At 46.4% G+C, this 57,671-nt stretch carries 52 protein-coding genes (1 of these 52 running past the window's edge); 24 read left to right on the forward strand and 28 right to left on the reverse strand.

The features are described 5' to 3' along the window. Window positions 1-117: 117 nt before the first annotated feature. Together ppa and JC525_RS15785 are read right to left on the reverse strand one after the other, a co-directional pair. On the reverse strand, window positions 118-648 hold the full coding sequence (gene ppa, locus JC525_RS15780) for an inorganic diphosphatase (protein ID WP_198816683.1): 531 nt from the start codon (window positions 646-648) through the stop codon (window positions 118-120). Between the two features lie 163 nt (window positions 649-811). Next, a complete protein-coding gene (locus tag JC525_RS15785; RefSeq protein WP_105929918.1) occupies window positions 812-1,789 on the reverse strand; it encodes a class 1 fructose-bisphosphatase in 978 nt (325 codons plus the stop codon). A gap of 315 nt (window positions 1,790-2,104) precedes the next feature. Here JC525_RS15785 and mpl point away from each other — a divergent pair, with 315 nt between their 5' ends. The 3 genes from mpl to JC525_RS15800 all read left to right on the forward strand — a co-directional run bounded on the left by mpl (window position 2,105) and on the right by JC525_RS15800 (window position 4,980). Further along, window positions 2,105-3,463 carry a UDP-N-acetylmuramate:L-alanyl-gamma-D-glutamyl-meso-diaminopimelate ligase gene (mpl, locus tag JC525_RS15790; protein ID WP_198816684.1) on the forward strand — a complete coding sequence of 453 codons (1,359 nt, stop codon included), beginning with the start codon at window positions 2,105-2,107 and terminating at the stop codon, window positions 3,461-3,463. A gap of 72 nt (window positions 3,464-3,535) precedes the next feature. Then, on the forward strand, window positions 3,536-4,168 hold the full coding sequence (locus tag JC525_RS15795) for a flavin prenyltransferase UbiX (RefSeq protein ID WP_198816685.1): 633 nt from the start codon (window positions 3,536-3,538) through the stop codon (window positions 4,166-4,168). Window positions 4,169-4,170: 2 nt separating this feature from the next. After that, complete coding sequence (locus tag JC525_RS15800) at window positions 4,171-4,980, forward strand: S1/P1 nuclease (RefSeq protein WP_198816686.1); 810 nt, start codon at window positions 4,171-4,173, stop codon at window positions 4,978-4,980. Between the two features lie 119 nt (window positions 4,981-5,099). Here JC525_RS15800 and rraA read toward each other — a convergent pair whose 3' ends face one another. After that, the gene (gene rraA / locus JC525_RS15805) at window positions 5,100-5,585 is read right to left on the reverse strand and encodes a ribonuclease E activity regulator RraA (RefSeq protein ID WP_198816687.1); all 486 of its coding nucleotides are present in this window, start codon (window positions 5,583-5,585) and stop codon (window positions 5,100-5,102) included. 434 nt (window positions 5,586-6,019) lie between these two features. Between rraA and JC525_RS15810 the strand changes: the two genes are divergently transcribed. The 8 genes from JC525_RS15810 to JC525_RS15845 are packed head-to-tail and all read left to right on the forward strand — an operon-like array spanning window position 6,020 to window position 12,351. Further along, window positions 6,020-6,532, forward strand: a complete 513-nt coding sequence (locus tag JC525_RS15810; RefSeq protein ID WP_198816688.1) for a phosphatase PAP2 family protein — start codon at window positions 6,020-6,022, stop codon at window positions 6,530-6,532. Window position 6,533: 1 nt separating this feature from the next. Further along, a complete protein-coding gene (locus JC525_RS15815; protein ID WP_198816689.1) occupies window positions 6,534-7,601 on the forward strand; it encodes an MJ1255/VC2487 family glycosyltransferase in 1,068 nt (355 codons plus the stop codon). 51 nt (window positions 7,602-7,652) lie between these two features. After that, a complete protein-coding gene (lptM, locus tag JC525_RS15820) occupies window positions 7,653-7,850 on the forward strand; it encodes an LPS translocon maturation chaperone LptM (protein ID WP_442859564.1) in 198 nt (65 codons plus the stop codon). Next, complete coding sequence (gene lysA, locus JC525_RS15825; RefSeq protein ID WP_198816691.1) at window positions 7,850-9,100, forward strand: diaminopimelate decarboxylase; 1,251 nt, start codon at window positions 7,850-7,852, stop codon at window positions 9,098-9,100. The genes lptM and lysA overlap by 1 nt, the downstream gene beginning before the upstream one ends. Before the next feature lie 35 nt (window positions 9,101-9,135). Then, on the forward strand, window positions 9,136-9,966 hold the full coding sequence (gene dapF / locus JC525_RS15830) for a diaminopimelate epimerase (protein WP_198816692.1): 831 nt from the start codon (window positions 9,136-9,138) through the stop codon (window positions 9,964-9,966). Continuing rightward, window positions 9,963-10,658 (forward strand): DUF484 family protein, encoded by a 696-nt coding sequence (locus tag JC525_RS15835; RefSeq protein WP_198816693.1) that lies wholly within the window; start codon window positions 9,963-9,965, stop codon window positions 10,656-10,658. Before dapF ends, JC525_RS15835 begins: the two co-directional genes overlap by 4 nt. 5 nt (window positions 10,659-10,663) lie before the next feature. After that, window positions 10,664-11,584, forward strand: a complete 921-nt coding sequence (gene xerC / locus JC525_RS15840; protein WP_198816694.1) for a tyrosine recombinase XerC — start codon at window positions 10,664-10,666, stop codon at window positions 11,582-11,584. A 20-nt stretch (window positions 11,585-11,604) separates the two neighbouring features. Next, window positions 11,605-12,351: an HAD-IA family hydrolase gene (locus JC525_RS15845; RefSeq protein WP_198816695.1), complete on the forward strand. Its 747-nt coding sequence runs from the start codon at window positions 11,605-11,607 to the stop codon at window positions 12,349-12,351. Window positions 12,352-12,415: 64 nt separating this feature from the next. Here the strand turns inward: JC525_RS15845 and cysE are convergent, their stop codons facing one another. Then, window positions 12,416-13,213 (reverse strand): serine O-acetyltransferase, encoded by a 798-nt coding sequence (cysE, locus tag JC525_RS15850; RefSeq protein ID WP_198816696.1) that lies wholly within the window; start codon window positions 13,211-13,213, stop codon window positions 12,416-12,418. A gap of 416 nt (window positions 13,214-13,629) precedes the next feature. Between cysE and uvrD the strand changes: the two genes are divergently transcribed. Next, window positions 13,630-15,801: a DNA helicase II gene (gene uvrD / locus JC525_RS15855; protein ID WP_198816697.1), complete on the forward strand. Its 2,172-nt coding sequence runs from the start codon at window positions 13,630-13,632 to the stop codon at window positions 15,799-15,801. Window positions 15,802-15,843: 42 nt separating this feature from the next. Further along, on the forward strand, window positions 15,844-17,121 hold the full coding sequence (locus JC525_RS15860; protein WP_198816698.1) for a GGDEF domain-containing response regulator: 1,278 nt from the start codon (window positions 15,844-15,846) through the stop codon (window positions 17,119-17,121). Window positions 17,122-17,203: 82 nt separating this feature from the next. Here JC525_RS15860 and rarD read toward each other — a convergent pair whose 3' ends face one another. The 3 genes from rarD to JC525_RS15875 form a co-directional block, all read right to left on the reverse strand. After that, window positions 17,204-18,121 (reverse strand): EamA family transporter RarD, encoded by a 918-nt coding sequence (rarD, locus tag JC525_RS15865; RefSeq protein ID WP_198816699.1) that lies wholly within the window; start codon window positions 18,119-18,121, stop codon window positions 17,204-17,206. 230 nt (window positions 18,122-18,351) lie between these two features. After that, window positions 18,352-19,689 (reverse strand): magnesium transporter, encoded by a 1,338-nt coding sequence (locus tag JC525_RS15870; protein ID WP_198816700.1) that lies wholly within the window; start codon window positions 19,687-19,689, stop codon window positions 18,352-18,354. A gap of 87 nt (window positions 19,690-19,776) precedes the next feature. Further along, window positions 19,777-20,277 (reverse strand): thioesterase family protein, encoded by a 501-nt coding sequence (locus JC525_RS15875; RefSeq protein WP_198816701.1) that lies wholly within the window; start codon window positions 20,275-20,277, stop codon window positions 19,777-19,779. A 268-nt stretch (window positions 20,278-20,545) separates the two neighbouring features. Between JC525_RS15875 and recQ the strand changes: the two genes are divergently transcribed. Further along, window positions 20,546-22,387: a DNA helicase RecQ gene (gene recQ / locus JC525_RS15880; protein WP_198816702.1), complete on the forward strand. Its 1,842-nt coding sequence runs from the start codon at window positions 20,546-20,548 to the stop codon at window positions 22,385-22,387. Between the two features lie 73 nt (window positions 22,388-22,460). Here the strand turns inward: recQ and JC525_RS15885 are convergent, their stop codons facing one another. Then, window positions 22,461-23,129 (reverse strand): glutathione S-transferase, encoded by a 669-nt coding sequence (locus JC525_RS15885; RefSeq protein ID WP_198816703.1) that lies wholly within the window; start codon window positions 23,127-23,129, stop codon window positions 22,461-22,463. A 104-nt stretch (window positions 23,130-23,233) separates the two neighbouring features. Between JC525_RS15885 and JC525_RS15890 the strand changes: the two genes are divergently transcribed. The 4 genes from JC525_RS15890 (at window position 23,234) to JC525_RS15905 (ending at window position 28,926) form a co-directional block, all read left to right on the forward strand. Further along, the gene (locus JC525_RS15890) at window positions 23,234-23,551 is read left to right on the forward strand and encodes a hypothetical protein (protein WP_198816704.1); all 318 of its coding nucleotides are present in this window, start codon (window positions 23,234-23,236) and stop codon (window positions 23,549-23,551) included. Window positions 23,552-23,683: 132 nt separating this feature from the next. Further along, on the forward strand, window positions 23,684-26,524 hold the full coding sequence (locus tag JC525_RS15895; protein WP_198816705.1) for an EAL domain-containing protein: 2,841 nt from the start codon (window positions 23,684-23,686) through the stop codon (window positions 26,522-26,524). A 171-nt stretch (window positions 26,525-26,695) separates the two neighbouring features. Beyond that, window positions 26,696-27,310, forward strand: a complete 615-nt coding sequence (gene ribA / locus JC525_RS15900) for a GTP cyclohydrolase II (protein ID WP_198816706.1) — start codon at window positions 26,696-26,698, stop codon at window positions 27,308-27,310. Window positions 27,311-27,477: 167 nt separating this feature from the next. Further along, window positions 27,478-28,926 (forward strand): DUF3300 domain-containing protein, encoded by a 1,449-nt coding sequence (locus JC525_RS15905; RefSeq protein WP_198816707.1) that lies wholly within the window; start codon window positions 27,478-27,480, stop codon window positions 28,924-28,926. An 89-nt stretch (window positions 28,927-29,015) separates the two neighbouring features. Here JC525_RS15905 and JC525_RS15910 read toward each other — a convergent pair whose 3' ends face one another. Beyond that, entirely contained in the window at window positions 29,016-29,894 is an 879-nt protein-coding gene (locus tag JC525_RS15910) for an ATP-grasp domain-containing protein (RefSeq protein WP_198816708.1), read from the reverse strand. Between the two features lie 158 nt (window positions 29,895-30,052). On the opposite strand from JC525_RS15910, the gene JC525_RS15915 reads away from it, so the two are divergent. The 3 genes from JC525_RS15915 to JC525_RS15925 all read left to right on the forward strand — a co-directional run bounded on the left by JC525_RS15915 (window position 30,053) and on the right by JC525_RS15925 (window position 32,949). After that, window positions 30,053-31,534 (forward strand): methyl-accepting chemotaxis protein, encoded by a 1,482-nt coding sequence (locus JC525_RS15915; RefSeq protein WP_198816709.1) that lies wholly within the window; start codon window positions 30,053-30,055, stop codon window positions 31,532-31,534. Between the two features lie 31 nt (window positions 31,535-31,565). Next, a complete protein-coding gene (locus JC525_RS15920; protein WP_198816710.1) occupies window positions 31,566-32,084 on the forward strand; it encodes a DUF6436 domain-containing protein in 519 nt (172 codons plus the stop codon). Window positions 32,085-32,205: 121 nt separating this feature from the next. After that, window positions 32,206-32,949, forward strand: coding sequence for a MauE/DoxX family redox-associated membrane protein (locus tag JC525_RS15925; protein ID WP_198816711.1), 744 nt, complete (start codon window positions 32,206-32,208; stop codon window positions 32,947-32,949). A 40-nt stretch (window positions 32,950-32,989) separates the two neighbouring features. On the opposite strand, the gene JC525_RS15930 is transcribed toward JC525_RS15925, so the two are convergent. The 6 genes from JC525_RS15930 to JC525_RS15955 all read right to left on the reverse strand — a co-directional run bounded on the left by JC525_RS15930 (window position 32,990) and on the right by JC525_RS15955 (window position 41,880). Continuing rightward, entirely contained in the window at window positions 32,990-33,970 is a 981-nt protein-coding gene (locus JC525_RS15930; RefSeq protein ID WP_198816712.1) for a histone deacetylase family protein, read from the reverse strand. Continuing rightward, window positions 33,967-35,808: a bifunctional acetyl-CoA hydrolase/transferase family protein/GNAT family N-acetyltransferase gene (locus JC525_RS15935; protein WP_198816713.1), complete on the reverse strand. Its 1,842-nt coding sequence runs from the start codon at window positions 35,806-35,808 to the stop codon at window positions 33,967-33,969. Before JC525_RS15935 ends, JC525_RS15930 begins: the two co-directional genes overlap by 4 nt. Before the next feature lie 236 nt (window positions 35,809-36,044). After that, window positions 36,045-36,542, reverse strand: coding sequence for a YqiA/YcfP family alpha/beta fold hydrolase (locus JC525_RS15940; protein ID WP_198816714.1), 498 nt, complete (start codon window positions 36,540-36,542; stop codon window positions 36,045-36,047). A gap of 55 nt (window positions 36,543-36,597) precedes the next feature. Further along, window positions 36,598-39,699 (reverse strand): efflux RND transporter permease subunit, encoded by a 3,102-nt coding sequence (locus JC525_RS15945; protein WP_198816715.1) that lies wholly within the window; start codon window positions 39,697-39,699, stop codon window positions 36,598-36,600. 21 nt (window positions 39,700-39,720) lie between these two features. Next, complete coding sequence (locus JC525_RS15950) at window positions 39,721-40,866, reverse strand: efflux RND transporter periplasmic adaptor subunit (RefSeq protein ID WP_198816716.1); 1,146 nt, start codon at window positions 40,864-40,866, stop codon at window positions 39,721-39,723. A 309-nt stretch (window positions 40,867-41,175) separates the two neighbouring features. After that, window positions 41,176-41,880: a DNA-J related domain-containing protein gene (locus tag JC525_RS15955; protein WP_332874125.1), complete on the reverse strand. Its 705-nt coding sequence runs from the start codon at window positions 41,878-41,880 to the stop codon at window positions 41,176-41,178. A gap of 127 nt (window positions 41,881-42,007) precedes the next feature. Here JC525_RS15955 and JC525_RS15960 point away from each other — a divergent pair, with 127 nt between their 5' ends. Further along, window positions 42,008-42,724 (forward strand): DUF1499 domain-containing protein, encoded by a 717-nt coding sequence (locus JC525_RS15960; protein ID WP_198816717.1) that lies wholly within the window; start codon window positions 42,008-42,010, stop codon window positions 42,722-42,724. Window positions 42,725-42,849: 125 nt separating this feature from the next. Here JC525_RS15960 and JC525_RS15965 read toward each other — a convergent pair whose 3' ends face one another. Together JC525_RS15965 and JC525_RS15970 are read right to left on the reverse strand one after the other, a co-directional pair. Beyond that, window positions 42,850-43,167, reverse strand: a complete 318-nt coding sequence (locus JC525_RS15965; protein WP_198816718.1) for a DMT family transporter — start codon at window positions 43,165-43,167, stop codon at window positions 42,850-42,852. 102 nt (window positions 43,168-43,269) lie between these two features. After that, the gene (locus JC525_RS15970; RefSeq protein ID WP_198816719.1) at window positions 43,270-43,872 is read right to left on the reverse strand and encodes a LysE/ArgO family amino acid transporter; all 603 of its coding nucleotides are present in this window, start codon (window positions 43,870-43,872) and stop codon (window positions 43,270-43,272) included. Window positions 43,873-44,067: 195 nt separating this feature from the next. Between JC525_RS15970 and JC525_RS15975 the strand changes: the two genes are divergently transcribed. Then, window positions 44,068-44,952: an ArgP/LysG family DNA-binding transcriptional regulator gene (locus tag JC525_RS15975; RefSeq protein ID WP_198816720.1), complete on the forward strand. Its 885-nt coding sequence runs from the start codon at window positions 44,068-44,070 to the stop codon at window positions 44,950-44,952. A gap of 7 nt (window positions 44,953-44,959) precedes the next feature. Here JC525_RS15975 and JC525_RS15980 read toward each other — a convergent pair whose 3' ends face one another. The 3 genes from JC525_RS15980 to JC525_RS15990 form a co-directional block, all read right to left on the reverse strand. Next, window positions 44,960-46,504: a GGDEF domain-containing protein gene (locus tag JC525_RS15980; RefSeq protein ID WP_198816721.1), complete on the reverse strand. Its 1,545-nt coding sequence runs from the start codon at window positions 46,502-46,504 to the stop codon at window positions 44,960-44,962. A gap of 194 nt (window positions 46,505-46,698) precedes the next feature. Further along, window positions 46,699-47,907, reverse strand: coding sequence for a diguanylate phosphodiesterase (locus JC525_RS15985; protein ID WP_332874126.1), 1,209 nt, complete (start codon window positions 47,905-47,907; stop codon window positions 46,699-46,701). A gap of 148 nt (window positions 47,908-48,055) precedes the next feature. Continuing rightward, complete coding sequence (locus JC525_RS15990; RefSeq protein WP_233095246.1) at window positions 48,056-48,367, reverse strand: hypothetical protein; 312 nt, start codon at window positions 48,365-48,367, stop codon at window positions 48,056-48,058. Window positions 48,368-48,634: 267 nt separating this feature from the next. Here JC525_RS15990 and JC525_RS15995 point away from each other — a divergent pair, with 267 nt between their 5' ends. Then, window positions 48,635-49,102 carry a hypothetical protein gene (locus JC525_RS15995; RefSeq protein ID WP_198816722.1) on the forward strand — a complete coding sequence of 156 codons (468 nt, stop codon included), beginning with the start codon at window positions 48,635-48,637 and terminating at the stop codon, window positions 49,100-49,102. Here JC525_RS15995 and JC525_RS16000 read toward each other — a convergent pair. From JC525_RS16000 to recG, 8 genes are all read right to left on the reverse strand, one after another. Continuing rightward, window positions 49,099-50,280 carry an NAD(P)/FAD-dependent oxidoreductase gene (locus JC525_RS16000; RefSeq protein ID WP_198816723.1) on the reverse strand — a complete coding sequence of 394 codons (1,182 nt, stop codon included), beginning with the start codon at window positions 50,278-50,280 and terminating at the stop codon, window positions 49,099-49,101. The genes JC525_RS15995 and JC525_RS16000 overlap by 4 nt on opposite strands. Beyond that, entirely contained in the window at window positions 50,273-51,313 is a 1,041-nt protein-coding gene (locus JC525_RS16005) for an ABC transporter ATP-binding protein (RefSeq protein WP_198816724.1), read from the reverse strand. The genes JC525_RS16000 and JC525_RS16005 overlap by 8 nt, the downstream gene beginning before the upstream one ends. Then, window positions 51,313-52,836: an ABC transporter permease gene (locus JC525_RS16010; RefSeq protein WP_198816725.1), complete on the reverse strand. Its 1,524-nt coding sequence runs from the start codon at window positions 52,834-52,836 to the stop codon at window positions 51,313-51,315. The genes JC525_RS16005 and JC525_RS16010 overlap by 1 nt, the downstream gene beginning before the upstream one ends. After that, window positions 52,833-53,867, reverse strand: coding sequence for an extracellular solute-binding protein (locus JC525_RS16015; RefSeq protein ID WP_198816726.1), 1,035 nt, complete (start codon window positions 53,865-53,867; stop codon window positions 52,833-52,835). Before JC525_RS16015 ends, JC525_RS16010 begins: the two co-directional genes overlap by 4 nt. Before the next feature lie 9 nt (window positions 53,868-53,876). After that, on the reverse strand, window positions 53,877-54,686 hold the full coding sequence (locus JC525_RS16020) for a hypothetical protein (protein WP_198816727.1): 810 nt from the start codon (window positions 54,684-54,686) through the stop codon (window positions 53,877-53,879). Between the two features lie 346 nt (window positions 54,687-55,032). Continuing rightward, window positions 55,033-55,506 (reverse strand): peroxiredoxin, encoded by a 474-nt coding sequence (locus JC525_RS16025; protein ID WP_198816728.1) that lies wholly within the window; start codon window positions 55,504-55,506, stop codon window positions 55,033-55,035. Between the two features lies 1 nt (window position 55,507). Further along, window positions 55,508-56,293: a class I SAM-dependent methyltransferase gene (locus JC525_RS16030; protein WP_198816729.1), complete on the reverse strand. Its 786-nt coding sequence runs from the start codon at window positions 56,291-56,293 to the stop codon at window positions 55,508-55,510. Continuing rightward, window positions 56,286-57,671 carry the 3' portion of an ATP-dependent DNA helicase RecG gene (gene recG, locus JC525_RS16035; protein ID WP_198816745.1) on the reverse strand. The gene runs 687 nt beyond the window's last position, so 1,386 of the gene's 2,073 nt are visible here — the last part of the coding sequence; its start codon lies beyond the right edge, outside the window; it ends in the stop codon at window positions 56,286-56,288. The genes JC525_RS16030 and recG overlap by 8 nt, the downstream gene beginning before the upstream one ends.

The raw sequence follows: 57,671 nt of genomic DNA on the forward strand, positions 1-57,671 counted from the left end.
TTGAAGTTGTCATAAAGAAATCCTCTTTATGTCAACGTATTTCAGGACGGGACACCATATACAAAAAGGGCTGGTATTACACCAGCCCTTTTTATCATCAATTTAAAGCAGCGTGAATTAGTCTGCTTCGAAACGCGCGATGCTTGCGGTAATTTCTTCTTTTGCAGCTGCAGCGTCTGCCCAACCGTCAATCTTCACCCATTTGCCTTCTTCAAGATCTTTATAGTGCTCAAAGAAGTGCTCGATTTGCTTAAGAAGAAGCGGAGGTACATCTGCAATTTCTTTAACGTCACGATAGATAGTAGAAAGCTTGTCTACCGGTACCGCGAGTACTTTTGCATCTTTACCAGACTCGTCAGTCATGTTTAGTACGCCAACTGGACGACACTTAATGACAGAACCTGCAAGTAGTGGGAAAGGTGTCATTACAAGTACGTCAACTGGGTCACCGTCTTCAGACAAGGTGTTGTTAACGTAACCGTAGTTAGTTGGGTAGTGCATGCAAGTTGCCATAAAGCGGTCAACAAATAGCGCACCAGTGTCTTTGTCTACTTCGTACTTCACCGGGTCAGCGTGTGCTGGAATCTCAATGATTACGTTCACTTCATCTGGTACATTTTTACCAGCAGAAATAGCGCTCAAGCTCATTCTTAGGTCCTTTCAATAATGGATTAAAAATTTTGGTCGTAAGTATACGGTGACAACAGCAAAATAAAAACGCTTTACGACCCATGTCGTACTAATCTCTTTATTTTTCGTTAAATTTTGCCGTTTTTTAATAAACAAATGGCCCTAACGGGCCATTTTTTCATTACTTCGCGTTGTCGTTGTAGCTTAAGCACATATCAACTTCGTCTTTAGAGCCGATGATGCAAGGTACACGCTGATGAATTTCTTCAGGCATTACTTCTAAAATTCGGCCAGTACCGGTTTCTGCTTTACCACCGGCTTGTTCCATCAAAAACGCCATCGGGTTGGCTTCATAAAGCAAGCGCAATTTACCTGGCTTCGACGGGTCTCTGTTGTCAAACGGGTACATAAAGATGCCGCCACGACACAACAAACGGTGAATGTCGCCCACCATGGCCGCTACCCAGCGCATATTAAAGTCTTTACCACGTGGGCCTTCTTTACCTGCTAGCAGATCTGCAACATACGCCTGCATTGCCGGTTCCCAATGACGCTGGTTCGATGCATTAATCGAAAATTCAGAGGTTTGCTCAGGCACCTGAATATTCGGGTGAGTAAGCAGAAAACCGCCGTGCGTTTTATCAAGGGTGTAAATATGCGTACCGCGCCCCGTCGTCAGCGCTAACATCGTTGAAGGGCCATAAAGTACGTACCCTGCAGCAACCATCTGTGTACCTGGCTGCAGGAAAGCAGACGGGTCATCTGGCTTCATCCACTGCGGGGCGTGAGCAATAGAGAAGATAGTACCGATAAGACTGTTAATTTCAGTGTTTGACGAGCCATCAAGTGGGTCAAAACTCACTAAATAGTTACCTTCCGGATTACACGGTACAACGTCGTCTTCTTCTTCTGACGAAATGGCTTTAACGTAGCCAGATTCCCTTAGCGTGTCTTTTAAAATGTGGTTAGAGATAACGTCGAGCTTTTTCTGTGTTTCGCCCTGTACGTTTTCTGAAAGGGTTGAACCGAGCACGCCAGCAAGTGCGCCTTGACTCACGCGGAAAGAAATTTCTTTACAGCCCGCTAGCAGTGTACGAATGAGGAGAATTAACTCAAGCGGTGCACCGTCTTGTTGCAATTGGGAATTTAAACGTTTCATTGAATGTAAGCCTTTTTTTCGTGTGTAGGGTGTCGTGCTAGCCATCGCTCAGCTTTCCTTACCGGCTTTTTTTATAAGCAAGCACGTACAGGTTTTTATACCTGCGGTTAGATTGTAACCGTGTTCACCGTGAAGTGGAACATACCAGTTCAATGACATACACACACCATACCAGTTTGTACGCCGCTGATGTACTGAGGTGAGCGTAATTTAAAGGCATGGCGCATATGTTGAAATACAAAAATTGAATTATCTATAGGTCGTAGGGTTCTGATAAAGTACCCCAATAACATGATTATTCATTGAGAATGCGCTATGCATGTACATATTTTAGGCATTTGTGGAAGTTTTATGGGTGGCATCGCCGCCATTGCCAAAACACTTGGCCACAAAGTTACAGGCTCAGATAAAAACGTTTATCCGCCAATGAGCACCCAGCTCGAAGCATTAGGCATCGAGCTTACCGAAGGTTACTGCGAGAGCCAGTTTGACCCAGCACCTGATATGGTGGTGATTGGTAACGCTATGTCCCGTGGAAACCCCGCCGTTGAGTATGTACTCAATCGCAACCTGCCCTACACCAGCGGCCCCCAATGGCTGCTTGATAACTTACTGAAAGATCGTTGGGTAATTGGGCTGTCAGGAACCCATGGCAAAACCACCACCAGCAGCATGGTCGCGTGGATTTTAGAGCACGCGGGTCTTAACCCAGGGTACTTGATTGGTGGCGTTCCAGAAAACTTTGGTGTGTCAGCACGTGTTGGTGAAAGCCCCTTTTTCGTCATTGAAGCAGACGAATACGACAGCGCGTTTTTCGACAAGCGCTCTAAGTTTGTGCACTATCGCCCTAAGACTTTGGTGATCAATAACCTTGAATTCGACCATGCCGATATCTTTGCTGACCTTGCGGCCATTCAAACCCAGTTCCATCATTTAGTGAGAATGGTTCCTGAGAACGGGCTTATTCTTACACCAAACAATACGCCTGCCATTGAAGATATGCTCAAGAAGGGATGCTGGTCGTCTCGCCAATCGCTGGGCAAAGAATGGCATGCTGAGCTCCTCAAAAAAGACGGGAGTGAATTCAACGTGTTGCATAACGGCGTTATCGCGGGAACCGTCGCATGGTCGCTAGTAGGTCAACACAATGTTGACAATGCTTTAATGGCAATCGCCGCAGCACATCATGCAGGCGTTACCTTATCGGATGCCATTGAAGCTTTATCATTCTTTAAAAATGTTAAGCGCCGTATGGAAATAAAAGGCGAAGTAAACAACATCATCCTTTATGACGACTTTGCACATCACCCTACCGCAATAGCAACCACGTTAGATGGCCTTCGCAAAAAAGTGGGCAATGCGCGAATTTTAGCGGTACTAGAGCCTCGCTCGAATACCATGAAAATGGGCGTACACAAAGATACGCTGGCAAATTCTTGGCAGAAAGCAGATGAGGTCTATCTTTACGAGCCAGAGGGAATGGACTGGTCACTTGTTGATTCCGTTGCCCATAGCAGCGCACCAACTCATTGCTTTAGGGACGTAGAGAAGATCGTTCAAGGTGTTTGTAACGTAGCACAACCAGGCGATCACGTACTTGTAATGAGTAACGGCGGCTTCGAAGGGATCCACGGCCGAATTTTAGATGCCTTAGCGTTGAAATTTAAATTATAAAAAGCACGAGTCTTAAAATTAGCTACAGCTAAAAAGCTAATACTCAGACGTAGTGCCTACAGAGGCAATGTAATGAAACACGACAAGCAAGTCACACTTGCTATCACAGGTGCATCTGGCGCACCTTACGCACTTACACTTTTGAAATCGTTGGTTAATGCAGATTATCAAGTGTATGTACTCATCTCTTCCGCGGCCAAGGTAGTTTTTGCCACTGAAGAAAATGTAAAAATACCCGGGCGTCCTGAAGATGCCGCTGCATTTTTTACCGAGCACTGCGGTGGCAAACCCGACCAAATAAAAGTGTTTGGTAAAGAAGAATGGTTTTCACCAGTTGCATCTGGTTCAGCTGCGCCTGCTAAAATGGTGGTATGCCCATGCTCTACCGGCACCTTGTCTGCCATTAGTATCGGTGCGAGTGACAACTTGATTGAGCGAGCTGCTGACGTAGTGCTTAAAGAACGAGGCCAACTTATTTTAGTGCCGCGAGAGATGCCGCTTTCTTCTATACATTTAGAAAATATGCTTAAGCTGTCACAAATGGGTGCTACTATTATGCCCGCCGCGCCTGGCTTTTATCACAATCCGAAGACTATCGATGACTTGGTTGACTTTGTCGTGGCGCGCATACTTGACCATCTTGGCATTGAACAATCTCTTGTTGCTAGGTGGGGCTACCAATCATCTAAACATTCTAAGGATTAACCATGTTCGCGCTTAAAAACAGGACATGCGCAGTTGCGCTAAGCACACTTTTAACATTATGCATCGCTTCTCCCGCCTTCGGGTGGGGACAAACGGGCCACCGAGTAACCGGCGCTATCGCCGAGCAGTACCTTAGCCCGCTATCACAAGCCGCACTTATGGAACTACTGCCTCATGGCTCGTTAGCAGAAGCTTCTACCCATGCAGATGAAATGCGCTCGAACCCCAGCGAATTTTGGCAAAAAACAGCTAGCCCTTGGCATTATGTGACTGTGCCTGAGGGCACAACGTATAATGAAGTAAGTGCACCTGAACAAGGTGATGCGGTTACCGCTTTAAAGCAATTTACCGAAACCCTAAAAAGCGACGCAGCCAGTGTTGAAGAAAAGCGCTTAGCACTTCAGTTTATCGTACACATTATTGGCGATCTTCATCAACCTCTTCACGCAGGCAACGGCACTGACCGTGGTGGCAACGACGTAAAAGTGCGTTTCTTCTGGCAAGACTCTAATCTTCACCGCGTTTGGGATTCGCAAATGCTAGACCAGCGCGACTTGTCTTACTCAGAATGGACACAATGGCTAACAAAAACGATAGGCACAAAAGAAATTCGCAGTTGGGCAACCACCGACCCTATGGTGTGGATTGAAGAAAGCACCGCTATTCGCGATACCATTTATCCAGAAGATGCGAATAACATGAGCTACGATTATTTGTACAACCATTTGCCTACCGCTAAGAAGCGTTTACAAATGGCGGGCATTCGCATTGCTATGTATCTGAACCAAGTGTTTGACGAAGCGAATAAGTAGCTTCACATCAGGTTTACCGGCGCAGGCCACGCTTAAATAGTGGTAGGCGGAAATAGAAATAGAAACGGAGGCATGATGCCTCCGTTTTTTTATTTCTTTATTTTTCAAAGCAGCGAGCGTTAATCTAAATCTAGCGGCTCAGGGGAAAGAATAACACCCGTGCTATCCGCATACAGATGGTCTTCAGGTAAAAACGTAACGCCACCGAAGTTAACCGGCACGTCTACCTCGCCTATACTTTCGCTTTCAGCGTTTACAGGAATAGCAGCTACCGCCAGCACACCAAGGTCTAATTCGGCAAGGCTGTCCACTTCGCGAACACTTCCGTAAATCACCACCCCTTCCCAGTCGTTATCGATGGCAACCTGGGCAGAAGACGCATCAAACAGGGCTCGACGGTTTGAGCCACCGCCGTCTATCAATAGCACTTTACCTGCGCCGGGCTGTGCCAGAACGCGATCGATAAGCCCTCTATCTTCAAAGCACTTTACAGTGGTAATTTCACCACCGAAAGAATACCGGCCACCAAAGCTCGCGAATATTGGGTCTACCACGTCGACGCTGTCAGCAAACAAATCGCATAATTCAGATGTGTTGTATTCCATTATTTTGCCTTACTAAAAATTATGAAGAGGGATAAAGCTCTCTGTGCGGTTTAAATCTAGCATAGCATTAAACGTAGCGATGCAAACGGTTGATTTAGTGCCTTTCGTCTTATTTTGGAATTTTGTCAAACTTAGCCCATTTCTTTTCACTATCGTGCATCACTGAGCACGTATTTTGCTTAACTTTTGCTTTAATTGCGCTTTAAACGCTAATTAGGTTATCGGGCACAAATAACATTTGTATGACGCCCCTTTTGGGAGCGAAAGATCATTTATAAATTGTAAGCCCACTTAGCCACTTTCACCATTTGAGACCAAAGAACGCGGTAGACCACGTTTTGCTGTCAAAAAAGTTTCTTTTTTTCGTCACCCACTGGTCACAGACACACTTTAGCCTGTGCATTAATTAACCGATAGGGGACAAGGCGATGTTGATGAAATCCTTGACCAAATACGATACTGACTTGTTTTATCGCCTGTATAAACTGACGCTAAAGAGAGACTGCCGAAGCATTATTTGGCTCTCGAAAACAGGCGACGGTTACCTGTACTTCGTCATCGGTATGCTGCTTTGGGCATTTGAGCCTGAGCACGGTGAGCTCTTCCTTTACACAGCGCTGATGGCTTATGCGCTTGAATTACCCATTTATGTGCTGCTTAAGAAAATGTTCAAGCGCCCGCGCCCTTGCGATTTTCTAATGAATTTAACGGCACATGTTACCCCATCAGACAAATTTTCACTGCCTTCTGGTCACACTGCTGCAGCCACACTAATGGCATGCATAGTGGCACATTATTATCCATCGTTTGCGGCACTTGCCTATTGCTGGGCAGCGCTAATTGGGTTGTCACGGGTGTTATTAGGCGTTCACTATCCATCTGATGTGGTAGCAGGCTCACTGCTTGGTGTCACAATTGCAACACTAAGCATTTCAATTCTGGGGTAGCATGAAATTACTTTATGGTGTGCAAGGCACCGGAAATGGGCATATCGCGAGAGCTCGCATTATGGCGACAGCGCTCGCAGAGCGCGACGATATCAGCGTAGACTTTGTTTTCACGGGCCGCGCACCAGAAAAATACTTCGATATGGAAGTATTTGGACAATATCGTACTTTTACTGGCTTAAGCTTTATAACGAAAGCGGGCCGCGTGGATAAATGGGCTACCGTTAGGGAAGCGAACGTCAGTCGTTTAGTTAAAGACGTAAAGGCCTTTGATACCAGCGGCTACGATTTGCTGGTTAACGATTTCGAACCTGTGACTGCATGGGCCGCCAAACGGCAGGGTTTGCCGTCTATTTCTATCAGTCACCAGGCCGCGTTCGCCTACGACGTACCTAAAAGTGGCAATACTATTTTTGACTCGCTACTGATGAAAGTGTTCGCACCTACCGAACTTCAATTAGGTGTCCATTGGTATCACTTTAATCAACCCATCATCCCTCCGTTTGTAGCTGAAAAGCCGGTTTTGTCTCCAGGGAATGGACATGTATTAGTCTACTTACCCTTTGAAGATATAGACGATGTTCAACAAATGCTAGAGCCACTGAGCGACCAAATCTTCCAGTGCTTTCATCCTGACATCGATGAAGCAAAAGAAGTGGGTCATATACATTGGCACCCGACGTCTAAAAAACATTTTCAGAAATCCCTCCAGCATTGCAATGGTGTTATCGCAAATGGCGGTTTTGAACTATCTAGCGAAGCATTGCAGTTAGGGAAAAAGTTACTTATTAAGCCGTTACATGGTCAGTTTGAGCAGCTGTCGAATGTACTTACCTTAGACAAACTCGATCTATGCCAAACCCTTTTTCAATTAGACACTGACATTGTAGAAGAATGGCTAGAGGCGCCAGAAAACGAGGCCATCGCATTTCCAGACAACCCTCACATTCTGATTGATTGGCTAAAAAGCAAAGACTTTTCTGATACCCAAAGCCTGTGTGATGCGCTATGGAAAAACGTTCGATACGGTGATAAAACGCAAGAACGCTTATTGGCTCTTGCAATTTAATACCGCAATGCGATGATAGCGGCATTTGTCGTATTCTTCGCGGGATTTTTCGTGCTTAAAAAGTCAGTGGTTTTCTTGCTAACACTCACAGCATTGTGTGGCTGTGGTTATAAAGGGGCGCTTTATATTCCTGAAGCGCCTGCACAAAACACGTCGGCAGAGCCAGCGCCGTCTAGCGCGCAAGAAACCGACACCTTACCCGACGATACCAACATGTCCCCCGCACCTACCTCTGGAGAACAGAACTAGTGGATTACTTTGCCTACAGCGAAGGTCAGCTACACGCTGAACAAGTAGCGGTTTCTGATATTGCAGCTCAATACGGAACACCCGTTTATATCTATTCACGTGCTACATTAGAACGCCATTGGCACGCGTTTAACGATGCAATTGGTGAGCATCCTCATCTTGTGTGCTACGCCGTCAAAGCTAACTCTAACATTGGTGTTTTGAGTGTTCTTGCTAAACTAGGCTCAGGTTTTGATATCGTGTCTGCTGGTGAACTCGCTCGCGTTATTGAAGCCGGCGGCGACGCCAGTAAGGTTGTATTTTCAGGTGTAGGTAAAAAGCACGACGAAATCCGCTATGCACTGCAGCAAGGTATAATGTGCTTTAACGTTGAGTCAGAGCCTGAACTGCATCGTATTAACGAGGTAGCCGGAGAATTAGGCGTAAAAGCCCCGATCTCGCTTCGCATTAACCCTGACGTAGATGCGAAAACGCATCCCTACATTTCTACCGGTTTGAAAGCCAACAAATTCGGCATTGCCCGCGAACGCGCCCTTGCGACTTATGAATTGGCTGCGTCTTTGCCCAACCTAAATGTAGTGGGAATGGACTGCCACATCGGCTCACAGCTAACGGAAATTGGCCCGTTTGTTGATGCCCTAGAACGCCTGCTTCTGCTTATTGATGAACTTGCCGAGCGCAATATCATTATCGAGCACTTAGATGTAGGGGGTGGTCTTGGCGTAACGTATAACGATGAACAGCCTCCTCATCCTAAAGCTTATGCTCAAGCCATGGCTGAAAAAATGGTTGGCCGCGAAAACCTGAAGCTTATTCTAGAACCTGGCCGCGCTATCGCCGCTAATGCTGGTATTCTGGTTACCGAGGTTGAGTTTATTAAAGAGGGCGAAGAAAAAAGCTTTGCCATCGTAGACGCAGCAATGAACGATTTATTGCGTCCAGCGCTTTACTCTGCGTGGCAAAAAATTATTCCTGTGAAGCAGGAAAGCACAGCGACACCACGTATTTACGATGTTGTAGGCCCCGTATGTGAAACCGGCGATTTCATCGGCAAAGACCGTGAATTAGCTATTGAACCCACCGACCTACTTGCTGTTCGCAGTGCGGGCGCCTATGGTTTTGTTATGGCGTCAAACTACAATAGTCGCTGTCGTCCAGCAGAAATCATGGTTGATGGTGAAAAGGCAATTGTGGTTCGCGAAAGAGAAAAACAAAAAGATCTCTGGCAAGGTGAGCATAAACTTCCGTAAACTAGAGACAAACTAACAAGAAAGATGTGCGTTTAATGCAGGTTCAATTTTCAAAAATGCACGGTTTGGGTAACGATTTCATGGTTATTGATAACGTTACTCAAAACGTATTTTTCTCTAAAGAAAAAATCCAGCAATTGGCTAACCGTAATTTCGGTATTGGCTTTGACCAACTGTTGATGGTTGAACCACCTTACGACCCAGAGCAAGACTTTCACTACCGTATTTTTAATGCGGATGGTTCGGAAGTGGAACAGTGTGGAAATGGAGCACGCTGTTTTGCGCGCTTTGTTAAGCAAAAAGGGTTGATTAACCGCAACAAAATAGTGGTCAGCACCAGAGCGGGTAAGATGGTACTTTACCTCGAAAAAGACGGTCAGGTTACCGTGAATATGGGTAAGCCAGAATTCGAACCGGCCAACATTCCCCTTAAAGCGAATAAACAAGAAAATACCTATATCTTGCGCGTAGGCGAAAGCACCCTATTTATCGGCTCAGCCTCGATGGGTAACCCACATTGTGTAATGGAAGTTGACGATGTTGATACTGCTAACGTCGCCGAACTAGGCCCACTTGTTGAAAAACACGAACGCTTTCCCGAAGGCGTAAATGTAGGCTTTATGCAGATCATCAACGAGTCTCACATTAAGCTAAGAGTGTTCGAGCGCGGTTCTGGCGAAACCCTGGCCTGTGGTAGCGGTGCATGCGCTGCTGTTGCAATTGGTCAAATACAGGGTAAATTAGGAAAAGATGTAAGGGTAGACCTACCCGGGGGCAGTTTACGGATACGCTGGCCCGGCCCAGATAACGTACTCAAAATGACAGGGCCTGCCGAACACGTATATGACGGACAGATAAATTTATGAGCGACTTATCGGGGCACTCTAACGCCACGCAATTAATTGAGCCATTTAACGACGCATCTGAATTGTCGAGTTCAGATGTGCGCACTTTTTTGCTAGAAAACCCCGAGTTCTTTGCTCAGCACCCTGACCTACTGGAAAAAATTAAGCTTCCTCATGAGCACAAAGGCAGCGTGTCGCTGGTAGAAATACAAAGTGAGCAGCTGCGACAAAAAGTAAGGCAGCTAAACTTCAAACTTAACCAGTTAGTGAGCATTGCCAAGCAAAACGAAAAAATCTATCGGGTTTATACCGACTTAAACGTCCAACTCTTGCGGTGTGAGAGCGTAGCCGAAGTGCAGTTTACGCTAGAAGACGTCCTTCAAGAACGTTTGCAACTGTCTTCTGCCGTGATTAAAAGCTTCAAGGGCCCACACGCCATTCCAGAATTACAGCAGCGTTTATTTACAGAGAAACGCTTTAAAAATACCAATTTCTTTTTTGGTCGGTTATCCCAACACGAGCGCCAGCTCTTGTTTGGAGAAAGTCCTGCTGAGTCTGTTGCACTGATGTTGCTTGGCGATAATCGAGAGCTAGGCATATTGGGGATAAGCAGCAGCGACGCAAGTCACTTTACGCCGGATATGGATACCCTCTTGCTTCAACAACTTCAGCAAGTACTTAATATTATCTTGCCTGAAATGATGGGGTATTAACGGCAGTGTCTGCGGACGCGCTTGTCAGTGAGTCTTGCCAGGCGTGGCTAGATAAATTTTTACTCCACCTTCAGGTAGAGCGAGGTCTTTCCCTCCATACTATCAAAAACTATCAGCGGCAACTCACTGAGGTCGCCAAGTTACTCGGCCTCTATGAATGGTCCGGGCTTACCCCAAGCGACATAAAGCGCGTTATGGCAGATGCCAAAATGTCGGGGCACAGCCCCCGCAGCATTGCACTGAGATTGTCAGCATTGCGAACTTTCTGTCAGTATTTGATTGATCACCAACAGCTTTTCAGTAATCCGGTAGAAGGAATTCAAGCGCCTAAGCAAGGAAAACCCCTGCCTAAACAGCTTAGCGTTGATGAAATGCAGCAGTTGCTCAACTCCTCACCCACAAGTAGTGAAGATGATGAAGGTATGCAGCTCAGAGATATCGCCATGTTTGAGCTTCTTTATGGCTGCGGATTGCGTTTAAGCGAACTTACCGGCTTAAACTTAGCAGACTGCCTCAAAGACGGCACAGTTAAAGTCATGGGTAAAGGCAGCAAACAACGCATTTTGCCACTAGGTCGACACGCACAAAGAGCACTTAATGCATGGTTAAAAGTGCGTCCTGCCTATGCATCACCCTACGAAAGTGCGGTATTTGTGAGTAAACGTAAAACCCGCATTTCAAATCGGCAGGTCGCTAATCGTCTTGATAAAATGGCAAAAGAGCAGTCGCTTTCACAAAAAGTTAGCCCTCACAAACTGCGCCATTCTTTTGCCACGCACGTATTAGAATCAAGTGGTGATTTGCGCGCGGTTCAAGAGTTATTAGGTCACGCTAATTTGTCGACCACACAGGTTTATACCCATCTCGATTTTCAGCATCTCGCCAATGTCTATGACGCGGCTCATCCTCGCGCGCACAAGAAGTAAAGCTAAACTAAGGGTTATCCATGCAGTTTTTTAGGTCCATCAACCACGTCGATGCCATGACATTCGACCTTGACGACACACTCTACGATAATGAGCCCATCATTCGCCGGGCCGAGCAGGCGCTGCAGGCGCACATTGCGAAGTACCACAAAAAGGCGGCAGCCCTTACACCCAACGATTGGCAACATCTTAAACGTGCTGCGATTGTTAAAGATAGGCGTTTAGCCTCAGATATGGGGCAGCTTAGACGCGTTGTTTTGACGGCCGCCCTTTCGGGCACCTCAGCAGATAAATTAGAAATAGAGGCAAGCAAAAGTGATGAGGTTAGCGAAGCCGTAGAAACCTGTTTCAACTGCTTCTATGATGCGAGAAGCAACTTTGAACTTGCTGAAGATGTACATCGAGCACTTAAAACGCTAAGCGATAGACTACCTTTGGTCGGTATCACGAATGGTAATGTTAATGCACAAAAAATAGGTATTGATTGCTATTTCAAGACCATCCTACACGCCAGTACTGCGCGACCGATGAAACCTGCACGAGACATGTTCGATGAAGCCGCGACATGCTTAAATATAGCGCCAAACTACATCCTCCATGTGGGCGATAATATCATTAAGGATGTGAAAGGGGCGATTAATGCGGGATATCAGGCTGCTTGGTATGCCTGTAATAGACCAATGAAATTAGCTAATGAGCCTGTAAGCGTACTACCTCATGTCGCGCTGGATAACTTAAACGAGTTAACCCACTTTTTAAGAAGCTGAGGGGGTCAGAGTACATTTTTCGTTCAATTGAAATCATGAGAAAAAGTACTCTAACCCCCAAATTTTAGTTATCTTCTAACACGTTTTGGCGCATAGATTCACAAGGGCTTTCGCAAATCGGTCTGCCGACTACTTTAGCTGGAACGCCTACCACTGTAACATGGGCAGGTACGTTATTTAGTACCACGCTACCTGCGCCAACTTTAGAGCCTTCACCTATTTCGATATTGCCTAAAATCTTTGCGCCAGCGCCAATTAGCACGCCTTGGCGAATTTTAGGGTGGCGATCGCCCGATTCATTACCGGTACCGCCAAGGGTAACGCTCTGCAATATAGACACGTTATCTTCAATCACTGCAGTCTCCCCCACCACAATGCCCGTGGCGTGGTCGAACATAACGCCTTTGCCAATACGCGCTGCGGGATGAATATCGACACCAAAACTTGCTGAGTTACGGCTTTGCAAAAATAGAGCGAGTTGATGGCGACCATGCATCCAAAGGTAGTGCGCCATTCTGTGCACTTGTACCGCGTGAAAGCCCTTAAAATGCAGTAACGGAGTGAGGTAATCATTTACTGCTGCATCCCGCGCTTTAATTGCGAGAATGTCTGCCGTAGCGGCCTCACTGATCCCAGGCTCTAGCAAGTAGGCTTCGTCAAATACTTCGCGGATCGCAATGGCAGGCATAACGTCATCAGCCATTTTGTTTGACAAGATAAAGCTCAACGATGACTCGAAGTTATGATGAGCAAGTACACTGGCATGTACATAGCTAGATAGCAAAGGTTCGTTTTCTGCAACAACTTGCGCTTCTTGTTTTAGCGTCGACCAAAAGTCGATTGGCGTGGAAAGTGCGGTCATGAGCATGTTCCGTTAATGTATAAATATCACGTACTGTAGATTCGGTCTGTTAGCCGCTGCTTAACAATATTAATCTACGATTAAGTGCTGCAAAGTAAAGTAAGTAGATTCAGGTACAAAGTTTACCTGAGTTTTATGTAGTACAATACCGGTGTGTTACCGCCCTAGCGTTAAAATCGATCAATCAGTCTGATTAATTCGTTATAGTAAAGGCCTACAAGATCTAACCGTTGCTACCGATTATGGCCTCTTCCCGCCTGATGTAATTTGTTATTTCATTACGCAGTAATAAACGTTAAACGATAAAACATAACGATAAAGGGGGAGAAGAAAACTGGACTGTATAAATTCACAGTCAGATGGCATAATGGCGGGCTGCTAACTGTGTAAAACTATCAACCAACAGGTACCACACTATGGATGTATCTCGACTGCTAGACGAGCTTAACGACAAACAGCGTGAAGCAGTAGCAGCCCCATTGTCTAACGCTTTAGTACTTGCCGGTGCAGGTAGTGGTAAAACCCGCGTATTAGTGCATCGTATTGCGTGGTTGATGGAAGTCGAAAACATCGCGCCTTTCTCGATATTAGCGGTAACCTTTACGAATAAAGCGGCCAAAGAAATGCGCGGCCGTATCGAGTCGCTTATGGGGCGCAGTCTGCACAATATGTGGATTGGTACCTTCCACGGATTAGCCCATCGCTTACTACGGGCCCATCACGCAGAGGCAAATCTTCCGGAAAATTTCCAAATTATCGATTCTGACGACCAATACCGCTTAATTCGTCGAATCCTTAAAGCCATGAACTTAGATGAAAAGCATTGGGCACCCCGCCAAATTCAATGGTATATCAATGGCAACAAGGACGAAGGTTTGCGTCCTCAACATATTGAAACCCATGGCGACCATATCCAAAAAACCATGCGTGAAGTCTATGCTGCATATCAGGATGCCTGTGACCGTTCTGGCTTAGTTGACTTTGCCGAGTTGTTATTACGGGCGCATGAACTGTGGGCTAAAAATCCAGACGTGCTCGCTCACTACCAGCGCCGTTTCCGCGCAGTGCTGGTCGACGAATTTCAAGATACCAACAATATCCAATACGCTTGGCTTCGCATGCTCTGCAGTGGCGGTAATAACAACATTATGATTGTCGGAGACGACGACCAGTCTATTTACGGCTGGCGTGGCGCTAATGTCGATAATATTCAGCACTTTCTCAAAGATTTTAATGAACCTAATACCATTCGTCTTGAACAGAACTACCGTTCAACCGGCAACATCCTAAAAGCGGCGAACACGGTTATCGACAATAACACGGGCCGTTTAGGAAAAGAGCTTTGGACCGAAGACGCTCAAGGCGAGCTAATTTCTGTGTATGCGGGTTTTAACGAACTAGACGAAGCGCGCTTTATTGTGTCTAAAATCAAAGACTGGCTCAATCAAGGTAACGCCTTAAGCGATACGGCCATTCTTTACAGAAACAACGCCCAGTCCCGTGTTTTAGAAGAAGCCTTACTTCACGAAGGGTTGGCCTACCGCATCTACGGCGGATTGCGCTTCTTCGAACGTCAAGAAATTAAAGATGCCCTTGGCTACATGCGTATGGTTAGTCATCCGCACGACGACGCCGCATTTGAGCGGGTAGTGAATACTCCGAGTAGGGGTATCGGTGAAAAAACCCTTTCGCAGGTGCGCGAGACTGCGCGCGCTCACAATTGTTCAATGTGGCAGGCGTGCCAACTGCTCATTAACGAAGGCGGATTTAAAGGTCGAGCATTGAATGCAATGCAAAGCTTTGTGCTGCTCATCACAGAGCTTGAGCAATCTACCATGGATGAACCGCTAGACCAGCAAGCGGATAAAGCCATAAAACAATCGGGCCTATATGCGATGTACCAAGCCGAACGTGGTGAAAAGGCACAAGCTCGATTGGAAAACTTAGAAGAACTGGTCACCGCATGTAAAACCTTTATCGTGCCTGACGAGGCGGAAGAAATGACGCCTCTTGCGGCGTTTTTGGCTCATGCATCTCTCGAAGCCGGCGAGACTCAGGCCGACAAAGATCAAGACGCGGTACAAATGATGACCATTCACACCGCGAAGGGTCTAGAGTTTCCGCTAGTATTTTTGGCGGGTGTTGAGGAAGGCATGTTCCCTAGCCAAATGACCAACGACGAACCTGGCAGAATGGAAGAAGAGCGCAGGCTCTGCTATGTTGGAATGACCAGGGCTATGCAAAAGTTGTATATCACTTACGCTGAAAGTCGTCGATTATATGGTCAGGACAAGTACCATACCGCTTCTCGATTTATTCGCGAAATGCCAGCAGATTGCGTTGAAGAGGTGAGGCTAAAGACCACCATCTCGCGACCTGTGCATAACCGCTTCAGCCAAGCTACATCTCATGCGAGTTTTGAAGAAACCGGATTTAGTTTAGGCCAGCGCGTTGTTCATCGTAAATTTGGCGAAGGTATAGTACTTAATTACGAAGGAAGTGGTGAGCACGGCCGAGTTCAAGTAAACTTCGACGAATTTGGCAGCAAATGGCTGGTACTTGCTTACGCAAAGCTGGAGAAAGCGTAACTTATTAATGTGGCAAGGCAGCCTTTATCTAAGTTGGATTGTATGCAGCAACATGTGCTGATCATCGAAAATGGTGAAGGCAACCTCGAACTCATTGCGAAACTTGTGCGCCGTGCCGGCCTTACGCCGGTTGGTGCTACGTCGCTTATAGAGGGAAAAGTACGGTTTTCGCAAAATATGCCCGAGACTTTTTTGTGCGCCATTGTTGCCTATTCGCTTCCCGATGCACCTAAAGGCGAGGCCATCGACTTTGCAGTTGAGTCTTTCATTCCCACCATAGCCACCACAGAAAGCCTAGACAACGCTATTCGCGACAAAGTGCTAGAACGGGACGTAGTTGATTATATTCCAAAAGAAAACTCTCAGAATTACGATTATTTAAACCGTCTCATTAGTAGACTTGAGAAAAACAAATCTACCGGCGTCGTCGTGGTGAGCACCAACCGAGTGCTTCGTACAAGAACCGTTTCCTTACTTCAGCGCCATAATTTTATCGCTTTCGAGTGCTTAACCGCCACCGATGCGATGCAGTGCTTATCTGAAAACAAAAATGTACGCCTTGTGATAACAGATAATACGCTTCCCGATATGACAGGTACACATTTTGTCGCCAGTTTAAGAAAGGCTTTTTCGAAAGAGCAGCTATCAATCATGGGCATAGCGGGAGGAAAAGGCATGCTAATGTCTGCTCACTTTATTAAAAGTGGCGCTAACGACTTCCTACGAGTGCCCTACTGTCACGAAGAGTTTTTATGTCGCGTGATGCAAAACGTTGAGTATATTGAGAGTGTTGAAGAAATTCGGCGGGTTGCCAATACCGATTATTTAACGGGCTTGCCCAATAGACGTCACTTTTTCTATATGCTTACGGTTCAGCATCAAAACTTATCCGATGATCATGCGCTCGCTCTTATCGATTTGGACTTTTTTAAATCAATAAACGACACCTATGGACATGATGCAGGCGACACTGTTTTAAAAGCAGTAGCGGCGCTCATTGAGTTTTATTTTCCCGACGAAATCATTTCTCGCTTCGGTGGCGAAGAGTTTTGTATTTACATGCCATCAACCCCGCTTACTGAAGCCTGCGAACGCTTAGAAGACTTTAGAAAGGTTGTCGAAGCCGAAGTGATCCAACTGCCTAAAACAAACATCAAAGTGACGTGTAGTATTGGCGTAAGCGGCGTTCACACGCAGCGGGTTGATAAGCTGCTAAGCCTTGCCGACAAGCAGCTATATTCAGCAAAAAACAGCGGTCGAAATCAGGTCAAGTGCGAGCCACCAGACGCGCCCAACTCAGAACAAGGCACCCTGCTTTAACCCCACCACGATGTGCACTACCGTCCTAGCCTTGCACTTCGAAGCGCACCTACCGCTATAGTATACGCAACTTTGCACTGCTTTACTGCTCTACTGCGAGCTTACGGGCTTGACGCTGACTGCGATAATTTAGTAAAGAATCGGCACTGAATAAGATAAGTGCAACCCATACGAAACCGAACGTCACTAGTCTCGATTCCTCAAGGGGTTCACCGTAGAGATACACAGCAAGGACAAACATAAGGGTTGGCCCAATATACTGAAAAAAGCCTAATGTTGAATACATGATCCGCCTTGCTGCGGCAGTAAAGCATAGCAAGGGGGCTGTAGTCACAATACCTGCCGCCACGATGAGCATGTTCAATGTCACATCGTTATTGAATAAATTGCTGTACTCGGAACCAAAAAATATCCAATAAAAAATAGCTAACGGCGATAGCATAAGGGTTTCAATGAAGAGACCAGGCAGAGAATCGACCGCTACTTGCTTTCTAAGCAAGCCATACACGCTAAAACTACCGGCTAACACCAGTGCAATCCACGGCACATGCCCATAAGACAAAATTAAAATTGCAACGCCAATAACGGCAAGCCCAACGGCAACACGCTGCAAGTTGCGCAGCCTCTCCCCTAAAAACAGTCGACCCAAGAAAACATTGATTAAGGGATTAATGTAATAGCCTAAGCTAGCGTCAAGAATATGGTCGTTATTAATAGCCCAAATAAAAAGAAGCCAATTTGCACCAAGCAGAAGCCCAGCGACGAACAATATTTGCATCACCCGTTTGTTGCGAAACGCGGCGCCCACTTTCGGCCATTGTTTCAACGCAGCGATAAGCCCAATCAATAAGATGACTGACCAAATCACCCTGTGCATCAATATCTCAGCAGCCGGCAACACCATAAGCTGTTTAAAATAAACTGGCGCTACGCCCCACATACTGTATGCGGCAATGGCACATATCACGCCGACTTGAGCGGCACTGGCTTGCTTAGACAAGACTGGCTCCATAGACTTTCGAGATAGAAGGGCGCGTATTGTTTATCAGCTTCAGAAAATACACAACCTTTACCGCTTTCTAAAAAAGATAAGCAGGCATTAGACGGAAATTAACCACCATTGCGAGCCGATTTTAATCTAGTCCGCTTAGGCACGCCTCGCTAATTCTGCGCTCCATTCACGCATTTCCTGACAAGCCTGCTATTTACGACCTAATAAAGAAACCCAGTTCAAAGTAAAAACAAGGTCCCCAAACCTAGGAAGGCCACAAACCCTACAATGTCTGTAACCGTTGTTAGGATAACCGAGCCCGATAAGGCCGGGTCTATTTTGAGCTTATCAAGAACAACGGGCACGAATACGCCTGCCAACGCTGCTGCCACTATATTAAACAAAATAGCTAAGCAGATAACTAAGCCCAACATGGCATCGGTGAACCAAAAATAGGCGACAACACCTATCACTAACGCCCAGATGACGCCGTTCACGCCCCCGACTTTGAGCTCTTTAACCATCAGCGCCCTTAAGTTAGCTGGGGTCACCTGTCCTAGCGCTAGCCCCCGCACAATAAGCGTTAACGTTTGGCTACCCGCAATACCCCCCATGCTCGCCACTACTGGCATTAGTACGGCAAGGGCAACGACCTGCTGGAGCGTGCCTTCAAACAGACCAATAAACCACGAAGCTAGGAATGCTGTGAGTAAGTTAATGCCCAACCACAGTGCTCTATTTCGTGCACTCTTCGCTACTGGCGAGAACAAATCTTCGTCCTCATCCATACCTGCGGAAGCCATCACCTGACGCTCGTAAAATTCGTTCACTAACTCGCTGGCCGACGTCACATCCAAGCGGCCAAGCAGCTTATTATTCTCATCAACCACCGGCAATGATGCCAACCCAGAGCGTTGAACAAGAAGCGATGCATTCATGGTGTCGTCAGCACCTTGGATAGTGGTTACATTCTCTTCAGATAAATCAAACAACGACACGTGATCTTGGGCAGTAAACAAATAGCTGATTTTTACCAATGCAGAAAATTGCCCCGAGCGGTTGACCAGAAAAATACTGTCGCAATGCTGCGGTATTTCTCTTCTCAGTAAACGCAAGCCCTCACGCACTTTAGCATTGGACGGCAAAACGAGTTGTTCGTGATTTACCCAGTGACCAATTTGATTATCAGGAAACTGCGTAGCTTCCCTAAAATATTTACGTTCTTTAGAGTCGAGAGACTCATAGGCCATATCGACCAAGCGTTTGGGTAATGAATCGAGAAGCTCTAGTAAGTCCTCGGCGTCTATGCCGTTAAAAATAGATGCCCACTCGTCATGTGGTGTATTGTCGATAAGAATTTCACGAGGGTCGCTACGCATCTCAACCAATACATCGAGCTTGCGGTCTCGCGGTATGCCTTCCCACACCGTCAAGCGCTTTTCTACGGGTAGTGATTCTAAAAGAGACGCAATATATACCTCGTCTTGTCCGGCTAAAGCGGCCAACAAGGTTGCCGGATCATCACTCATACTGTCGGTAACAATCTCTTCAATTAAATCTGGTAATGGCTCTGCCATGCTACACCTCCCGTTAATACCACTCACTTCCTTTACACAACGCAAGTACCGCTATATGGGATTGGTGAAAGCCTACTTTCAAGCATATTACCCAAGCATGTAAGTACCTGTCCCAAAGGCTATATGATCGCCTTTTTCATTGTGCAATTCCATTCTGCAAACCACTAATTTACTGCCTTTGCGTATGACCGCCGCTGTAGCGATAAAACGCTCACCTCTTCCCGGTCTTAAGTAGTCAACGCGCATATCAATCGTGCCCATGGTAGGCAATCTAACTTGAAGGTCCGCAAGATGTTCAAGTGCGGTTTGCTTGATGGTTTCTATAATCGAAACTAAACCACCGATGGTGTCTAGCATAGTCGCTGTTACACCGCCGTGTAGGATTTTTTGCATTGGATTGCCGGTTAACGTGGGTTGCCAATTGAGATGCAAAGAAATCTGCGTTTCTAAACCGGTACCTTGCTTAACAAATTCTAAGCCTAGTAGCTGGTTAAACGGCATATTATCACGAAAAAGCGCAATCACATGATTGATCATAACGTGGTGGTCTATTTTTTTATTAGCCTTAGTATTCTCACTGAGAGACATGATGAATCCCTTTATTGTCAAAGTATCAATAACGTTACTATTGAAGATAACGAGAAGGGAAATTCATCCAACCAATGTTAGTTAATCAGGATAAGTTATGCGATTTGGCTCCGCCTGTGAGTTTATAAAACGTGAGTCCCCAACCTGCTCAAAAACCAAACACCTATAACGTTCTGACGGTTGCTGAGTCATGCTAACGCTGAATTTTCGTCTAGTTTTTGCAATTGCCCCGTGAAGACATCTTCAAAAACGCGTAAAATCCAGCGCCATGACTACTGCAATAGCTTCATTAGAATCCGAGCCGCAATCGCAAAGCGCTAAAACACCTGAAACTGTCTTAAAAGATGTCTTCGGTTACGACGCATTTCGCGACGGTCAGGGCGAAGTCATTCACCACGTATGTGAAGGTAAAGACGCACTTGTATTACTGCCCACAGGCGGTGGTAAGTCACTGTGCTATCAGATTCCTGCTCTGGTGCGAAGCGGCACAGCCATTGTTGTTTCTCCCCTCATTTCATTGATGCAAGATCAGGTAGAACAACTTAAAGCCCTAGGTGTAAAAGCGGCGTATCTCAATTCCACTTTAGACGTTGATGAGCAAGGGCAAATCAACGATGCTTTGCAGGCTGGTAAGCTTGACCTACTCTACGTATCACCTGAGCGACTGATGCAATATTACTTTCAACAGTCACTTTCACACGCTGATATTAGCCTGTTTGCCATCGATGAAGCACACTGTGTGTCGCACTGGGGCCATGACTTTAGGCAAGATTACCGCGCGCTAGGTCAAATAAAGTCTCGCTTTCCTCATATACCCGTTATTGGATTAACCGCCACAGCAGACACTGCAACTCAAGCAGATATCCTAACCCAACTTAACCTGCAAGACCCGTTGGTTTATAAGGGAAGCTTCGACAGACCCAACATTCGCTACCGCGTTATGAGTAAGTACAAAGCTTTCGACCAAGTGGTTGCGTATGTAAAACAGCAAGAGGGCAGCGGCATAATTTATTGTAACAGCCGTGCTAAAGTAGACGACCTACACGCAAAGCTTTTCAGACAAGGTTTTCGCTGTGCGGCTTATCACGCAGGCATGGATAGTGATGAGCGAGAGTTGGTTCAGCGCCAATTTCTCAACGACAAAGTCGACATTGTGGTAGCTACCGTTGCCTTTGGAATGGGCATCAATAAATCAAACGTTCGCTACGTTGTTCACCACGATGTGCCCCGCAGTGTGGAAAGTTATTATCAAGAAACAGGCCGTGCAGGCCGAGATGGTTTGGCGTCTGAAGCGCTATTATTGTTTGATGAAAAAGATGCAGCCCGCGTGAAGCAATGGATTGAGCAAGGCGAGATTGCCGAACGAAATCAAATTGAGCTACAAAAGTTTGCTGCCATGGAGGCATTTTCAGAAGCACAAACCTGTCGTCGGCAGGTATTGCTCAACTATTTTTCTCAGTTCAGCGACAGCGCCTGTGGCAACTGTGATATTTGCCTCGATCCACCGAAGATGATTGACGGCTTAGTGATTGCGCAAAAAGTATTGTCGTGTGTGCTGCGGCTTTCTCAACAAGCCGCTAGCCAATATGTTATCGATGTATTGCGAGGAAAGCAGTTACGGCGCCTACAAGAGGCAGGACATCATCAGCTTTCCACTTACGGCATAGGTAAAGATAAGTCTGATAGCTATTGGCACAATATTATCAATCAGTTAGTACACAAGGGGCTTATTCGTGTGGACATCACAGCACACGCGGCATTGCGACTAACTGAAGCCGCCCGCCCGGTGCTAAAAGGCGAAGTTGCTGTTAAACTTGCCGTACCACGACTCGAGTTTAAGCCTGACAAGCAGAAAGCCAAACAGGCTCCAGCCAATTACGACAGAACATTATTTACCCGTCTTAAACATTTGCGAAAAGTGCTTGCAGAAGAAAACGAAGTGCCGCCCTACGTAGTATTTAGCGACGCCACTCTTGTTGATATGGCTTGCAAGCTCCCCACCACGCGCAACACCTTATTAGACGTGAGTGGCGTAGGTCAAACCAAGCTAGAACGATATGGCGACGCGTTTATTCAGTTAATTGATGGTTACATTAATCGAGAGCACTAAAGGCTTATTGGCCAACTAGGGTTTGTATCCCCAGTTGGCAGTAGGTCGCAGCAGATAAATGAAGGTACACACGCTAGGCGTAGGCGTATTCACCGCCTTTTTCTAACGCCGCTTTGTACGCTTCTCGAGCGTGGACGCGCTTAACATAGCCTTGAATTGCGTTGAAGTCCTTGGCTCTTCCGCTCGCTACCAACGACTCCAACGGAAAAATCATTTGCACGTCGGCCCCGGTGGGCTCGTCGCCTGCAAACCAGGTATTTTTCGATAGGTAAGATTCTACGTAACGTAAACTCTGCGCTAAATTGGGGCCATAATAAGCATTTAAAATACCGTCGATCAGCTTGTTAGTAATTGGCTTTATGAAGAATGGCTTAGACCCTTTTTGGCGTGCTTTTTCTAACACTAGATTTGCAACAAGGGGCGGCATAAGCGACCCTTCTGCGAAGTGAAGCCAAAACCAATATTGCTGAAGTGCTTCTGGGTCTTGCGGAACAGCGAACGACTCGCTCGCGTGATGGCGCACGAGATACTCTACGATAGCGCCAGATTCAGCAATCGGCCCGTGGGGCGTGGTAAGAACAGGAGAACGACCTAGCGGATGTACTGCCCGCAGCGAGTCTGGCGCCAAATTAGTTTGGCTATCTCGTTGATAGAATTCTATTTTATACTCTACACCCAGCTCCTCAAGTAGCCAAAGTATTCGCTGTGAGCGAGAGTTATTTAAATGATGTAGTGTTAGCATACCTCGTCCTTAATGCGCTTGAATTAACGCTGTAGTTATTGTGTTGTACTATATACACTTATTAACGCTAGCAGGTTTACATAAACCCATAAATTGACAGAACTATGCAACCTTTTACTCTCCAAGATGTTCAACAACATGCCAGAATCAGCGAACAAAGCGTCGAGATTTGCCTTGAGCTACCTACCACACCACTAAAAACCCAACAGTGGGTATCGCACTTCTGTTCACTATTTAACTTTTCGATATCTGAAACTGACTGGGGAGCAGATCGCTTTCAAGCCATTATCACAACGCAATCTAGCAATACTGCATTTCAATGCATGCTTTGTATAGAATGGCTGTGTGAAGCAATCTGGCTAGAACCCATTGGCACGCAGCAGTCTAGTCGCGCTATTTTTGATTACCTTACCCGTGCCTAGTAACGCAAAGTGCGCTTGGCTTTTAGGGCGGACTAGTATTATTCTAGAAAAACACTTGGGGTCAATGGACTTAGCGGCTAATCGTTTTTCCAAACCAACCACCCCAAAAAGCGTGCTCTAAGGAATTAACGAGTGGTAATAGCCCGGCTAACAAAGTATGCAGCAGCAATAATCATTAGTTGGGTGATGATTTGTTGTAACGCGCTGGCAAGCAGCCAGCTCGTTATCGATGAGTCATTTGAACGCGCCATCATCAACCAACACGCAGAGCTTTCTCTTGCGCCAAACAGCGCTACCTATTTTGATATTTTAAACGGCAATGCCTCTAAGCCGTCCATGTCAGGCCCAAAAGCGCGTGAGCAAGTTTGGTATTCCACTAAGCTCACTCATTCTGGCTATAGCCCAATTCCACTCGTGCTCAATATTGAGCGGCTGAACGTCGATGATTTGCAAATCTATCTACTCGATAGTAGTCAACGTATTATCAAGTCTTATCGCTACCAAGCGGGTAAAGGCGACTTTTCATTAAAACAGCCTATTCCCAACATACGGCTTGGATTCACGCTGCAGCCCTATCAAAACGCGCAGCTGTTAGTTTCCGTTAAAGATAGTGGTCTTAAATATTTCCCAATTGCCTTATGGGAAAGAGACTTGCTAGCGCAGCACGACACAAACATGCTGATGCTGCTCGGCGCGGTATTGGGCGCGCTAACGCTTATCGCACTTTACTATTTGTTCTCCTATTTGAATCAACGTATTCCTGCCCGCTTTTGGCTTACCATGGCCACCCTCGTTATCATTGCGCTGCTATTTATTACAGAAGGCGGGCTTGCACTTTGGCCTAACCTGACTAACGCCAGTGAAAACTTTTACGCGGTAAGCCTTGGTATGCTTCTGCTTTGTATTGCGAAAGTGAATCATCACCTATTTTCACGGGTGCCAATTATATTACGGTTAGTTAATTACGTTGTGCCGATTGCAGCTACCGTATATTGTTTGACGACCAACGCCTATAACACCACCATCACGTTACTAATACTCACAGCCGCCATGGGCCTTTACCATGTCGCTCTTGCACTTTTTTTCAAAGACAAAAACAGCATAGTTATCAGCACGACATACATTCTCGCATGGCTATCGTTTTTCGCATTCTACGCATTAGTCACGCTAACGCTTTTCAGCAGCCTCATTTACACCGTTGGCGTCGCTATCGGTATGTTGATATTCGTCACGCTCGGGTTCTTATGTTTCGGATTTTCTGTCATCGCTAGAGAGCAGGCAAAGAATCGACACAAGCTTTCAACGCAGGCAGAGACCATTGCCAGCTTAAATCACTTTTACGATTTGTTTAGAAACTCAGCCGAAGGCCACTACACGTCAACGTGGGACGGAAAGTTAATATCTGTCAACCCCGCTATGTGTAAGGTGTTCGGGTACGAGAGCGAAGAAGAGATGCTGTTAGAAGCAGCCAGTGCGCTTACGTTTTATGCATCGCCCGAGGATAGACAAGTTTTATTGGGAACTGTATCTCAGGAAGGCCATGTCACTGGCAAGGAAATTCGTGGAAAACGCAAAGACGGCAGCGAATTTTGGTTCTCCTTGTCATGTCAGGTTCGGGAAAGCGAAGAAGGTAGCTTTCTGTACGGCTCGGTTATTGATATTACCGAGAAAAAACAGTCTGAACTCAGCCTCCAATATTTAGCCACCCACGACTCGCTGACTGGGGTATACAATAGACGTCAATTCGAAACGCTATTTAGGGAGAAGGTGACGACACCCGGTGATATTCCTGTTTGTATACTTTTTTTAGATTTAGATCGTTTTAAAGTGGTTAATGACACCTGCGGGCACAAAGCCGGTGATGTGTTGATCAAAGACCTTTCGCGCTTAATTGAAAACACCCTTACGCCTGATGCTCAAATTGGCCGACTTGGTGGCGATGAGTTTGGCATTATGTATTCGCAACGTAGCGTTGATGAAGTATATCTAAATGCCGTTAAAATATTGAATGCGGTCCAGGCCTATCGCTTTATGTGGGACAACCGCATTTTCAATTTAGGGGTCAGCATAGGCATGGTTGTCTGCGACGACACCGAAGTCAGCCCGGGTCAATACTTGAGCATGGCAGATGCCGCCTGTTATTTTGCGAAAGAGCAAGGCAGGAACCAAATTCACCGATACAATAAAAACGACGAAAGTATGCAGCGCTACCAGCGCGAGCTAGACTGGGTTTCATCCATTAACAATGCGTTAGAAGAAGGGCGCTTCGAGCTATACTATCAATCATTGCGTCCTTTAAACAAAACCAGCGACGGTCATTACTACGAAGTACTGTTAAGACTTCGAGAGAAAGACGGTACGTTAGTGGAGCCTGCTAATTTCTTGCCCACTGCAGAACGTTTCGAGATGAACGTGAGTGTAGACAAGTGGGTTGTAACGAATTCCTTTAAATGGCTCTCAGAAAACCCTGAGCACCTTTCTGAATTAAAACGATGCAGTATTAATTTAAACTGTCACTCTTTAGCTGACAGAGACTTCACGTTATTTATTCTGAATGCCTTTGAAACATTCAAAATTCCCTATGACAAAATTTGTTTCGAGGTCATTGAGTCTGTCGCCATTATTAAGATGGAAGATACCCTTGCCTTCATGAATACTTTCAATCGCCTGGGTTGCTCCTTTGCACTGGACGATTTTGGCAGTGGATTCTCTTCGTACAGCTATCTTAAGAGCTTGCCTGTTAGTCAGGTCAAGATTGACGGCATGTTCATTAAGGATATGCTGAATGACAACATCGATACGGCTATGGTCGCTTCAATTAACGATGTCGCGAAAGCGATGGGTATGCAGACCGTTGGCGAATTCGTTGAAGATGAAGGCACAATGGCCCAATTAGGCAAAATGGGAATCGATTTCGCCCAAGGGTATGGCGTTGCCAAACCCGCTCCACTGCATGAATTTCAGCCTTTGTGATATCCCCCTCGATGTCGAACCACTATACCTGCGGTAACACGCCGCGATTACGAACATTTAAATCTCGCTGAGTAGGTAATTATCTATGCGGACTGGTATACTTAAATGGTAGACTTGTAAAAAAAGAAGTCATCCCCACTTAATGCCTACTGTTGACAGTGTAGAAGTAACATGAGTAGCAAACAGCCTAAATACGAATATGTCAGTACCGCCAAGTTACCCACGCGTATGGGAGACTTTAAAATACACGGTTTTGTAGAAGCCAGTGGACAAGAGCACGTCGCGCTTTCCTATGGTGAATGGAAAGAGGATGACGTTGTTCCTATTCGTATTCATTCTGAGTGCTTAACCGGTGACTCTTTATTTAGCACTCGATGTGACTGTGGTTTTCAGCTGGAAAAAGCCATGCAGAATATTGTCGATAACGGTTACGGTGTGTTGCTGTATTTACGACAGGAAGGGCGTGGCATTGGCCTTCTAAACAAGATCCGCGCTTATAATCTTCAAGACAGCGGCATGGACACGGTGGAGGCGAACGAGCACCTTGGTTTTGATGCCGACTTGCGAAGTTATGACATCTGCAAACTTATGCTTGATACGCTCAATGTGAAGCACGTTGAGCTGATGACTAACAACCCTAAAAAGTTGGCCGCGCTTAAGGCGTTAGGTATTGACGTGGTAAGAAGAAAGCCAATCGACCACGGTATTACCAAAGACAACAAACACTATTTGAAAACGAAAACAGAAAAATTAGGTCACGCATTCGACCCTCACGTTTTTAAATAACACGGCGATAAACCGGCCCTCCTCATATTCTTCTTTAAAGCGCCCATGTTAAGTGGGCGTTTTCTATTCAGCTTCGGTTAATCATGGCGTAGTTATAACGTATACAGACTTACCACATTGCACACAACGAATGACTTTTTCATCGCTGCGCAATGTAAGGAGAATGTATGAAAAACATAGCCCTAACTGTGATAGTAGCACTTTCTAGTGCCACTGTTATTCCTGCACTGGCGCAATCGAGCACAAATTTGACCCAAGCCACAGCGTCCATCGAGCAACACTCTGATGCGCAGCTAGACAGCGTGCTTGCCCCTATTGCACTTTACCCCGACACCCTGCTCACCCATATATTGATTGCTTCAACCTACCCTCTAGATGTGGTGGCTGCCGACCGTTGGCGTCAAAGCAACAAGCACTTAACGCCTGAGCAAGTAGAAAACGTACTGACCAGTGTTTCTTGGGATCCCAGTGTGAAAGCACTCGCACCTTTTACCGAGCTGCTAAACACCATGGCCAATGATCTTGACTGGTTGCAGCAGCTTGGCGATAACGTGCTTATTGATCAAAGCCGCGTGCTCGACCGTGTGCAAGTGTTGCGTCAACACGCACACAATACAGGTAACTTAGTAACCAATGACTACATTGAAGTGGAAACCGAGCGGGAAAACACGAGGGAAATTATCTATATAGAGCCTCGTCAACGCGAAGTCGTTTACGTACCTTATTACGATCCACACGCAGTGTATGGGCATTGGTGGCATGCTACCTCGCCTGTGCACTGGCGACATCATGTGGGCTATCACCATCATAGCAATGTATTTTGGTCACCCAGTATTCGCCTTTCGACGTTCTTCTTTTTTGGCGGTGTTCACTGGCACAGTCGGCACGTGGTCATACACCGTGAACCCGTGCGTCGCTATTATCACGGGAGCCCGAGAAAACGCGTGATCAATCGAGAGTATCGTCGATGGGAGCACAATACGGCGCATCGCCGAGCACGTTACGCTAACCATGTGGTCCATAGCGCGCCTTCACGCTATAAAAAAGCTAACCAAAGGCGAGAACAACATGTATCGAATAAGCAAGTTAGAACAATTAACTCTCCTACTCGCCACGGGGAAAAACACGCGGGCAAGCTAGCTACGCACACTCTCGATAAGGTTCCTGCAACGCGCATTATTGAGCCCAAAACAGTATCGCCACTGAGGGAAAGTCGATTTAAAAATGGGCAAGGCACGGTAAACCGCAAACAATCTATTGAGCACGCGTTAAAGCGTAATCAGGCAGTGGCGAAAATTAGCAAGCCAACGAAGGAAAACACTTTAGCAAAGCTAAAAAAAGATAAGCCTGCCCGCATTGCGTCTGATGCGAAAGCGCCAAAGCGGATAGAGCAAAACACTCGGGAGCCACGCTTGCCGAAACAATACACCAACAAAGAACGAGTGGTGAGAGCAAGCCCGCAACCACGCTCTGTGGCAAAAGAGAGTAGTAAACCCAAGCGCATTCAGCGAACTAGCAATGCTAATACACGGTCAGTAAAACAAAATGGTAACTCGCAAAAACAGGTTATGCGGGTTGACCGAAGTGTTGCTCAAAGAAACTATGAAAAGCGTTAGAACTTCTATGGGGCCGCTAGCTAGGACACAAGCGCTAGCTAGCAACCAGCGCCTCTTTTAAGATATAAGCCTCAGACGCAATTACATGGTTACTTATTGGTTGCTGCTTCATGGAATGTCAAAAGTGCTTCAACAAAGCGCACCGGGGAGTCTTCATCTAAATTAAAGTACAAAGAGGGCTCAATTAACTCTAGCTCCATAATGGCCCAATTGTCATCCTGTCGCACCAAATCAACACGAGCGTAAAGCGCATTGCAGGGCATAGCTGAAAGCGCCTTTTCAGCGATGGCGAGTTGAACATTATCTACACTAACCGTTTGCAAGCTTCCGCCGTGCTCTTCTTGCACGCGAAAGTCTCCTTTTTGTGGCACTTTCCTAATGGCATGACTGAACGCACCGCCAAAATAAAACAATGAGTATTCACCTTCTTCCACAATGTTAGATAGAAAAGGCTGGATCATAAAGCCTCGGTGCTCAAAGGTGTTGCTTAGAACACCAGCGCTTTCTTTCCAGGTTTCGCGTTCAAGCTTAAACGTGTCGTCAGCATTAGCACTTAAAACGGGTTTTATGACTATCGTGTCACTGTTAAATTCGTCAAACGCCTTATTTATAACATCGTTATTAAATGTGCTTTCCCATATTGTTTTCACAATGGGAATACCTGTACATTCAAGGTCTTTGAGATAATGCTTCTCTATATTCCATTGCATCAGCCTCAAAGGGTTTAACAGCGTCGCGTCTGATGCGTCTATCTTTTTTAGACAGGCAACAAATGCATCGGCGTATTGCTGATAATCCCATGTACTTCGCACGATAACATAGTCAAAACGACTCCAGTTTTCAGAATTCGTATGCCATGATACGGTTTCCACGTTCCAACCTTTTTGATTGAAATGTGGCACCAATAATTCGTCATACACAAAGAAGTCTTCAAGATTATCAGTGGAAAGAAAAGCAACCGAAGGCATGTAACTCTCCTTAAAACATAACGCTGGGCCTTTAAAATAAAGGCGACTAGACAAAAGTTAAATGGTTAAAAAACGTCAGTTTTCGTAAAATAGCGAAAATTAGCACAGTTTGAACTTCTCACCTACAATTTCAGTTCAAATACTCGTCGGAGAATGACATGCAGTACCCTTGGCTTCTTGATGGACACAAGATTTTTCGAGTAGTGATCGTTGTTCAGCTTATCATTGCTGTGGCGATTGGCCTCTTTACCGGAGAATTACTGCCAGCATTCATTTTTGGTGTTCCGATTGCCGCCGTGCCTTTGGTGTTAAGCTTTCAGGACCCTTATTCTTCATTGAGTCGTCAGGCAATGGCAATAGGCGTACAGTTGCTTACGGCGTTACACATACACCAGTCATTTGGCTTAATTGAAATTCATTTTGAAATTTTCGTGCTGCTTGCGTTTTTATCCTGCTTTAGAGATTGGAAAGTCGTCGCTACGGGTACCGCAGTAGTTGCTGTTCATCATATCTCATTTTTCTTGTTGCAAGCCGGCGGCGCACCACTTTTCATTTTTGAAGAAGGTCATGTCACTTTCCCAATCCTTCTGATGCATGCTGCTTTTGCATTAGCTGAAGGTGGCGTATTAATGTACATAGCCAAACAAAGCCACCAAGAGGGTGCAGGTGCAGCAGAACTGCGGTTAGCCATTGAAACGATGCAGAAAAGCGATGGAAAGCTTGATTTGGGTGTAGCGCTCAACCGCAGACATAAAATTATTAGACCATTTGCCGAGCTTATCGACCAAGTTAGAGCGTTAGTAGAATTAGCTTCAAACCTTACCGAAGATGTTGTCCGCGGATGCGGAAAAATGGAGCATGCCGCCAATAACATGTTTGAGATAAGTCGCAATACCGACCAAGAGATTGCGATGGTGTCTGCATCGTCTGAAGAAATTGCACAAACTATGCAGCTTTCTACAGAACAAACTACCCTAGCTAGCGACAAAGCATCATCCGCTGAGGCATCTTCACGAAGCACTCGTGATACCATTTCTAACACCAGTCATACCATCGACTCATTGCGCAGTACATTGAATGCGGCAGCGCAGACAAATTCAGCGCTCAATGAACAATGCTCTCATATCTCAGAGGCGATGCGCTCAATAACCGCAGTTGCAGAGCAAACCAATCTTCTCGCATTAAACGCAGCTATTGAATCAGCGCGTGCGGGTGAACATGGTCGGGGTTTTGCCGTAGTAGCAGACGAAGTTCGTACCCTTGCAATCCGTTCTAAAGAAAGCGCAGATCAGATTACCAGTATTACTGAGCAATTGGTTGCGCAAACAGCAAGTTCAGTTGAACAAATGCAAAGCTGCATTACGCTCGTTGATGAAGCGGTCATTTCCAGTAACGATGCTACCGCTGCCATGACCGAGATCATGCGACAAATCCGTGATGCAAGCGAGAGCATGACGGAGATCGCTACATCGGCAATGGAACAGGAAACCGCATCAGCTTCTATTGCAGAGAGTACAGCTCGCTTGAGCGAGTTTACCTCTGAAGAACTTGCCACCGCAGAGTCTCTTGCGAAAGAAGTTGAGGTGTTATCAGAGATTTCAAAACGCATGCGAAACGCCATTGAGCGTTTCAAATTGTAATGTGTAACCTTGCTTCTAAGCCTTAGACCGTATGCGTACACGTTGGGGCTGGGCGCTTTTGATGTTATGGGCGGTGAGTTTGCTTACCGCCCTGCTAGTTTATGGACAGCGCCAACTGTCGTTATTTGACCCAGATGGAAACCTCCTTCACCTTACTACCGCGGCGGAATTCGACACACAGCTTGTAAAAGTGCTTAATCAGGCCAGTATCAAAGCAGGCACTATTGTGCACGTAGGCACGTCCTCTCGATGCTATTGTGAATCTTTGACCACACCCCACCAAAGCGAGCTCCTAAACAAGCTTGGTACCAGTTATGAAATGGTGCGCGTTAACGTAGAAGATGTGCCAGAGTTACAAAAAATGATACCTGCCGTACCCGCACTGATTATACTGGACGAACACAGCCACCTGCGTTACCTAGGCCCTTATGCCACGGGCTACGGCTGTTTTACCGGTAAAGACCTCGTTGATCAAATCGTGGGCTACACCACACAATCCCCATACAATGGCGCAGTGATTAATACCGACGCCGAAGGCTGCTTTTGCTAACGACTGGCACAAATTGTGTAAGTTCTATTGATAACGTTAATTGCCGCATAATCTGCAACAAAATGTGCGCATTTTTTACTCACTCAATGAGTATGCGGGCAAGGTTTACAAGGAGCCGATGATGTCAAAACACGCTACGCTTTACCGTATGGTTACTCCCAATCATATCTGTCCATTCGGATTAAAGTCGAAAGACCTGTTAGAAAGGCAAGGTTTCACCGTTGACGATCATCATCTAACAAGCCGCAGCGAAACCGACACATTTAAAGAAAAGTATGATGTAAAAACCACGCCTCAAACGTTCATTGATGATAAGCGCATAGGTGGTTACGACGACTTACGAGATTACTTTAACTTAAAGCAAGAAAGTGAATTTGGCTCTCGGTACACGCCTATTATTGTCATTTTCTCGTTAGCGGCTCTGATAGTAGCTGCACTAATGATAAAAGGCAGTATAGCAGTGGGTATAGCGCCTTTTGTAATGAACTTCATCGGTATCGCCATGGTGATGCTTGCGCTACAAAAACTGCAAGACCTGGTCGCTTTCTCAAACCAGTTTATCACCTACGATTTGTTAGCAATGAGACACGTTCGCTACGCTTATGTATATCCCTTTGCTGAGGCCTATGCTGGTTTAGGTATGCTCTCAGGTCTGCCAGCACTTATGGTATCGCCCATTTCTATTTTCATCGGAGCAATCGGCGCGGTATCCGTTATAAAGGCAGTGTATGTAGATAAACGGGAGCTTAAATGCGCATGCGTCGGCGGTAATTCAGACCTGCCCTTAGGTTTTATCTCCCTAACAGAAAACGTGGCGATGTTTGGTGCTGGCTTATATATGCTAGTCAACTGGCTAGCCAATTAACACCGCTAGTTTGTTACAGATAATACGGTACACGTCGCTCTTAAGAGGTCACTGATGAAGGGCGACTCATCCCCTTGATATGCGATACTACGCTGCGCCCCAGCGCGCTTAAATCATAGCCCCCTTCCAGCATGCTAACAATGCGACCATGGCAGCACTCATCGGCGATGAAACGCAATTGCTCGCTTATCCAGAAGTAATCATCCTCAACCAAGCGCAAATGGGCCATGGGATCTTCTGCATGGGCATCAAAGCCTGCAGAGATGAGAATAAGCTCTGGTTGGAAATTGCGAAGTGCATTAAACCAATGCTGCACTTTTTCTCTAAACACATCCCCTGTGGCGCCAGCCTCAAGAGGTACAGATAATATGTTACTCGCTGACACTGGTGAGCCGCTATGCGGGTAGAACGGGTGCTGAAAGCTACTACACAGCATTATGCGCTGATCACCTGCAACAATTTGTTCGGTACCGTTGCCGTGATGAACATCGAAGTCGATTATGGCTACCCGCTTTAACGCATAGCTTTGAAGGGCATAGCGTGCAGCAATAACTATGTTATTAAATACACAAAAACCCATGGCGCTGTCGTAGGTAGCGTGGTGACCAGGTGGCCTGGTTGCACAAAAGGCTTGCCTATCATCGCCATCCATAACCCAATCTACGGCGTTGCAGCCTGCACCCGCCGATTCCAAAGCAGCGGTTAAACTGTGGCGCATTAGTCCGGTGTCTTCATCGAGCCAAGCCACGCTGTCTTTACTCTCCGAATACTGGGTTTTTTCATGATCGCTGAACATCGCTTGCGCTGCATGCGCAAACACGCTTTTTACATAGTAAGGATCATGCGCCAGCGACAGGTGAGCTTCAGCAATCGGTGTGGCGTCAGCGTGCTCACACACCATTTCTAGACCAGAGGAAAGCAGCTGGTCGTCTATGGCAAATAAACGGTCGGGTGACTCTGGGTGGTCTTTACCTAAATCGTGTTTTGTACCGTGCTTGCCTCGAAATATTTTTACTGTCATGTCAATGATGCCACATCTAGAACTAACTCTATATCACTGGGGTCACCAGTGAACTTTCTTTTGAATTTCGCCTGCTCAAAAATGGCGATCATCGGGCTGTTGTCGCCGCGGACATAAGCCATCATCTTTGCTATGCCACGCACCTTTGCAACATTAATTAATTCATTTAAAAGCCGGCTCGCCATGCCTTTGCCTTGCTGGGTTTCCCGCGTTACAAAGGCCGCCTCACAAGTATTGTCATGCGGGTTGTAATAAAAACGGCCTACGGCGTGAATAGTAATGCGAGAGCCTTCTTGCCTCACAATACACAGCGCAGCGTCTGAACTTTGATCTACCGACACCAAGTTGCATGATTTCTCACGCGACATTTGCTTAGGGTCGTAGTTGTATCTAAGCCTGAGCGTCTCCTTAGTATGAGAATAGAAAAACTCTTGAAGACGCCTTTCATCCGCTGGATTCAATGGCCGCATGTAAAACGTCTCTCCCTGAATATTCAGCTTTTTAAGCTGAATAACGCCTAATTCAGGAATGTCGGTAGGGTATTTTTCTTGGTAATGAGGCACCCAGTAGTGCTGGCGAACATCCTCAAGTAGTGCCGCGCGAAATTTTGGATGCGCCACGCGAATAAGTTCAAGGGCTCGCTCTCGAATGCTTTTTCCTTTAAGCGATGCTATGCCGTACTCCGTTACAACATACTGCACATTCCCCCGCGAGGTGACGACGCCAGCGCCTTCGCTGATACGCGGGGTTATGCGAGAGATCGTTTCGTTTTTTGCAGTCGACGGCAGTGCGATAATTGCTTTACCGCCCTTACTAATAGACGCACCGGTGACAAAGTCCACCTGCCCGCCTATACCGCTGTAGAAATCGTACCCCAACGAGTCCGCCACCACTTGCCCGGTCAAATCAACTTCAAGTGCGCTGTTTATTGCAACCATGTTGTCGTTTTTCGCAATGTTGGTGGGTTTATTCACATAGCTACTAGGGTAAAACTCAATGTGTGGGTTACTGTCAATTAAGTCGTAAAGTTTACGGGTACCAATGGCAAAACTGGTCACAATTTTACCGGGGTGGAAGGTCTTCTTTTTATTTGTAATAGCGCCCGACTCTAGCAACTCAATAATACTGTCTGTGAGCATTTCACTGTGAATACCCAAATCCTTATGATTACACAGATATTTAAGGGTCGCGCTGGGGATTTTTCCGATACCAAATTGCAGCGTTGCGCCATCGTCAACAAGCATTGATACATACTGGCCAATACGCTCGGCAACCGAGTCAATCGGTGGCGGCGTTACTTCTACCAAAGGCTCTTCCGCTTCGATACAGGCAGTAATTTCGCTGATATGAATGTAGGAATGTCCGGCGGTTCTGGGAACTTGAGGATTAATTTGGGCAATCACTTTCTTGCTTTGCCTGATTGCTGACATAGCGATATCTACTGCCGGACCTAGAGAACAATAGCCAAACTCATCGGGGGGGCTTACATTCACTAAAGCTGCATCTAAGGCTAGGGTACCATCACTAAACAAACTTGATATTTCTGACAGGAAAACCGGGGTATAGTCTGCGCGTCCTTCATCGACAGCTTTACGCATGGCCTCTCCACCGATAAAGAAGGTATTTGCTTTAAACAAGTTTTTATATTCTTCTTTAACCCAGCGGGTATCACCTAATGCCAGCATATGCACAAGTTCTATGTCGCTAAAGCCTTCGCTGTGATCAATTAGATGCTGTACTAGCGCATGAGGAACCGACGCATTGCCGCCTACAAAGACGCGGCAGCCAGACTTTATTAAAGATGACCACTGTGGTGCTTGAGGTAAACTAAATGCCATATCCATCTGCCCTGTTTCTCGCAATATCTCATCATGCCATAAAAACAGACAATTTCCTGCATTTGCGCGAGCGCGCACTATAAGCGATTGGTCGTAGGCACCGTTAATCCTTCCCTACAAAAAAAGGCCCAGCAGTATTCGCTGCTAGGCCTTTCAAAAAATCATTGCCGAAGTACGCTTGGACTTAATTAACTTATCGTTTCGCTCATCACTGCAACCTTACAAGGTCACATTGACTAATAACGAAACTTTTCCAACCAGTTTCTGAAAAACGGTGAAATTACCGACTTACTATTTGCAAGGCGATGACCGTCATTCAACAATAAAAGCTGTGCTTTTTGATGACGGGCGTACTTAAGACTGTTTTCAATTGGAACAATATCATCATTCCAACCGTGCACCAGACTTACGTACCCATCATAGGGGAACCGTTGAATTTTATAATTCGGCAAATAAAGAGCAGGCGCCATAAGAAATACGCCTCTGGCTGATATTTGACTTGCCGCAGCCAAAGAGACATAACCGCCCATACTCGACCCAACTAAAACAACGTCATTGCACTTTTCGGCAATGGTTTCTTTTAAACGTTCTAGTCGGGCTTCAGGGCAGTCGAGGTCTTGATAGTCGATACTCTCTACACCAAAGCCCATATCACTCGCCACATTCGAAAGCGTGGTGATTTTGCTGCCCCAAGGGCCACTTTCTTTACCGTGAGAAAATACTACAGTGGTCATTACCAATATCCCTATTTTTTAAATAAGCGTTTTTTTCTCACTCTAGCGCACTTACTTATTGCTTGTCTTGTTTATGAAACAGTTTTTCTACCATTACATAAAACATGGGCACAAAGAAAATCGCTAAGAACGTGGCTGCAAACATGCCGCCCATCACCGCAATACCGATAGCATTTTGGCTTGCTGCACCAGCGCCGCTAGCTAATGCAAGGGGTGTTACCCCTAAAATAAACGCCATAGACGTCATCAATATAGGCCGGAAACGTTGCGACGCAGCGTTAGAAACAGCAGTCATCAAATCTTCACCATTTTCATACTGCTCTTTGGCAAATTCGACAATAAGAATGGCATTCTTTGCGGCCAGCCCGACTGTTGTCAAAAACGCGACCTGCAGATAAACATCATTAGGTAAATTAAAGATAAATGCGGCCGTTACTGAGCCTAAAATTCCAAGCGGTACAACCAACATAACAGCAAAGGGTACTGACCAACTCTCGTACAGTGCGGCCAAGCACAGGAAGACGATCAGAATCGAAAGTGCATAAAGCATCGGTGCCTGAGAGCCCGCTTCTTGTTCTTCGAAAGACAAACCAGACCATTCAATGGCAAAGCCCGGGGGTAACTGCTCTACCAGCTTCTTCATTTCGGCCATTGCCTCACCCGAAGAGATGCCCTCGGCAGCACTACCCTGAATATTTACTGAAGATATACCGTTAAACCGCTCTAGCTTGGGCGAACCATAAACCCACTCTGTGGTAGAAAAGGTGCTGAAAGCGACCATCTCACCATCGCTATTGCGTACAAACCATTTATCTAAGTCTTCAGGGGTCATGCGATGTGGCAAGTCTGCCTGCATATAAACTCGCTTAATACGACCCTTATCTATGAAATCATTGACGTAGCTGGAGCCCCACGCTATTTGAAGCGCGTTATTTATCTCGCTTAAATTCAGACCTAGGGCTGATGCTTTCTCGCTATCAATGTTAATTTTAAACTGAGGCACATCGCTTAACCCGTTTGGACGTACGCCTGAAAGCTTAGGATTTTGTGCGGCCATACCTAAAAGTTGATTTCGCGCGTTCATCAAGGCTTCATGGCCATTTCCGCCTCTATCCACCAGCTGCATATCAAAACCTGTGGCGTTACCTAATTCCATGATCGGCGGAGGCACAATTGGAAAAGCCGATGCGTCTTGAATTTGACTGAAGGCGCCGAATGCTCTTTGCGTTACAGCAAAAGCTGAATTGTTTTCATCCCGCACACTCCAGTCATTGAAATTCAAAAACGCCATACCTGCATTTTGTGCCTGACCAGCGAAGCTAAAGCCAACCACAGCAAACATACCGTTTACCGCTTCTTGTTCTTCTTCAAGAATGTAGTCTTCAACCTGTTTAATAGCTTCAAGGGTTCGGCCGGCGGTGGCGCCCGGCGGCGTGCTGACTAGTATCATCATGCGGCCTTGGTCTTCATCAGGAAGAAATGCTCCGGGCAATTGACTAAAGATAAACACCATACCGCCCACTAATAACCCGTAAACAACGAAATAGCGTTTCGCTCGTTTGGCCATATGCGTCGTGGTGCGTTGATAGCGGTCGCGGCCTTTGTTGAACGTTCGGTTAAACCAGCCAAAGAAGCCTTTGTTCTTATCATGATCTTCCGGGTGTTTTTTCAACAAGGTGGCACATAACGATGGAGAAAGAATGATAGCAACTAGCACAGAAAACGCCATGGCTGACACAATCGTTACCGAGAACTGACGGTAAATAGCGCCAGCAGAACCACTAAAGAACGCCATGGGAATGAAAACGGTGGATAACACCGCAGCAATACCGACCAGTGCGCCTGTGATTTGTGTCATTGACTTCTTAGTGGCTTCGGCAGGCGATAAACCTTCCTCTTCCATAATTCGCTCAACGTTTTCCACCACAACAATGGCGTCATCGACCAACAGACCGATAGCAAGCACCATAGCGAACATGGTAAGCACGTTTATACTAAAACCAAAAGCAAGCAGCACAGCAAACGTACCAAGCAATACAACGGGTACCGCAATGGTAGGAATAAGCGTAGCACGCCAGTTCTGCAAGAAAAGTAGCATGACTAAGAACACCAGCACCACCGCTTCAATTAGCGTGTGTACCACCGACTCAATCGAGAGTTCAATGAACGGCGAACTATCAACGGGATACACCACTTTTACCGTATCAGGTAAATTTGAGCGCAGCTCTTCAACGCGGGCTTTCACCGCATTAATCGTGTCTAACGCATTAGCACCAGAGGCAAGACTAATGGCCATACCTGAGGCTGGTTTGCGATCGTAGCGAACAATAACATCATAGCTTTGTGCGCCAAGCTCTACGCGAGCTACATCACGCACGCGCACCTGAGAGCCATCGGTATTGACTCGAAGCACGATATTCTCAAAGTCTTCCGTCGTTTGAAGGCGACTCTGTGCCTGAATAGTTGCATTAATTTGTTGGTTTTCAATGGCCGGCATGCCACCCAACTGGCCTGCCGAAACATCAGTATTTTGAACTTGTACTGCGGCCTGTACGTCGGTAGGCGTTAGGTTATAGCTATACAGTTTGTCAGGATCTAACCAAATACGCATGGAGCGCTGTGCACCAAAGACACGCACATTACCCACGCCATTAACGCGCGAAATAGGATCTTGAAAACTAGACACCAGCATGTCGCTCAAGTCGTACTGTGTCATGGTGTCATCTTCTGAGTAGAACCCTACCGCCAGCGCAAATGCACTGTTCGCTTTGGTAACAGTTACCCCCTGCTGCTGAACTTGAGTAGGCAGAAGCGGCAACGCACCCTGTACCTTATTTTGTGTTTGAACCTGCGCAATATCTGGGTCTGTACCAGGCTCGAATGTCAGCGTAATCGACATAGTGCTGTTCGAGCTGCTTGCCGAGAAGTAACGCAAGTTATCAATGCCGGTTAGGCTTTGCTCAATAACTTGTGTCACGGAATTTTCAACGGTTTCTGCTGACGCTCCTGGATAAGATGCAGAGATGGTTACCGACGGTGGCGCCACCTTTGGATACTGCTCAATGGGCAGCGAAGTAATGGCTAGAACACCAGCCATCATAGTGATAATTGCCAACACCCATGCAAACACGGGCCTGTCTATGAAAAAACGAGCCATATTACTTAAATTCCTTGTTTGCTATCGAGAGCCACGTGATGACGGTTGCCACTCTGATGGGTTAACTTTCGCGCCGGGCTTAACCTTCTGATAACCGGTTACAATGACCTTCTCACCTTCGCTCACCCCGCTTTTTACCACATATTGGTCACGATATATTTTGCCAATGTCTAGGGTACGTCCTTCAACCTCATTGTTCTGATTTACGACATACACTGACAGTGAGCCATCTGGCTGACGGGTTGTGGCGCGCTGAGGCACTAACAACGCATTTTCGCGACCTGTAATCACATGACCTTTCACAAATAAGCCTGGAAGTAAAACGCCGTCGGGATTTGGCATTTCAGCACGAAGGGTAACTGAGCCTGTGGTTTCATCCACGGTGACTTCAGAAAACTTTACACTACCGGTCTGGCCGTAGCGCTCACCTGTCACCTCGTCTACCGTCACTTCGACGTCCATCGAGCCCTGCTTGCGCATAGACTGACGCAGGGTGATGATAGAAGAACCAGACTCCTGCATATCGATATACACTGGGTCTAACTGAGTTATTGTTGCTAATTGCTGCGCTTGATTTGTGGTAACCAGGGTACCTTCGGTAACAAACGAGCGACTAATACGGCCACTAATAGGTGCGTAAACCTTGGTATAGCCCATATTCACTTTTGCCACATCAACCGCGGCCTCTGCTACGCTTATCGCTGCCTGCGCCTGATCCTTTTGGGCAATAACATCATCGTACTCTTGCTTACTCACGGCATTTTGCGCAACTAAATCATCGTAACGACGGGCCTTTGCTTCCAATGTTTTAAGGTTTGCTTCTACACTCTTAAGATCGGCTTTAGCACTATTTAATTGTGCAAGGTAACGTGCCTCATCAATTTGATAAAGCTGCTGGCCTTTCTCTACATGAGCACCTTCTTCAAATAAACGGTCAGTGATAACGCCGTCTACCTGTGGACGAACCTGAGACTGTCGAGACGGGCTCACCCGCCCTGGCAACACCATTTCATGTACTACAGGTTGTTTTTTCAGTGTAACCACCGATACCGACGGCGCTGGCATGCCTTGCTGAGCACCCGCCTGTGCCTGTTCACCCTCGTTTGAACACCCAACAACAGCAATCATTGTCATCAGTGCTGCAGTAACATAAAAAATGCGACCCATAAATTTTCAATTTCCCAATAACTTTTACAGAGCGCGACACGTGCTCTGTATTTCCAATATAAACCCAGTGATTTGTGCTTGCGATACGCCGCGTCTTTTGAGCTGACCGAAATCTCAATAATAAAGCGCGGTGGAGACTCGACATAACAAGCACTATTTATTACGAATCTAAACGTAGATAGCTCATATTGTGCGCATTTATACATCACAATAAAAGAGAATGAAGTTGAAGTTACCGATGTTGTCGGTCAATCACCGGAGGGTTTGTACTTTATACGAATAATACGAAATCATTAAGGCACAGATGTCCTATTTAAACGAATAATATTGTAAAAGCACGTGATAGGCGTGGATTACATTTTGCGCTTTTTCCTGCTCACCGCCCTTGTCAGGGTGCACTAACTGAAGGTTTTTCTTGTACGCGCGCTTCAATAAAGCGAGCGTCATGGTTCCTTCTTCACACAAGCCCAGCAACTGGTGTGCCTCATCAATTTCACCCGGCTGCACAACCGTGATCTTTTCCCCTGCCATTCGCTGCCAGAATTCATCGAGCAAATTATCAACGCTGTTGCGGTCCGCATTCTCAAAATTAGACCAATCCAAATAGTAATCAGCGAGGGTATCGACCTCTTCTAACTGCGCACGGTGAACTGTGCCGTCGCGTTTTTTCTCTACTACCGATTGTTTAGCTACCAACTTAATATTGAGCGCGTGAATACTGAGTTCACCCTCGTCTACTCTACGCCAGTAACGTCTAAGCTTATAAAGCACATGGAACAAAACAAAATGTGTTTTAAACAGTACCAGAGGGTCTCGAAGTGCATCTTCATCGAAAAATCGATAAGGCGCCTTTTTTAACAATTCAATGAGATCGTATTCGCTTATTCCTTCTGTAAATAACGCTTTTTGCGTCGACAATATATCAAACAGCAAGTCAGCGTGCTGAGCGCCTATGCTTTCATTGTCGGTATGAGCTTGCACGTTACTTTTCTCCAGCTTGACAGTGGTGACCACTGATTGCTTCCCACAATATAGTACTTCAAACAACAACAGCGATATTTATTACGAGAAACTAATCCAAAAGACCCGATTGACTGTTAAAGTAGGTTGCTCAAACAAAAATAACAACCTTGGAGTTCACTTGAAAGCACTCATTGCCCTTACCAGTATCGTTGGATTTCTCATGGTCGTATTGCCCGGCCCACTTTATCAATACGCAGGCGTGAGCCTAGGCACAGCATTTACCTCATTGCGCTTTGGCGTCTATGTAGGTGGTGCCGCCATAATACTGATCATTTTGCAGGTATTAATTAATCGTAAAAACGTGAGTTGGGGAAGTACGCTAATATGTGCGATCTTGGCTTTAGTTGCGGTTGCCATGCCCGTTAGCATGATGAGTAAAGCGAGCGCTGTTCCGCCAATTCATGATATCACCACCGATGTTACGAACCCGCCACAATTCGTGGCCATTGCGCCACTTCGAGAAGGTGCGCCTAATTCTGTTGCCTATGAAGGCGGCGATGTAACCAAACAGCAGCTTGAAGCATACCCTGAAATCAAAACGCAGCTTCTTCCACAACCCATCAACGAAGTATATGTCGCTGCCGAAAACGCGATTGCGGCGCTAGGTTGGGAACAAGTCACCGAAGGTGCTTTACCCAATACCCTTGAAGCGACTGACACCACCACGTGGTTTGGATTCAAAGACGACGTTGTGATAAGGCTCACGGCGAAAAGCGATGACACCTTGGTTGATGTGCGCAGTAAATCACGAGTAGGAAAAAGTGATTTAGGTAAAAATGCAGAGCGTATTGAAACCTTTATGGCCGAACTTAGAAACCAGCTGGGCTACAACTAAGTTTTACGCATTGCCTGTTTATGTGCGGCGCATACCAAACGAAAAAGCCCGACAGGACAACACTGTCGGGCTTTTTTAAGGTTAGCTGATTAGTAGCTCAGCTTTCACTACTTCGATAACTGACGCTAATGCGCGAGTTTCAACACTATCACGCCCGCAACAATAAGTGCGACGCCAAAATAACGTGCCAGTGACGCAGGGTCGCCATAAAACATAACGCCAACTAAAAACGTGCCTGCCGCTCCAATTCCCGTCCATACCGCATAGGCAGTACCAATAGGAATGTGTTTTTGTGCCATCCACAGGCAAAAGCCACTGGCGGCCATAAACCCAATCGCAAGCAAGATACCCATTACTCGGGTCTCCGCCTCCTGCGACATCTTCAGTCCAACAGGCCAGCCGATTTCCAGTAGGCCAGCAACAATCAAATACATCCAGCTCACTACTCTATCCTTTTGCGTGCGCACATATCAGCATTAGGGTAACAGTTAAGACTCAAATGAAAACTCTACGCGTCTTGAAATTGGGTTACCTAACGTTTTTATTTACAGACTTGCCAATTGAAGGCTGACCATGCCCAAAACTGCCGCATTTAACCGGTTGAACCAGCGCCAAAAGTTCGGACGCTGCATATGATGCGCAAAGCGTGCAGTCAGCGTACTTAAACCAATGAACCAAACAATTGATGCACCAATGGCTCCGCCAACGAACCACCATTTGTTTTCCTGCCACTGACTTGCCAAATTACCCATTAGCAACAAGGTATCTAAATAAAAATGGGGGTTCAGCCACGTCACTGCTAGCGCGATTAACAGGGCTTTTTTGAACGACAGCTGTTTCTTCGCCATTTGCAAAACTAACGCATCATTTGCCATAGACGATTTAATTTTGTTGACGGCAATCCATAACAAGAATGCTACGCCAGCCCATTTAGTAATGGTGACGAGCATTGGGTATTCTTGCAGTAACAGGCCAAACCCCATAGCTCCCAGGCTTATGGATATTGCGTCACTTAAGATGAATAGGAGCACAAATAAGCTTGTCCACTGTCGCTTCATCGATTGCTCGATAAGAAAGCTATTTTGCGCACCTACCGCGATGATAAGGGTTCCGCCCATCACGAAACCACTTGTTACTGCCGCTAACATGTTACCTGCCTCTTAAGTAAAACAATTATAAAATTTAAAACGTACTGGTTGCCCCAGCTTTAAAAGCAAAGATGCTGTACAACCAAATAATTGCCTTGATTTTATACACCTTGGAGGACTAAATTAAATTAATGATATTTGTTTTTGATAAGCAAAATTAATATTTATAACCTTCTTTTCACAGGTGGCTTTCTTATGCTTGATTATGATGCGTTGCGGTGTTTTCACGAAGTGCTTCGCTATGGTGGCTTTGAGAAAGGAGCTCAGGCCCTCAACCTTACTCAATCTGCAGTCTCGCAAAAGATTAAACGGCTAGAGCAAAGCGTCGGTGGCCCGGTTATGGTGCGAACAAAGCCCTTAAAGCCCACACCGCTGGGCAAAGAACTGCTAGCGCACATACAAAAGGTTAGCGTATTAGAAGAAGCGTTAAACATTAAAAGCGGGCTTGAAGCCTCGGCAGCACCGCTAAGTGTAGCGGTGAACAATGATGTATTGGCGACGTGGTTTTCCCAAGTGATGGCCGCATTTTGTGACAAGCGAGCTAACCCTGTTCATATCGTTAATGCAGACCAAACACAAACACGTGATATTCTTCAGCAGGGGCGCGTTATGGCCTGCATAAGCCAAACGGGTACACCGGTCACCGGCGGCCAGTCATTAAGGCTGGGCACTATGCGCTATCAACTTTACGCGTCTCCCCGCTTCATTGAGCGCTATTTGCACAAAGGCATATCACCGGCACGTGTTATGGAAACACCAGGGTTACTTTACGATGAATATGATGTCACCTTACTTACCGACTATCAGAGGGAATGCCTTAACATTGCGCCAACCTTCACCTCCTGTCATTGGTACCCCTCATCTCATGGGTTTGTAAAAATGGCATTAGATGGCGTGGTGTGGGCGCTACTTCCAACACTACAAGTTGCGCAAGAGGTAGAAAAAGGTGAACTTGTTCCACTATTTCCTAAGCAGGAATTAGGCGTGCCTCTATTCTGGCACTGGACAACCCTTGAGTCTGCTGCACTTGCAGATTTAACCAGAGCGGTTAAACACATAGCCAAAGCTCAGTTAATATAGGAACTGGTTAAGAGGCCACGGGGGCCTCGTCTTTTTTCTGCGCTTTAACGTGATACATTATTTTATCCGCTTTATCCAGCAAACTGGTTAAATCCTTACATCGCTCTTGAGTGATATAGGCGCCAACACTGGCTGTTACGGGTATAACATAGTTATCTGTTCTAATGTCTCTGCCATTCAAACTAACTTCTACGCGAGCCGCTAAACGCTCCGACTGCCCTTCACTGTAACAATGACTCAACACCACAAATTCGTCACCACCCAAACGACCAACTGCATCCTGTTCTCGACATCGACTCTTTAAAATCTTGGCAATAACCTGAAGCACTTTATCTCCGGCATGGTGACCATATTGATCGTTGATTTCCTTGAAATGATCAACATCAATAAAGAGAAGCGTAAGGTACCCTCGCTCCTTGTTGTAAGTAGACAACATAGTATTCGCCATGCTTTCCCAGCCGCTGCGATTGAGCACGTTACACAAAGCATCTGTCGAAGCTCGCTTAAAAGCTCCCACTCTATCATCGTCTAGTTTTTTTACTTTTCTGCATGTCGCCATCGCAAAAATAAACGCTTCCAGCGTGATACCAACAACCAGACCGTATCGATACATAAATTCTGACGTGTCTACAAAGACCAAACGGAAAAGCATGGTGAGCACCATTACCGCGATGCCAGTCATAACAAGGGCTGAGCAGTGAACTTTTCGATACGTGGCATATACGCAACTTGATAGCGTACCTGTCATAGTGATTAGCGTTATCAGACTCAGCATGTGATTAACAAGTGCTGCCCCACTGTAAGGAAGTACGAGTTGCAACAGAGATAACGCTAAAGCTGTATTCGCCATTCCAAGTAAGAAATGACGCTGCCAACCCATTAATAACACTTTGAAATCGAGTAGTTGATCAAGAAATCTAACAGCAGCAAAAACAGTGAGCCCAGCAAACAACAAAATAAGCTTAAAATTGGAAAAAAGACTTATATCGGGGAAAACAATGTTTAACAGTCCCTCTTGAAGGGAAAAAAAAATGGCCGCACTGAACACGTAAAAACTGTAGGAATAAAAGCCATAGTTGCGCATGCTGCTTCCTAACATGCCTACGTAAAGCACAAGCGCGAAGCAAAAACCAATAAACAAGCTCATGGTAAGGGTGTGAATAGAAGAAAATCTTTGATAATCGGCTAGCGTAGAGACATTTAACGTTAAAAACCTTTCAACTTGAGAGCTTAAGTCTAAGTAAAATAGCTTATTTGATGGGTCGAGCGGGTAAGCTTCAAAAGCGCCAGGGAGGGCGGAGATTTTGCGCATGTCCTTATCATATAGCTGATTGAACGAGATGAAATTATCAGAAAAATAAAGTATGTGGGGCGAGTCAATATCACAGACAAAAGAAAAACGCTGCTGCCCCGCCTCTACCGGCACCTTAGCGGTAATAGCAAACCCATCTTCTCCGGCCATTTCACATGCAGCGAACCCTTGAAAACTAACGACTAATAGTCCGAGGCAAAGCCATAAGCGGGAAAAAACGTTTGAGACATTACTTGTCATAAATGAATTCCTACCGGTACTACTGCCAAATCCGTGTAGCAAGCATATCCCTGTAAAACATCACATAAGGAGTGTTATGCACCGCGGGTCTTAATGATAAATTTAATACCTGTAAAGCCTAGTTGAGAAATTAGAAAACACAGCAAAATCTCACCAAAGGTTAACTCAGCGGCTAGGTTTGATAAGGTTTCCTGCTAGAGAGTTTCGCCGCCATCCACCTTAAATTTGACCTCTGCAATACCGTTAAGACAAGGCTTTGCAAATAAAAACCCTTGGAATCTTTGCACGCCTATGTGTTGTAACCACAACCACTCTTCTATTGTCTCTACCCCCTCAACGACAAGCGGAATCCCCATTGCATTAGCAAACTCTAACACCGCTTCAGTAATAGCTTGCCGATGGCCATTCTCGTGAATTCCTGTGGTAATTTTTCTGTCTAACTTTATTTTGTCTGGGGAAAAGTCAGCAAGCAGCGATAGCCCTGCGTAGCCGGCGCCAAAATCGTCTATCGCAATTTTAATGCCGCGAGACCGAACGCGCTCAACGGCTTCGAAAAAAGCGTCGTTCTCTTTGATTATTTCTGTTTCTGTCACCTCCAGCACTAACTGTTCTGGCTTGAGTCCACTTTCTCCTAGTAACTTACATAAATATTCGCCTACATCGGGCAAGTAAGTCATTGCGCCGGGACATAAATTAATAGAAAGTGACTGGGATGGGTTGAGTAACTTCGCTCCTTGAGCAATAGCAATGGCTTTGCTTTCAAGGTCAAACTTATACTTCTCTTCACCGTCTAAACAATCGAGGATCGCTTCAGGAAATTCGCCATCGTCACTTCTTATCAAGGCTTCTAATGACGTAATTTTGCCTTTAAAGGTATCGATGATTGGCTGAAACGCAAATTGGATGTGTGAGTTCTCAAACTGAGCAATCGAGGTAGCGGCAGTTGTTATCTTAGCACTTATACTCTTGCGTTCTGAATCGCTCAAACAGTTACGCCACCTTCCAGAGGCAAAGCTGTTTAATAGCGCAAACATTCTCCCCTCTCGATTAAGTGTGAGGTCTGGTGGTAGCCAGTAGCAACGACTGCCTTCATTCACCGTCAGCGCTCTCAATAACCATTCACCAAAGTCTCTTTTATGAACGACAAGTTCAGTCACCTTGACGATATTGGTATGCCGGCTGTCTCCTTTGATGTGTTCGTAAAGCGCGTGAACGACGTCACTCTTCCCTTCAAGTACCTGAAAAAAATATTCACCATCAAACAGCAAGATACCTGTAATGTTGTTTTCTCGATTAAAAGGTATAGAGTCTGATGTGATCTTGAGTAAGTCATCCTCACTAAACTTTGCTGTTGCCTTGCTTCTATAAACCAGCTGTTTAAGCACTAATGCTGCCCCGCTCACTTTATGTTACTACTTTCCATGTGGTGGATTTACCATGCATTGAATGGTATGCAGCCAGGTTTTGTTCCTGTCGACACTATTCCAGTATAGACATGACTTAGCCAACTCTCCAACGTAAATTGACACGTCTACAGCAGTGACGGGAGTTCTAGCGTCTTTCTATCGCTGGAATTTCTAAGTACGCGTCTGGATCTGACGCTTTCAATGCATCGAGCTTTCGTTTTCTGTCGGCACGTTCTTCAATGGTTTCGCCAAACACGTTTATGTGCAGGTCGGCAATTAACGTTTTCGCTTCTTCCTTAGTGAGCAGCCCCATTAATTCGCCCGCGTGCATAAAGCCTTGCACTCTGTATTTGTCTGTATCGACGTTTTTACCCGCTTTACTTGCCAAATATAAACGCATTAACTGCGTTGTACATGCGTCTACAAAACGCGCTTTGTCACTCTGACTGGACATCATTCTATTCCTTTAAGACAGACGCTAAAACTCTACCTTAGCGAGTTTCAGCGTATATTGATAGATAACTACGTATGTTAGATGACACGTTTAACTGCCTTATTTACAATAATTTTCAACTAAAGTTCATTGGTACAAATGCCGCATGAGACCTACGCTTAAGCAGGTGAACTGACCTTTATGTGCGTGTTCATAGCAGCCAGTCCGCCAAAGGTGTTAGAGAGTTAGTCTTTCTATGAAGTCACGGTGAAAAGGTAAGTGAGCTCCGTTATGCAATTAAGAAAAGCAATCGTTTTATTCGCTGTTTTGACATTGTCCCCATTTACTTATGCTACAGACGCTGGACATCATTGGCAGACAACACCCCACCATTTATCTGCATTGGTAGGTACGACCTATACCAAAGAGTGCGGAAACGCATTCACATTAGGTATCGACTACGAATACCGTGTGAGCGACTTTTTAGGTGTGGGGTTTGTTGCAGAGTACGCTTATGAAGATTTAGATGCGTATACTTATCTACTGGTTGCAGACCTTCACATCACTAACAACTTTATTGCACAAATTGGCCCCGGGGTGGAATTTCACGGCAGTCATAAAATGGAGGTGGCTCGTTTAGGCTTTTTGTACGAGTTTGAAGTATCTGGCTTTACCATCTCGCCGCAGCTTCATTACGACTACCACCGAAACCACAAAAGCGCTGTTGTTGCAGGGCTTGCGATTGGTATGTCGTTTTAAACCACCTGCCCCGCTGCCCAGCCACTGCTCCAAGCCCATTGGAAATTAAAGCCACCTAGCCAACCGGTAACGTCAACCACTTCGCCAATAAAGAAGAGGCCTTCCACGTTTTTAGCCATCATGGTTTTAGACGATAACTCGTTGGTATCTACCCCACCTATGGTGACCTCGGCAGTGCGATAACCTTCTGTACCGTTGGGTTTTACCTGCCAATTCTCAAGCGTGTCAGCAATGGCATCACATTCCCCATGAGTAAGCTGTTTAATCGGTACGTTGCGCCAATTATGGTATTCAATAAAGCTTTGCACCATACGCTTTGGGAACACTTTGTTAAGGCAGGTAGCCAGCAGGGCATCGGGGGTTTCAGTACGTGCGGTTTGTATAAGCGCCGTGGCGTCGTCATTGGGCAGCGTATTAATACTTAAGCTGTCACCCGCCTCCCAATAGCTGGAAATTTGAAGCATAGCCGGGCCGCTTAAGCCACGGTGAGTAAACAGCATGGCTTCTTTAAACGTGGTGTCGTTACAGCTTGCGTATACGTCTACTGCAATACCGCTCAGTTCGGCCAGTGTCTCTTTGTCTTTATCGTGCAAAGTAAATGGCACGAGGGCTGCCCGGGTAGGTAAAACCTTCAGACCAAATTGCTCGGCAATTTTGTAACCAAACGGGGTGGCACCAAGCTTTGGCATACTCAAACCGCCAGTCGCAATAACCAGCGACTCGCACTCATAATCCCCATTTGTAGTTGAAAGTAAGTACCCACTTTCTGTTTTCTCTACGCTTAAAATTTCACAGCGGGTAGTAATGGTAACGCCCGCTTTGTTACATTCATTAAGTAGTAAGTCAACGATGTCTTTGGCGCTATCATCACAAAATAATTGGCCCAATGTCTTTTCATGATAGGCAATGCCATGTTCTGCCACTAAACCAATAAAGTCCCATTGGGTATAGCGGCTAAGCGCCGACTTACAAAAATGGGGGTTTTGCGATAGAAAGTTTTCAGGCCCCGCATACATATTGGTAAAGTTACAGCGACCACCGCCCGACATAAGAATTTTACGCCCAACTTTTTTGGCATGGTCGAGCACTTCTACACTGCGCCCGCGCGCGCCTGCCTGAGCTGCACAAAAAAGCCCAGCTGCGCCGGCCCCAATCACTATAACATCGCGCTTAATCACGGCTATCCTTTGGAAACACCGCTAGCGGGTGCGAAGTAATAAGCTGAACAAAAGCGCGGGTGCCCGGCTTAATAGCATTTTCGTGACTTACACGTACTTTAAGCTCGTCACCACTATCTAACATAACCGCGTACAAACGGCTTTCGCCTTCATAGCGCACCCATTCTACCGTGCAGTTGGTCTCACTAAGCGTAGCGTCTAGGCTTAAATCGTCAGGGCGCACCAGCAAATCTACATTGCCATTTGCCCCTTGCAGCGGTGTTCCTGGTACGTTACCAATTTCAGTAACGACAGTTTTGTCTGGATTTGCTTCACTAGCATCAAATGTTGCGCTCAAGAAACTAGCTTCGCCCATAAAGCGCGCCACAAATCGGCTGGCTGGCGAAGAATAACAGGCTTCTGGCGTGTCTAATTGCTCTAACACGCCTTTATTTAGAATACCTATCCTATCACCTACACTAAGCGCTTCTTCTTGGTCATGGGTAACCCAAATAGCGGGCACGCCTGCTTTTTTAAGCGCATCGCGAATTTCCCAGCGCAAACTGTCTTTAAGGGCGGCATCTAAGTTTGAAAGCGGTTCGTCAAGCAGTACATAGGCCGGCTCGTGGGCCAACGTTCTTGCCAACGCCACGCGCTGCTTTTGCCCGCCAGATAATCGCGCAGGTTTGGCATCACGAAAGTTATCTAGCCCTAATAGTGCTAACCAGTGATCAGCAAGCTTCGTATCTTTTAAACGGAAACACACATTCTGCTGAACCGTGAGGTGAGGAAAAAGCGCAAAATCTTGAAACACCATGCCCACGTTACGTTTTTCAGGTGGAACATGCTTGCTAGACGTACTTTGCCATTTGCCTAGACTCATTGCACCCTCAGAAATAGGAATAAGCCCTGCAAGCGCTTGCAAAATAGTCGTTTTACCGCAGCCGGTTGGTCCAACCAACATAAGGATTTCGTCTTGACCAAGTTCAAGATTTAACTTGTCGACAACGCGGGTAGACCCATAATTCACTGACAAATTACTAACACTTAGCATTACGAACGATCATCCTCAGTAACGGTAAATTGGGCTTTTCTTTCGCCCGAAAGCATAAGGATTAACCCCACGCCTGATAATAAAACTAATAACAACCCCGGTACGGCGGCACGACCAAAATAACCAGCCTCATACACACGCCACATATAAGTGGCTAAGGTTTCGAACCCCGTTGGCCCAAGCATTAAGGTAGCGGGAAGCTCTCGCATGGCCTCTAAAAACACTAAGGCTGCGCCGGCTATCATACCACGTAGAGTGAGCGGCAGCGTAACCCGCATAAAGGCTTCCCGCGGGCTAGCACCGAGTACACGGGCCGCCTTTACTAGACCTGAATCGATGTTTTCGGCAGTACTTCTTACGCTACCCACCGCAAGTGGAATAAAGCGCAGCACGTAAGCCATCACCAGCAAGCTCAGGGTTTGATAAAGGGCTGGCAGGTATGTAAGCCCAACGTAAACTAGCGCCGTCCCCATAACAATACCGGGTACACCAAAGCCAAAATAAGTAATGCGTTCCATAAAGCGCCCCGCTTTGCCGGCAATCGCGGCATGAGCGACAGGAATAGCAAGTAATACGGCAACAATGGCTGCAATGAAAGACGCATGGGCTGAATTCCATGCGTAGCTTAACTCGAACCCTCCGGTGCCTTCACGTATTAGCCAGAGGGTAAAAATGGCTAACGGAAGCACAATAGCTAACAGCACTATCGGCATAGTAGCGAGCAACATAAGGTTGCGCTGCCATCGTGCTGGAAATAGCGATAAATGCCTGCCAGGTCGTTCTTGGGCTCCACTAACACGGCTCTCGATAAATAGGATGAGCCCTACAATAACCATAAGCTGCAAGCTTAGCATGGCCGCTTGGCTTAAGCCGAACGCGTTGTATTCAACAAAGATCACGCGGGTAAACGTGTCGAAGCCCATAATGGCCGGCGTGCCAAAGTCGGACAATGCATAAAGCGCAGCAAGTAAAGCGCCTGCCGCTACGCTATTGACGACTCGAGGCAACACTACGCGCCATAGGCTAGCACCTAGCGATAAACCTAACGTGCGGGCAGCATTCACCAAGCTTGCATCTAAACTTAACAGGCTAGAACGGGTGGTCATCATCACAAAGGGGTAAGTGTAAAGGCTCATTACTAACGCAGAGCCCCACAATCCGCTGATGGGCGGCGTGGTAATACCTAATATATTTTCTATTTCACCGCCTCTGCCAAATGAGAAGTACATCGCAAACGCACCGATATAACTGGGTAGTGCCAGTGGCGCGGCAAGCAGAATTAGCCAAAAACGCTTGAACGGCATTTGCACATAGGCAGTAAGAAAGGCAAGAGGGACACCAATAAGCACCGACCCAATTATGGTAAGTACCACCAGTGAAATGGTGTTACCTAAAACCCGCAGGTTATGGGTATCGAAAAGCTGCGCACTGTCTTGGGCTAAAGAAAACAAAACGCCGACGGGCAGTAAAGCCATCAGCGCAATAAGCAGTGCCAGTGGATACGACTTTGGCCAGTTTGTCACAGTACGCCGACTTCCCTCATTAAATTAAGAGTGGGGCGTAAATCAGCCAGTTTGCGAAGGTCCATTTCTGGAGGAGAGAGCGTACTCAAACTTGCTAAGCCCTGCGGCTGTTCAACGCCCTGAACAAGCGGTATTTCGTAGGCTTCACGAGCAAGATACGACTGCACCTCTTGTGATAGCAAATAGCGAATAAAGTTAACCGGTAAGTCGCCGTCACTTAACGCGACAATACCCGACGCGTTTACTAAGCAACCCGCATCGCCCTTGGTGTATGCTAGCGCTACATTGGCATCGGGCTTGCCTGATTTAAGACGCAGCGTGTAATAGTGATTGGCAAAACCGATGTCCACTTCTCCACGCTCAACGCCCATTACCACGCCAAGTTCACCAGCATATTTTTTAGAATGCTTGTTAATGCCTTTGAGCCAGGCTTTTGTCGCCTTATCACCCTCTAAAATGCGCATTGCCGTAACAAATGATTGGAACGACGAATAAGCGGGTGCCCAACCAATTTTTAAATCGCTGTCAGCCAGCGCCATTACGCTTTCTGGTATCTGCTCTGGCTTAACGCGCTTGGTGTTATATGGCAAGGTTCTTACTCGGCCGGTGACGGGCGACCAACTTGGGTACTGAAAATCTTCGCGCAGCTGCGAACGTAAATCGTTAGGTAAAGGCTTAGCAGCGCCTGCGTCGGTGACAACCCCAATTGAACCGGTATCCACCGCCCAGAAAAGGTCGGCGCGTTTTACGCCAGCTTTTGTTTCCGCAACAATGGTATTTGCCAGTGCTGCCGAACCGCCCCGTCTAACCTTCAAGTTCAGCTTAGGGTTGCGCTTTTCAATGGCTTTTAGAACATTCTCGTACAGCCCGCCTTCACCACGCCCTAAATACAAGGTGAGATCACCTTCTAATTTGGGCAATGATTCAACTGACACGCTGCCTGTTTGCGTCATTGCCTTTGCAAGACCAACGGGCAAAGCTGATAAAGCACCCGCTGCCGCTAAGCCCTGTAAGAATGTTCTTCGTTGCATACCCCTTCCTTAAAAAACGTCTTTGCGACTTTGCTCTACTTCAACTAAAAGTGCGCGAGCGCGATCAAGCTTGACCTGCATAGACTCTACCACTTTGCGCACAGCATCTACGCCCGTGTCTTTCGAGATGGCCTGAGGAAGCGTAACGTTAAAGTCTTTTTCGAGGTCTTCAACTAATGCTGCGTCTTTTGCAATCAAGTCACCTTCCACGCCTTCGAAACGCTGAAGGTAAGTATCGTGAACAAGCGTCGTTGCCACCTCATGCAGCTGTTCTGCATACTTAGCAACCACGCGGTCAAGACGTGTTTTAATATCATCGATGGCTTCAGGGCCAGTGGTCGGTTCTTTTTCAGTGGTTTGAACCTGGCTCACTAATCCTTTCTTTTGATACTGGGCTGCAAGTTTAACTGCGCCTAGCGCCTGCCACAAGGCATGATTTAGCTTCTCTTGCTCTACGCGAACAGCGTCAACGGGCTTACCTTCGTCTATTGCCATTTTTACGCCGTAAATACCCTGCCAGATAGAAGCATATATAGGCACATATTGGGTTTCAATTGCGGAATGAAAATCCACTTCTTCCCAATATTCGATGAGCGCGTCTGACTTAACAGACTTGTCTTTTTCTTCATACGCATCAACAACACCGCCAAACTTTTCCTCTAGCCAGTGTACCTCTTCGGTGTATTCACCAATATGCGCGTGAAGATTGTTCACGTGACCGCCAATCGCACCATTTGCAAATGCCTGAGACGATAGCATCGAGAATGTCACCGCAGATGCCAGAACTAAAGCACTCATTTTTTTCAGTGTTGTTGTCATAATTGTTCCTAAAACGTTTGTCTTATCGCGCAAATGATACTTATTATCATTAAGCAAGTAAAGGTAACTGAACGAGTCTACATGCTACGTAACTCGGTGTTCAAACTCTGACAGCATGTACCTTCAATCCTCTCCACTATAAGGCAAGGCGCATTAATCATAGCTGAACGTGTTGATATTCAACGCAATTCATTGTGCGAGAGATCACGCTCTGACGTCATTTTAATGAATTTCAATTTTAAGTATACGGATATGTAAATTAATGAATATTCACGAACGCTTTAACGAAAAAAGCCCGCAACCTAGGTTGCGGGCTTATCTTAACGTTTTCTAGCTAAAAAGCGTGCTACAGGCTATCTAGCATGCTTTGTGCGTCGCTTACGTCAAACCTGCCTGGGTCTTCCACATTCAACTTTTTCACTTCGCCATCTTCTACGAGCATTGAATAGCGCAATGAGCGTAAACCACCGAAGTTACCTGTGCCCATATCCAAACCAATTTGCTTAGTGAAGAAACCGTTGCCATCAGCTAGCATTACAATTTCATCCGCATTATTTGCTTTACCCCATGCATCCATTACAAATGCATCGTTCACGCTCAAGCAAATAATGGTATCGATGCCTTTCGCTTTAATCTTATCAGCAAGCGCTACATAGCCTGGCAAGTGTGCTTGTGAACAGGTTGGCGTAAATGCTCCCGGCACTGCAAACACAACAACGCGTTTTTCCGAAAACAACTCATTCGTTCCTGGGTTGGTTATTTCGCCATTTACTAAAAGGCTAAAATCTACTTCAGGCAAAGTGCCCCCAACTTGTATCATGCTACTCTCCTAGATTTTTTTGACACAAATACACATCAAATCTGTGTTTTTTGCTTTCAATAGCCATTGATGCTTTCATTCCTGCCAGCACGTTTGCACTGTTTGGGCGCTTCACCACTACCCGGTGCGTAGCTAGCTCTAGTGCTGGCGGTAACAGCGCATCTGCGTCTGGGTCATGACCAAGCAGTTGCTGAAACAGCCGCATTTCCTTTTTCACCAAGGCTGACTTCTTTTTATGTGGAAACATGGGGTCTAAATAAACCGCATTCACATTCTCACCACTGAAGTATTGCATTACCTCAGCACTATTTCCATGCCGTAAGGTCATTTGTGAAGCAAGTTCTGGAAAACTAAGTGCTAACCTTCGGATGCCGTCTTCCAGCAACGCCGCTACAATAGGCGAGCGCTCTATCATGGTCACTTTACAGCCTACGCTCACAAGTACAAAAGCGTCTCGCCCTAATCCGGGCGTAGCATCTACAACATGCCACTTTTCGTTACCTTTAAGACCGATGGCTTTAACAATAGGCTCTTTACGGCCACCACCGTGCTGCTTTCGATATAAACTCGCTGGTGATGCAAAGTCCACTTCTACTGGCAACACCTTCTTATCACTTGCGTCGGCTAGCCCCAGCACACCATTTTGCACCTGAAGGTAGAAGCCTTCATTGGCTTTTTCACTGTGAGTGATAATAGGAAAATGCCACTTTTCACTTACCGCGTTTACCAGCGCAGTATCATCACTACTGCTGTTTTCAGCAGCAACTAAAGGCACACTATTAAGCATGGCCGTACTGCTCCTTATGCCCTATCCAGCGGTTAATAATGGCTTGAGCGTGAGAGGGGTATTTGCTCCATAGCGTATACGCAATTTCTTGCACTTTTGGAATGAGCGCAGCGTCGCGCACCAAATCTGCTATTTTAAGCTCTGCCATACCCGTTTGTTTCGTGCCCATAAACTCGCCCGGACCTCGAATTTCTAAATCGCGCTGTGCTATATAAAACCCGTCGTTAGATTCACGTAATACGCCAAGGCGCTGGGTTGCCGTTTTAGATAGCGGGCTTTGATACATAAGTACGCACTGACTTTCAACGGCTCCACGCCCTACTCTGCCACGTAACTGGTGAAGCTGAGCTAGACCCAAACGCTCCGGGTTTTCAATAATCATAATGCTAGCGTTAGGCACATCTACGCCTACTTCAATAACCGTAGTCGCCACCAGTAAGTCCAGCTTACCGTCTTTAAAGTCAGCCATAACCTGCGCTTTTTCAGCGGGCTTTAACCGCCCGTGTACTAAGCCTACTTGTAAGTCAGGTAGCGCGGTGCGCAATGTAACGGCGGCATCTTCTGCGGCCTGACACTCTAACACTTCAGATTCATCAATAAGCGTACACACCCAATAAGCTTGTCGGCCATTATCTTTGCAGGCCTGTCGTACCCGCTCTATTACGTCAGCGCGGCGTGTATCGGGTAACACAACCGTTTGTACTGGCGTTCTCCCTGGGGGAAGTTCATCAATAATCGACGTGTCTAAATCAGCATAAGCAGTCATCGCTAACGTTCTTGGAATAGGTGTGGCGGTCATGATCAACTGATGAGGATAGCGGCCCTGCTGTTCGCCCTTATCGCGCAAAGCCAAACGCTGATGTACCCCAAAGCGGTGCTGCTCGTCTACAATCACCAGCGCTAGCTGCTGATAGTTCACGCTTTCCTGGAAAATAGCGTGCGTACCCACCAACATTTGAATGTCACCAGCTTCTAAGCGCGCCATGACTTCATTGCGAGCTTTTCCTTTGAGCTTTCCAGCGAGCCAGCCTACTTCTATACCGAGAGGCTCTAACCAACCGCGAAAGTTATTCGCGTGCTGTTCAGCCAAAAGTTCGGTAGGTGCCATTAGGGCCACTTGATGCCCAGCACCTATGGCGGATAGCGCGGCAAGTGCCGCCACCAAGGTTTTGCCCGAGCCCACATCGCCCTGAACCAGACGCATCATGGGCCGGGCATGCTGCATATCGTTTTGTATGTCTGCCACAACTCTTGCCTGAGCACCGGTAGGTGAAAACGGCAGCTGTGCTAGCATCTTATCGATAAGCGGCTGGTTCACTTTAATGGGAATACCGGGCTGGGCATCAGACAACTTACGCACTTTCAACACGCTTAAGTG

Origin of the sequence: Alteromonas sp. IB21 (genome assembly GCF_016405965.1) — a bacterium.
In the GTDB taxonomy this organism is placed as follows: domain Bacteria; phylum Pseudomonadota; class Gammaproteobacteria; order Enterobacterales; family Alteromonadaceae; genus Alteromonas.

Excerpts from the sequence above, each read along its gene's own strand:
- ppa (WP_198816683.1), bottom strand. The coding sequence starts at position 648 with ATGAGCTTGAGCGCTATTTCTGCTGGTAAAAATGTACCAGATGAAGTG.
- JC525_RS15785 (WP_105929918.1), bottom strand. The coding sequence starts at position 1,789 with ATGAAACGTTTAAATTCCCAATTGCAACAAGACGGTGCACCGCTTGAG.
- mpl (WP_198816684.1), top strand. The coding sequence starts at position 2,105 with ATGCATGTACATATTTTAGGCATTTGTGGAAGTTTTATGGGTGGCATC.
- JC525_RS15795 (WP_198816685.1), top strand. The coding sequence starts at position 3,536 with ATGAAACACGACAAGCAAGTCACACTTGCTATCACAGGTGCATCTGGC.
- JC525_RS15800 (WP_198816686.1), top strand. The coding sequence starts at position 4,171 with ATGTTCGCGCTTAAAAACAGGACATGCGCAGTTGCGCTAAGCACACTT.
- rraA (WP_198816687.1), bottom strand. The coding sequence starts at position 5,585 with ATGGAATACAACACATCTGAATTATGCGATTTGTTTGCTGACAGCGTC.
- JC525_RS15810 (WP_198816688.1), top strand. The coding sequence starts at position 6,020 with ATGAAATCCTTGACCAAATACGATACTGACTTGTTTTATCGCCTGTAT.
- JC525_RS15815 (WP_198816689.1), top strand. The coding sequence starts at position 6,534 with ATGAAATTACTTTATGGTGTGCAAGGCACCGGAAATGGGCATATCGCG.
- dapF (WP_198816692.1), top strand. The coding sequence starts at position 9,136 with ATGCAGGTTCAATTTTCAAAAATGCACGGTTTGGGTAACGATTTCATG.
- JC525_RS15835 (WP_198816693.1), top strand. The coding sequence starts at position 9,963 with ATGAGCGACTTATCGGGGCACTCTAACGCCACGCAATTAATTGAGCCA.
- JC525_RS15845 (WP_198816695.1), top strand. The coding sequence starts at position 11,605 with ATGCAGTTTTTTAGGTCCATCAACCACGTCGATGCCATGACATTCGAC.
- cysE (WP_198816696.1), bottom strand. The coding sequence starts at position 13,213 with ATGACCGCACTTTCCACGCCAATCGACTTTTGGTCGACGCTAAAACAA.
- uvrD (WP_198816697.1), top strand. The coding sequence starts at position 13,630 with ATGGATGTATCTCGACTGCTAGACGAGCTTAACGACAAACAGCGTGAA.
- JC525_RS15860 (WP_198816698.1), top strand. The coding sequence starts at position 15,844 with ATGCAGCAACATGTGCTGATCATCGAAAATGGTGAAGGCAACCTCGAA.
- JC525_RS15870 (WP_198816700.1), bottom strand. The coding sequence starts at position 19,689 with ATGGCAGAGCCATTACCAGATTTAATTGAAGAGATTGTTACCGACAGT.
- JC525_RS15875 (WP_198816701.1), bottom strand. The coding sequence starts at position 20,277 with ATGTCTCTCAGTGAGAATACTAAGGCTAATAAAAAAATAGACCACCAC.
- recQ (WP_198816702.1), top strand. The coding sequence starts at position 20,546 with ATGACTACTGCAATAGCTTCATTAGAATCCGAGCCGCAATCGCAAAGC.
- JC525_RS15885 (WP_198816703.1), bottom strand. The coding sequence starts at position 23,129 with ATGCTAACACTACATCATTTAAATAACTCTCGCTCACAGCGAATACTT.
- JC525_RS15890 (WP_198816704.1), top strand. The coding sequence starts at position 23,234 with ATGCAACCTTTTACTCTCCAAGATGTTCAACAACATGCCAGAATCAGC.
- ribA (WP_198816706.1), top strand. The coding sequence starts at position 26,696 with ATGAGTAGCAAACAGCCTAAATACGAATATGTCAGTACCGCCAAGTTA.
- JC525_RS15905 (WP_198816707.1), top strand. The coding sequence starts at position 27,478 with ATGAAAAACATAGCCCTAACTGTGATAGTAGCACTTTCTAGTGCCACT.
- JC525_RS15910 (WP_198816708.1), bottom strand. The coding sequence starts at position 29,894 with ATGCCTTCGGTTGCTTTTCTTTCCACTGATAATCTTGAAGACTTCTTT.
- JC525_RS15915 (WP_198816709.1), top strand. The coding sequence starts at position 30,053 with ATGCAGTACCCTTGGCTTCTTGATGGACACAAGATTTTTCGAGTAGTG.
- JC525_RS15920 (WP_198816710.1), top strand. The coding sequence starts at position 31,566 with ATGCGTACACGTTGGGGCTGGGCGCTTTTGATGTTATGGGCGGTGAGT.
- JC525_RS15925 (WP_198816711.1), top strand. The coding sequence starts at position 32,206 with ATGTCAAAACACGCTACGCTTTACCGTATGGTTACTCCCAATCATATC.
- JC525_RS15930 (WP_198816712.1), bottom strand. The coding sequence starts at position 33,970 with ATGACAGTAAAAATATTTCGAGGCAAGCACGGTACAAAACACGATTTA.
- JC525_RS15935 (WP_198816713.1), bottom strand. The coding sequence starts at position 35,808 with ATGGCATTTAGTTTACCTCAAGCACCACAGTGGTCATCTTTAATAAAG.
- JC525_RS15940 (WP_198816714.1), bottom strand. The coding sequence starts at position 36,542 with ATGACCACTGTAGTATTTTCTCACGGTAAAGAAAGTGGCCCTTGGGGC.
- JC525_RS15945 (WP_198816715.1), bottom strand. The coding sequence starts at position 39,699 with ATGGCTCGTTTTTTCATAGACAGGCCCGTGTTTGCATGGGTGTTGGCA.
- JC525_RS15950 (WP_198816716.1), bottom strand. The coding sequence starts at position 40,866 with ATGGGTCGCATTTTTTATGTTACTGCAGCACTGATGACAATGATTGCT.
- JC525_RS15970 (WP_198816719.1), bottom strand. The coding sequence starts at position 43,872 with ATGTTAGCGGCAGTAACAAGTGGTTTCGTGATGGGCGGAACCCTTATC.
- JC525_RS15975 (WP_198816720.1), top strand. The coding sequence starts at position 44,068 with ATGCTTGATTATGATGCGTTGCGGTGTTTTCACGAAGTGCTTCGCTAT.
- JC525_RS15980 (WP_198816721.1), bottom strand. The coding sequence starts at position 46,504 with ATGACAAGTAATGTCTCAAACGTTTTTTCCCGCTTATGGCTTTGCCTC.
- JC525_RS15990 (WP_233095246.1), bottom strand. The coding sequence starts at position 48,367 with ATGATGTCCAGTCAGAGTGACAAAGCGCGTTTTGTAGACGCATGTACA.
- JC525_RS15995 (WP_198816722.1), top strand. The coding sequence starts at position 48,635 with ATGCAATTAAGAAAAGCAATCGTTTTATTCGCTGTTTTGACATTGTCC.
- JC525_RS16005 (WP_198816724.1), bottom strand. The coding sequence starts at position 51,313 with ATGCTAAGTGTTAGTAATTTGTCAGTGAATTATGGGTCTACCCGCGTT.
- JC525_RS16015 (WP_198816726.1), bottom strand. The coding sequence starts at position 53,867 with ATGCAACGAAGAACATTCTTACAGGGCTTAGCGGCAGCGGGTGCTTTA.
- JC525_RS16020 (WP_198816727.1), bottom strand. The coding sequence starts at position 54,686 with ATGACAACAACACTGAAAAAAATGAGTGCTTTAGTTCTGGCATCTGCG.
- JC525_RS16025 (WP_198816728.1), bottom strand. The coding sequence starts at position 55,506 with ATGATACAAGTTGGGGGCACTTTGCCTGAAGTAGATTTTAGCCTTTTA.
- JC525_RS16030 (WP_198816729.1), bottom strand. The coding sequence starts at position 56,293 with ATGCTTAATAGTGTGCCTTTAGTTGCTGCTGAAAACAGCAGTAGTGAT.